Annotated in this window: 56 protein-coding genes and 3 tRNA genes (1 of these 59 only partly in view); 28 read left to right on the top strand and 31 right to left on the bottom strand. The window is 68.5% G+C overall.

Annotated features, from left to right (window positions below):
- Window positions 1–75 carry the final stretch of a ZIP family metal transporter gene (locus J2744_RS12160; protein WP_210113623.1) on the top strand. Its footprint begins 723 nt before the window's first position, so the window shows 75 of its 798 coding nt (coding positions 724–798); the start codon falls outside the window, past its left edge; the stop codon is at window positions 73–75.
- A gap of 136 nt (window positions 76–211) precedes the next feature.
- Here the strand turns inward: J2744_RS12160 and J2744_RS12155 are convergent, their stop codons facing one another.
- Both J2744_RS12155 and thiD read right to left on the bottom strand, forming a co-directional pair.
- Entirely contained in the window at window positions 212–601 is a 390-nt protein-coding gene (locus J2744_RS12155) for a RidA family protein (protein ID WP_210113622.1), read from the bottom strand.
- A gap of 131 nt (window positions 602–732) precedes the next feature.
- Window positions 733–1,581, bottom strand: coding sequence for a bifunctional hydroxymethylpyrimidine kinase/phosphomethylpyrimidine kinase (gene thiD, locus J2744_RS12150; RefSeq protein ID WP_210113621.1), 849 nt, complete (start codon window positions 1,579–1,581; stop codon window positions 733–735).
- Window positions 1,582–1,727: 146 nt separating this feature from the next.
- Here thiD and J2744_RS12145 point away from each other — a divergent pair, with 146 nt between their 5' ends.
- Entirely contained in the window at window positions 1,728–2,387 is a 660-nt protein-coding gene (locus tag J2744_RS12145; RefSeq protein ID WP_210113620.1) for a DsbA family oxidoreductase, read from the top strand.
- Between the two features lie 42 nt (window positions 2,388–2,429).
- Here the strand turns inward: J2744_RS12145 and J2744_RS12140 are convergent, their stop codons facing one another.
- The 4 genes from J2744_RS12140 to J2744_RS12125 form a co-directional block, all read right to left on the bottom strand.
- Window positions 2,430–3,296 (bottom strand): phosphatase PAP2 family protein, encoded by an 867-nt coding sequence (locus J2744_RS12140; RefSeq protein ID WP_210113619.1) that lies wholly within the window; start codon window positions 3,294–3,296, stop codon window positions 2,430–2,432.
- A complete protein-coding gene (locus tag J2744_RS12135; protein WP_210113618.1) occupies window positions 3,293–5,251 on the bottom strand; it encodes an ABC transporter substrate-binding protein in 1,959 nt (652 codons plus the stop codon). Before J2744_RS12135 ends, J2744_RS12140 begins: the two co-directional genes overlap by 4 nt.
- A gap of 87 nt (window positions 5,252–5,338) precedes the next feature.
- Window positions 5,339–6,529, bottom strand: a complete 1,191-nt coding sequence (locus J2744_RS12130) for a hypothetical protein (RefSeq protein WP_210113617.1) — start codon at window positions 6,527–6,529, stop codon at window positions 5,339–5,341.
- A 79-nt stretch (window positions 6,530–6,608) separates the two neighbouring features.
- Window positions 6,609–6,911, bottom strand: coding sequence for a DUF7091 family protein (locus J2744_RS12125; RefSeq protein WP_210113616.1), 303 nt, complete (start codon window positions 6,909–6,911; stop codon window positions 6,609–6,611).
- Between the two features lie 149 nt (window positions 6,912–7,060).
- On the opposite strand from J2744_RS12125, the gene J2744_RS12120 reads away from it, so the two are divergent.
- Complete coding sequence (locus tag J2744_RS12120; protein WP_210113615.1) at window positions 7,061–7,492, top strand: HIT family protein; 432 nt, start codon at window positions 7,061–7,063, stop codon at window positions 7,490–7,492.
- A 167-nt stretch (window positions 7,493–7,659) separates the two neighbouring features.
- Here the strand turns inward: J2744_RS12120 and J2744_RS12115 are convergent, their stop codons facing one another.
- Window positions 7,660–8,379, bottom strand: coding sequence for a hypothetical protein (locus J2744_RS12115; protein ID WP_210113614.1), 720 nt, complete (start codon window positions 8,377–8,379; stop codon window positions 7,660–7,662).
- Between the two features lie 897 nt (window positions 8,380–9,276).
- Between J2744_RS12115 and J2744_RS12110 the strand changes: the two genes are divergently transcribed.
- Window positions 9,277–10,113, top strand: a complete 837-nt coding sequence (locus J2744_RS12110; protein WP_210113613.1) for a P-loop NTPase family protein — start codon at window positions 9,277–9,279, stop codon at window positions 10,111–10,113.
- 44 nt (window positions 10,114–10,157) lie between these two features.
- Here the strand turns inward: J2744_RS12110 and J2744_RS12105 are convergent, their stop codons facing one another.
- Window positions 10,158–10,679 carry a DUF7858 family protein gene (locus J2744_RS12105; protein WP_210113612.1) on the bottom strand — a complete coding sequence of 174 codons (522 nt, stop codon included), beginning with the start codon at window positions 10,677–10,679 and terminating at the stop codon, window positions 10,158–10,160.
- 163 nt (window positions 10,680–10,842) lie between these two features.
- Here J2744_RS12105 and J2744_RS12100 point away from each other — a divergent pair, with 163 nt between their 5' ends.
- Window positions 10,843–11,859: a transcription initiation factor IIB gene (locus J2744_RS12100; protein WP_210113611.1), complete on the top strand. Its 1,017-nt coding sequence runs from the start codon at window positions 10,843–10,845 to the stop codon at window positions 11,857–11,859.
- A gap of 23 nt (window positions 11,860–11,882) precedes the next feature.
- Here the strand turns inward: J2744_RS12100 and J2744_RS12095 are convergent, their stop codons facing one another.
- Entirely contained in the window at window positions 11,883–12,869 is a 987-nt protein-coding gene (locus J2744_RS12095) for an arsenic resistance protein (RefSeq protein ID WP_210113610.1), read from the bottom strand.
- A gap of 449 nt (window positions 12,870–13,318) precedes the next feature.
- Window positions 13,319–14,167 (bottom strand): HFX_2341 family transcriptional regulator domain-containing protein, encoded by an 849-nt coding sequence (locus tag J2744_RS12090; protein WP_210113609.1) that lies wholly within the window; start codon window positions 14,165–14,167, stop codon window positions 13,319–13,321.
- A 118-nt stretch (window positions 14,168–14,285) separates the two neighbouring features.
- Between J2744_RS12090 and J2744_RS12085 the strand changes: the two genes are divergently transcribed.
- From J2744_RS12085 to J2744_RS12060, 6 genes are all read left to right on the top strand, one after another.
- Window positions 14,286–15,941, top strand: a complete 1,656-nt coding sequence (locus tag J2744_RS12085) for a GTPBP1 family GTP-binding protein (protein WP_210113608.1) — start codon at window positions 14,286–14,288, stop codon at window positions 15,939–15,941.
- A gap of 275 nt (window positions 15,942–16,216) precedes the next feature.
- A complete protein-coding gene (locus J2744_RS12080) occupies window positions 16,217–17,869 on the top strand; it encodes an ABC transporter substrate-binding protein (protein WP_210113607.1) in 1,653 nt (550 codons plus the stop codon).
- Between the two features lie 207 nt (window positions 17,870–18,076).
- A complete protein-coding gene (locus J2744_RS12075; protein ID WP_321169799.1) occupies window positions 18,077–19,072 on the top strand; it encodes an ABC transporter permease in 996 nt (331 codons plus the stop codon).
- Window positions 19,072–20,058 carry an ABC transporter permease gene (locus J2744_RS12070; RefSeq protein ID WP_210113605.1) on the top strand — a complete coding sequence of 329 codons (987 nt, stop codon included), beginning with the start codon at window positions 19,072–19,074 and terminating at the stop codon, window positions 20,056–20,058. The genes J2744_RS12075 and J2744_RS12070 overlap by 1 nt, the downstream gene beginning before the upstream one ends.
- 1 nt (window position 20,059) lies before the next feature.
- Complete coding sequence (locus J2744_RS12065) at window positions 20,060–21,181, top strand: ABC transporter ATP-binding protein (protein WP_210113604.1); 1,122 nt, start codon at window positions 20,060–20,062, stop codon at window positions 21,179–21,181.
- Window positions 21,178–22,536: an ABC transporter ATP-binding protein gene (locus J2744_RS12060; protein ID WP_210113603.1), complete on the top strand. Its 1,359-nt coding sequence runs from the start codon at window positions 21,178–21,180 to the stop codon at window positions 22,534–22,536. Before J2744_RS12065 ends, J2744_RS12060 begins: the two co-directional genes overlap by 4 nt.
- 65 nt (window positions 22,537–22,601) lie before the next feature.
- Here J2744_RS12060 and J2744_RS12055 read toward each other — a convergent pair whose 3' ends face one another.
- From J2744_RS12055 to J2744_RS12045, 3 genes are all read right to left on the bottom strand, one after another.
- Window positions 22,602–23,099: a hypothetical protein gene (locus J2744_RS12055; protein ID WP_210113602.1), complete on the bottom strand. Its 498-nt coding sequence runs from the start codon at window positions 23,097–23,099 to the stop codon at window positions 22,602–22,604.
- Between the two features lie 68 nt (window positions 23,100–23,167).
- Window positions 23,168–23,566, bottom strand: coding sequence for a dihydroneopterin aldolase family protein (locus J2744_RS12050; RefSeq protein WP_210113601.1), 399 nt, complete (start codon window positions 23,564–23,566; stop codon window positions 23,168–23,170).
- Window positions 23,567–23,688: 122 nt separating this feature from the next.
- The gene (locus tag J2744_RS12045; RefSeq protein ID WP_210113600.1) at window positions 23,689–24,888 is read right to left on the bottom strand and encodes an LEA type 2 family protein; all 1,200 of its coding nucleotides are present in this window, start codon (window positions 24,886–24,888) and stop codon (window positions 23,689–23,691) included.
- 91 nt (window positions 24,889–24,979) lie between these two features.
- Here J2744_RS12045 and J2744_RS12040 point away from each other — a divergent pair, with 91 nt between their 5' ends.
- From J2744_RS12040 to J2744_RS12010, 7 genes are all read left to right on the top strand, one after another.
- The gene (locus J2744_RS12040; RefSeq protein WP_210113599.1) at window positions 24,980–26,299 is read left to right on the top strand and encodes an amidohydrolase; all 1,320 of its coding nucleotides are present in this window, start codon (window positions 24,980–24,982) and stop codon (window positions 26,297–26,299) included.
- Between the two features lie 661 nt (window positions 26,300–26,960).
- Window positions 26,961–28,304: a DNA primase gene (locus tag J2744_RS12035; protein ID WP_210113598.1), complete on the top strand. Its 1,344-nt coding sequence runs from the start codon at window positions 26,961–26,963 to the stop codon at window positions 28,302–28,304.
- Between the two features lie 115 nt (window positions 28,305–28,419).
- Window positions 28,420–29,709 (top strand): adenosylhomocysteinase, encoded by a 1,290-nt coding sequence (locus J2744_RS12030; RefSeq protein ID WP_210113597.1) that lies wholly within the window; start codon window positions 28,420–28,422, stop codon window positions 29,707–29,709.
- A 945-nt stretch (window positions 29,710–30,654) separates the two neighbouring features.
- Window positions 30,655–31,404, top strand: a complete 750-nt coding sequence (nucS, locus tag J2744_RS12025) for an endonuclease NucS (protein ID WP_210113596.1) — start codon at window positions 30,655–30,657, stop codon at window positions 31,402–31,404.
- Window positions 31,405–31,532: 128 nt separating this feature from the next.
- Window positions 31,533–32,063 (top strand): 50S ribosomal protein L16, encoded by a 531-nt coding sequence (locus J2744_RS12020; RefSeq protein WP_210113595.1) that lies wholly within the window; start codon window positions 31,533–31,535, stop codon window positions 32,061–32,063.
- 147 nt (window positions 32,064–32,210) lie between these two features.
- Entirely contained in the window at window positions 32,211–34,265 is a 2,055-nt protein-coding gene (locus J2744_RS12015) for a DEAD/DEAH box helicase (protein WP_210113594.1), read from the top strand.
- 73 nt (window positions 34,266–34,338) lie between these two features.
- Window positions 34,339–34,409 (top strand) — tRNA-Pro (locus J2744_RS12010).
- A 445-nt stretch (window positions 34,410–34,854) separates the two neighbouring features.
- Here the strand turns inward: J2744_RS12010 and J2744_RS12005 are convergent.
- Window positions 34,855–36,039, bottom strand: a complete 1,185-nt coding sequence (locus J2744_RS12005) for a DNA cytosine methyltransferase (protein ID WP_210113593.1) — start codon at window positions 36,037–36,039, stop codon at window positions 34,855–34,857.
- A gap of 303 nt (window positions 36,040–36,342) precedes the next feature.
- Here J2744_RS12005 and J2744_RS12000 point away from each other — a divergent pair.
- Window positions 36,343–36,416, top strand: a tRNA-Phe gene (locus J2744_RS12000).
- A gap of 202 nt (window positions 36,417–36,618) precedes the next feature.
- Here the strand turns inward: J2744_RS12000 and J2744_RS11995 are convergent.
- From J2744_RS11995 to J2744_RS11975, 5 genes are all read right to left on the bottom strand, one after another.
- Window positions 36,619–37,128 carry a hypothetical protein gene (locus tag J2744_RS11995; RefSeq protein WP_210113592.1) on the bottom strand — a complete coding sequence of 170 codons (510 nt, stop codon included), beginning with the start codon at window positions 37,126–37,128 and terminating at the stop codon, window positions 36,619–36,621.
- Window positions 37,128–37,631 carry a winged helix-turn-helix domain-containing protein gene (locus J2744_RS11990; RefSeq protein WP_245203348.1) on the bottom strand — a complete coding sequence of 168 codons (504 nt, stop codon included), beginning with the start codon at window positions 37,629–37,631 and terminating at the stop codon, window positions 37,128–37,130. The genes J2744_RS11995 and J2744_RS11990 overlap by 1 nt, the downstream gene beginning before the upstream one ends.
- A gap of 128 nt (window positions 37,632–37,759) precedes the next feature.
- Window positions 37,760–38,053, bottom strand: a complete 294-nt coding sequence (locus J2744_RS11985) for a zinc ribbon domain-containing protein (RefSeq protein WP_210113590.1) — start codon at window positions 38,051–38,053, stop codon at window positions 37,760–37,762.
- An 84-nt stretch (window positions 38,054–38,137) separates the two neighbouring features.
- On the bottom strand, window positions 38,138–38,305 hold the full coding sequence (locus J2744_RS11980) for a hypothetical protein (RefSeq protein ID WP_210113589.1): 168 nt from the start codon (window positions 38,303–38,305) through the stop codon (window positions 38,138–38,140).
- Complete coding sequence (locus tag J2744_RS11975) at window positions 38,302–38,904, bottom strand: hypothetical protein (RefSeq protein ID WP_210113669.1); 603 nt, start codon at window positions 38,902–38,904, stop codon at window positions 38,302–38,304. The genes J2744_RS11980 and J2744_RS11975 overlap by 4 nt, the downstream gene beginning before the upstream one ends.
- A 185-nt stretch (window positions 38,905–39,089) precedes the next feature.
- Between J2744_RS11975 and J2744_RS11970 the strand changes: the two genes are divergently transcribed.
- Complete coding sequence (locus J2744_RS11970; RefSeq protein WP_004599158.1) at window positions 39,090–39,284, top strand: cold-shock protein; 195 nt, start codon at window positions 39,090–39,092, stop codon at window positions 39,282–39,284.
- Window positions 39,285–39,486: 202 nt separating this feature from the next.
- Here J2744_RS11970 and J2744_RS11965 read toward each other — a convergent pair whose 3' ends face one another.
- A complete protein-coding gene (locus J2744_RS11965; RefSeq protein WP_210113588.1) occupies window positions 39,487–39,801 on the bottom strand; it encodes a 2Fe-2S iron-sulfur cluster-binding protein in 315 nt (104 codons plus the stop codon).
- Between the two features lie 160 nt (window positions 39,802–39,961).
- Between J2744_RS11965 and J2744_RS11960 the strand changes: the two genes are divergently transcribed.
- From J2744_RS11960 to J2744_RS11945, 4 genes are all read left to right on the top strand, one after another.
- Window positions 39,962–41,098 carry a DUF7093 family protein gene (locus J2744_RS11960; RefSeq protein WP_210113587.1) on the top strand — a complete coding sequence of 379 codons (1,137 nt, stop codon included), beginning with the start codon at window positions 39,962–39,964 and terminating at the stop codon, window positions 41,096–41,098.
- 95 nt (window positions 41,099–41,193) lie between these two features.
- Entirely contained in the window at window positions 41,194–41,577 is a 384-nt protein-coding gene (locus tag J2744_RS11955) for a DUF5611 family protein (protein ID WP_210113586.1), read from the top strand.
- A gap of 196 nt (window positions 41,578–41,773) precedes the next feature.
- The gene (locus tag J2744_RS11950; RefSeq protein ID WP_210113585.1) at window positions 41,774–42,232 is read left to right on the top strand and encodes a universal stress protein; all 459 of its coding nucleotides are present in this window, start codon (window positions 41,774–41,776) and stop codon (window positions 42,230–42,232) included.
- A gap of 89 nt (window positions 42,233–42,321) precedes the next feature.
- A complete protein-coding gene (locus J2744_RS11945) occupies window positions 42,322–43,299 on the top strand; it encodes an ROK family protein (RefSeq protein ID WP_210113584.1) in 978 nt (325 codons plus the stop codon).
- Window positions 43,300–43,332: 33 nt separating this feature from the next.
- On the opposite strand, the gene J2744_RS11940 is transcribed toward J2744_RS11945, so the two are convergent.
- The gene (locus J2744_RS11940) at window positions 43,333–44,343 is read right to left on the bottom strand and encodes a PrsW family intramembrane metalloprotease (protein ID WP_210113583.1); all 1,011 of its coding nucleotides are present in this window, start codon (window positions 44,341–44,343) and stop codon (window positions 43,333–43,335) included.
- A gap of 128 nt (window positions 44,344–44,471) precedes the next feature.
- Between J2744_RS11940 and J2744_RS11935 the strand changes: the two genes are divergently transcribed.
- Window positions 44,472–44,867 (top strand): DUF7532 family protein, encoded by a 396-nt coding sequence (locus tag J2744_RS11935; protein ID WP_210113582.1) that lies wholly within the window; start codon window positions 44,472–44,474, stop codon window positions 44,865–44,867.
- A gap of 2 nt (window positions 44,868–44,869) precedes the next feature.
- The gene (locus J2744_RS11930) at window positions 44,870–46,357 is read left to right on the top strand and encodes a DUF402 domain-containing protein (RefSeq protein WP_210113581.1); all 1,488 of its coding nucleotides are present in this window, start codon (window positions 44,870–44,872) and stop codon (window positions 46,355–46,357) included.
- Between the two features lie 23 nt (window positions 46,358–46,380).
- Here the strand turns inward: J2744_RS11930 and J2744_RS11925 are convergent, their stop codons facing one another.
- The 3 genes from J2744_RS11925 to J2744_RS11915 form a co-directional block, all read right to left on the bottom strand.
- Window positions 46,381–46,716: a NifU family protein gene (locus J2744_RS11925; RefSeq protein ID WP_149799551.1), complete on the bottom strand. Its 336-nt coding sequence runs from the start codon at window positions 46,714–46,716 to the stop codon at window positions 46,381–46,383.
- 165 nt (window positions 46,717–46,881) lie between these two features.
- Window positions 46,882–47,220 (bottom strand): hypothetical protein, encoded by a 339-nt coding sequence (locus tag J2744_RS11920; protein WP_210113580.1) that lies wholly within the window; start codon window positions 47,218–47,220, stop codon window positions 46,882–46,884.
- A gap of 98 nt (window positions 47,221–47,318) precedes the next feature.
- Window positions 47,319–47,921, bottom strand: coding sequence for a 2Fe-2S iron-sulfur cluster-binding protein (locus J2744_RS11915; RefSeq protein WP_210113579.1), 603 nt, complete (start codon window positions 47,919–47,921; stop codon window positions 47,319–47,321).
- A gap of 135 nt (window positions 47,922–48,056) precedes the next feature.
- Between J2744_RS11915 and J2744_RS11910 the strand changes: the two genes are divergently transcribed.
- Together J2744_RS11910 and J2744_RS11905 are read left to right on the top strand one after the other, a co-directional pair.
- Window positions 48,057–48,539, top strand: a complete 483-nt coding sequence (locus J2744_RS11910) for an RNA-binding protein (protein WP_210113578.1) — start codon at window positions 48,057–48,059, stop codon at window positions 48,537–48,539.
- Between the two features lie 540 nt (window positions 48,540–49,079).
- Window positions 49,080–49,925 carry an endonuclease/exonuclease/phosphatase family protein gene (locus J2744_RS11905; protein WP_210113577.1) on the top strand — a complete coding sequence of 282 codons (846 nt, stop codon included), beginning with the start codon at window positions 49,080–49,082 and terminating at the stop codon, window positions 49,923–49,925.
- Window positions 49,926–49,948: 23 nt separating this feature from the next.
- On the opposite strand, the gene J2744_RS11900 is transcribed toward J2744_RS11905, so the two are convergent.
- The 7 genes from J2744_RS11900 to J2744_RS11870 all read right to left on the bottom strand — a co-directional run bounded on the left by J2744_RS11900 (window position 49,949) and on the right by J2744_RS11870 (window position 54,874).
- A complete protein-coding gene (locus J2744_RS11900; RefSeq protein WP_210113576.1) occupies window positions 49,949–50,686 on the bottom strand; it encodes a DUF1028 domain-containing protein in 738 nt (245 codons plus the stop codon).
- A gap of 76 nt (window positions 50,687–50,762) precedes the next feature.
- Window positions 50,763–51,479, bottom strand: coding sequence for an alpha/beta hydrolase (locus J2744_RS11895; RefSeq protein WP_210113575.1), 717 nt, complete (start codon window positions 51,477–51,479; stop codon window positions 50,763–50,765).
- Between the two features lies 1 nt (window position 51,480).
- Window positions 51,481–52,095, bottom strand: a complete 615-nt coding sequence (locus tag J2744_RS11890) for a VOC family protein (RefSeq protein ID WP_210113574.1) — start codon at window positions 52,093–52,095, stop codon at window positions 51,481–51,483.
- A 96-nt stretch (window positions 52,096–52,191) separates the two neighbouring features.
- Entirely contained in the window at window positions 52,192–53,568 is a 1,377-nt protein-coding gene (locus J2744_RS11885; RefSeq protein ID WP_210113573.1) for an HD domain-containing protein, read from the bottom strand.
- Between the two features lie 16 nt (window positions 53,569–53,584).
- On the bottom strand, window positions 53,585–53,791 hold the full coding sequence (locus J2744_RS11880) for a hypothetical protein (protein ID WP_210113572.1): 207 nt from the start codon (window positions 53,789–53,791) through the stop codon (window positions 53,585–53,587).
- A 59-nt stretch (window positions 53,792–53,850) separates the two neighbouring features.
- Window positions 53,851–54,708 (bottom strand): hypothetical protein, encoded by an 858-nt coding sequence (locus tag J2744_RS11875; RefSeq protein WP_210113571.1) that lies wholly within the window; start codon window positions 54,706–54,708, stop codon window positions 53,851–53,853.
- Between the two features lie 90 nt (window positions 54,709–54,798).
- Window positions 54,799–54,874: transfer RNA gene (locus tag J2744_RS11870), tRNA-Cys, on the bottom strand.
- Window positions 54,875–55,038: the final 164 nt, after the last annotated feature.

Genomic DNA, 55,038 nt, shown 5'->3' with positions numbered 1-55,038 from the left:
CACGGCGGCAGGCGGATCCTCGGCGGCGGCGTCGCGCTCGGCGCCGCGCTGATGGTCCCGTTGGCGTATTTATAGGAATGAGCGGCGTGAATCACTTCGAGGTTAAGCTCCGGGGCATTCCCCTTGTATTCCGTAAAGTTAGCAGTTGATCGGTTCTCGTCTTCAATCTCAGTACAGAGGACTCACGAATCGCTCAGTACAGGGGAGGGACTTACTCAGAGATAATCGCAACCGCCTCGATCTCAACGAGTAACTCCGGATCGATGAGGCGATTCACCTCCACCATGCTGGTGGCTGGGCGAACGTCACGAAACACTTCACCATGGGCCTCACCGATTGCCTCCCACTCATCGATATCGGTGACGAACATTCGAGTTCTGACCACGTCCTCAAGTGATGTATCAGTCTCTCGAAGGGCGTCTTCGATGTTCTGGAGTGCTTTTTTCGTCTGTTCGTACGCGTCGTCTTTGCCAACTATATCACCAGCATCGCTAGTCGCTGTCGTTCCAGAAACGTGTACTTGAGAGCCCTTTTGAACGGCCCGAGAGTACCCGACTTTCGACTCCCATTCGGTTCCAGACGATATTCGTTTCCGTTCCATAGTTCAGGCTCATAGTCGTTATTGAAAGAGGTTCGGTCGGTGAGACGCACGTTCGCTGACCGGCCGTCTCGACAGAGATCGTCTCCGAAGAACCGGAACTCGGCAGAGTCAGACGATAGCGTTTCGACCACTCACTCCTTGCCTAACACCGTCGGGTTGACCGCGCCCGGTCCCTCACCCGCGTCGTAGCCGCGCCGGACCGCCTCGGTCATCTCCTCGACCGCGGCGCCGACCGCTCCACGAATCGGCTCTCCTCTCGCCAGCCGTGCCGCGATCGCACTCGACAGCGCGCAGCCGGAGCCGTGGGTCGCGTCGGTGTCGATCCGCGGCGTCTCGAAGCGGTCGACGGTCGGGACGGTCCCGTCACCGCCCGCGCCGTCGGCCTGAACGAGCGTGTCGACGACGACGTCACCGTCGACCGACCCGCCGTCGAGGTGCCCGCCCTTCACCAGCGCCGCGTCCGCGCCGAGCGCGACGAGGTCGCGGGCCGCGCGCTCGGCGTCGGCCGGGGTCTCGACCGCGTCGCCGGTCAGCACCGCGGCCTCGTCGGCGTTCGGCGTGACGAGCGTCGCGGCCGCGATCAGGTCCTCGTAGGCGTCCTCGGCGGTGGGAGAGAGCAGTCGATCGCCGGTCGCCGCGACCATCACGGGATCGACGACGACCGGGGCGTCGGCGTCCGCGACCGCCTCGGTCACCGTCTCGACGATTTCCGCGGTCGCCAACATCCCCGTCTTGACCGCCCCGACGGCGAAGTCGTCGTCGACCGCCGCGTACTGGGCCGCGACGTGGTCGGCCGGGAGCGGGTGGACGTCCTCGACGCCCCGCGTGTTCTGTGCGGTCGTCGCCGTCACGACCGCGGTCCCGAAGACGCCGTGCGCGGTCATCGCGGTCAGGTCCGCCTGGATTCCCGCCCCGCCGCCGCTGTCGCTGCCGGCGATCGTCAGCGCGACCGGCGGGTCGACCGGATCGTACTCGGGCATACGCGGTGGTAAAACTTAGTTGTATTAATTGGTAGTGGTTTGGGATCGACGCGGACGGTCCGCACGCCGGGCGAGCGCCACCGTGCGCGTCGCGCCCACGCTGCCGTCGCCGAACGACCTTTTCGGCTCCGGGGCGTAGCGGGGGCATGGCAACCGACTCCGACGCGGCGTCCGGCGCCGACGAGCGCGAGGCGATCACCGTCTACTCCGACTACGTCTGCCCGTTCTGCTTCCTCGGGCGGCGGTCGCTCGCGAACTATCAGGAGACGCGCGAGGAGCCGCTCGACATCGACTGGCACCCGTTCGACCTCCGGGCGGGCCAGCGCGGGCCGGACGGCGAGATCGACGGCGACGCCGACACCGGAAAAGACGAGGAGTACTACGAGCAGGCCCGCGAGAACGTCCGCCGGCTTCAAGCGGAGTACGGCGCCGAGGAGATGGAGCTGGAACTCGCGAGCGACGTCGACTCGCTGCCCGCGCAGATCGTCTCGGTCCGCGTTCGCGAGACCGCGCCGGACGCGTGGCTCGCGTTCGACGAGGCCGTCTTCGACGCGCTCTGGCTTGAGGGCCGCGACATCGGCGACCGCGACGTGCTCGGCGATATCGCGGCCGAGATCGACGGTCTCGAACCCGGAGTCGTCGACCGCGCGCTCGACGACGACGACCTCCGCGAGCGCGTCACCGAGCTGTTCGACGCCGCGAGGCGACAGGGCGTCACCGGCGTCCCGACGTTCGCGTACGACGGTCACGCGGCCCGCGGCGCGGTCCCGCCGGAGCAGCTCGAACGGCTCGTCGAAGGGGTCTGATCGCGGGTCGCCGAACGGCGACACCGACGGAACCTCCGCGGATCAGTCGTCCGCGCCGGTCCCGGAGCCGGGACACTCCCCGTCCGCGTCGCCGCTCGGTTCGGCGGCGTCGCTCCGGGGGTCCACGAGGCGATACGCGAGGGCGACGGAGCCGAACGCGAGCGCGAAGCCGGCGACGACGTCGGTGAGCCAGTGGATGCCGAGGTACATCGTCGCGACGACGACCGACAGCGAGAGCGGGACCGCGACCGGAGTCCACAGCGGGTACTCCTCGCGGGTCAGCACCGCAAACGTACCCACGGTGACCGAAAGCGAGGTGTGGAGCGACGGGAAGACGTTCGTGTTCACGTTCACCTCGGTCGCGAGGAGCATCACGTCGGGCTGGTTGGTGAACAGGAGCGGCGTCACCATGTCCGGCATCACGTTCCGCGGTCCGTAGGCGAACACCGCCGTGTACAGCGCCAGCCCGATCGCGTAGTTGAGCGCGTACGCGACGAGGACGCGCCTGAGCGTCGCCGTCCGCGGAAGCGCGAGGTACGCGACCACCGGGAACGCGAGCAGGAACGCGTAGCCGTACACGTACACCCACGAGAAATACGCGGTCAACGCCGGGAGGGCGAACGTCGCCTGAACCCACGCGACGAACCCGCCCTCCAGCCCGTAGATGAGCGCCGTCGCCTGGAGACCGAACAGCTCCGAGACCGACTGAAGCGAGCTCCGGCCGATCGCGCTGGCGAGCAGCACCGCACACAGGACCGCGACGGCCCGGCGCGCGTCCCACAGCCGCGCGCGAAGCCCGCTCCACGCCTCGCGGAGCCGGGCCGGCCCGACGATCGCGACGCTCGCAACCGCCAGCATCGTCCCGACCCACGCGACGACCGACGCGAGGACGGACAAAAACGGCGTCATTGCCCCCGCGAGAGCAGCCGTCCCTCGTCGTCGAAGCGGTATCCGATGTCGCGAAGCTCCGCCCTGGCGGCCGCGACGTCCAGCGATCCCCCGTCGTCGAAGAACGGGTGAACGGGGTCGGTCTCGCCGGTCCACGTCAGCGATTCCGGAACCGCGTCCGCCGACGCCGCGAGCGGGGAGGTCGCCGCCTTCGCGTACCCGTTGAACGCGTCCTCGACGACCGCGGACTTGTCGATCAACCGCGCGATGACCGCGCGGAAGCGAGGGTTCGACAGCGGGCTCCGCCGCACGTTGTACCCGACGTGATAGAACGCCGCCGATCGGCCGCTCACGAGCCGGGCGTCGTCCGAGCGGCCGATCCGCGGGACCGACGCCGGACCGAGGTTCGAGGCGGTCGCGTCCGCGAGCCCCTCGGCGACCGACTCCACGGCCGAAATGTCCGACGGCAACACCTCGATCCGGAGTCGATCGAAGGCAGGCTTCCCGTGGTATCTGGACGGGATTCCCCCACGCGGGTCCGTCGTCTCCTCGGCCGCCTCGGCGTCGTCTGACGCCGGGCGGCCGAGGAAGTGGTCGGGGTTCCGTTCGAAGACGACCGACTCCCCCGCGGTCGCCTCGACGAAGCGCAGCGGACCGCTGCCGACCGGATCGGGGTTGTTCGAGACGACCGCCTCCGTCGTCTCGAAGTCGAACTCGAAGCCGGCGATCGTCGCCGCGTCTGTCCGCTCCGACCAGACGTGTTCCGGGAGTATCGGCGCCTGAAGCGCCCGAGAAACGGCCGTCTCGTTGACGTCGGGGACGGTGAGACGAACGGTCGCGTCGTCGAGGACCCGCTCGTCTTCGACGAGGGAGCTCCGACCGCGGAACCGCGGGGTCGGAACCGGCGTCTCGACGTTCCCCAGCGACGTGTCCCGGAGGAACTCGTAGGTGAACGCGACGTCGCTCGCGGTCACGGGTTCACCGTCGTGCCACCGAGCGTCGCGGAGCGAGACGTCGACGGCGTCGTCGTCGACCCGCTCCCAGTCGGCCGCCAGCCACGGGACGACGGACTCGCCGTCCGCGCGGACGAGCGGGTCGTACAGCAGCCCGGTGAACGTACCGTACTTCCGGTACTCCGCGGCGATCGGGTTCCAGTTCTCGGTGATGCGGTCGTCGGTCGTCACGAGTCGGAGGACATCTCCGCCGCCGTCGTCCGTATCGGCTCCGTCGCCGTCGTCCGCGTCACCCGTGTCACCAGTCATCGCGTTGCCCGTCGTCACGTTGCCCGTCGTCGCGTTTCCGTCCGTCCCGGAACCACCGTCTCCCGAGTCGGTGTCGCCTCCCGAGCCGTCATCGGGAGCGACCGCGTCGAGTTCGAGGAGTCCGGTGACCGAAAGCGGCTGGCGGCCCTCCGTCCACCCCTCGAACCGGTTCCTCCGGACGGCGGTGAGCGCGTCGGGAAACGCGACGACGGAGAAGGGTTGGCGGTCACACAACGTCTCTTGGAGCGCGTCGACGGCGTCGGCCCGTTCGTCTCCCGCTACCCGGCGCTGTCGGTCCAGCAGGTCGTCGACCGCGATCTCCGTGAGACCGAAGGGGTTCTGCCACCCGGATTCCGCGATGAACTTCGAGTGGGTCAGGCCGTACAGCGCGTCCGGATCGAACGGCTCCGTCTCCACGAACTGCCCGACGTAGATGTCGAAGTTCTGGTTGATGAGCACCTTCCGCCAGAGGTCGGTCTGTCCGACGGTGTTGAGTCGGACATCGATGCCGACCGCGGTCAGGTGTTCTTCGAGCTGTCTCGCGATGCGGATCCCGTTGGGGTCGTCGTCGGCCGGCGTGGTGTTGATCTCGAGGGTCAGCTGCGAGTGAGGGTCGCGTCCGGCGATGTTCTCAGTGCGACCGAGACAGCCGGCGCTGGCGGCCGCGAGGCCGAACCCGGCGAGCGCCGCGCGTCGGCTGATCGGTCGCGTCATCTGTTCGTCTCCCCTTGTTTTCAGCCAACCGGTATATCTCTTCTGTGCTGTTCCGCCTCGAGACGGCGCGCCGACGCGATCGACCGCTCAGATCACGTCCATCAGCGGGAGCGCCAGTCCGACGGCCCACGCCGCCAGCCCGGCGACGGCGACCGGCCGGTCGGCGGCCGCCCGCCCGATGGCGACGACGCCGAGCGCGGCGAGGAGCGCCACGCGGTGGACGATGAGGGCGGGCGGGACCGCCACGCCGAGCGCGGCGAAATCGGCGAGGAAGCCGCCGCCGAGACCGACGACGACGGCCAGCGCGGCGGCAGCCGGGTCGGACCGCGGCGCGCGCCAGACGACCAGCGCGGGCAGCCCGAGCGCGAGGGCGAGGTACAGCGGCGCCGCGATGGCCTTCGGCGAGGCGCCCGGCAGCGCCGCCTCCAGCGTCACGCCCGCGACGCGGACGCCGACGAGGACGGCGCCGAGCGCGAGACCCAGCGTCGCCGCGGCGGCGTGTCGTCCCGCGTCGGTGCGGAGCCGGCGAAGGAGGTCGGCGGCCGCCTCGCGGGTCCGCCGGCGGAGCAGCGCCCCGGCGAGCGTCGCCGCCGCGGCCAGTTCGATCACGGAGAGCCAGCCGTCGCTGCGCCCGCCGTCGATGCCGCGGTACTCGCGGCGGACGTCCGTCGCGCGGTCCGACTCGACGAACTCGTCCACCAGCCGCGTCGCGGGCGCGTCGATGTCAGGGACGGTGTGGCGGAGCCGGAACCAGTCGTAGTACTCCTCGTGGGCCTGTATCGCGGTGTAGGTGCCGTCGGGCGACTCGTAGGCGCGGAGGTGGTCGCGGACCCCGAGGTACGCCCCGTCGTGGAGTTCGAACGTCTCAGTGAGCCACGCGCCGCCGGTCGGTCCCTCGACGTACGAGTAGCGGAGCGAGCTGTGGGCGTCCCGCCAGTCGCGGCCGACGAACTCGCGGACCTGATCGTCGTCGGCGGTCGCCTCGCTCTCGTTCGGGCTCGTCTCCTCCCAGTCCGCGGCCGGGTCACCCTCGATGGCGGCCCGGGTCGTCTCGGCGTCGGCGTGGAACACGACGTTGATCGCGAGCGTCCGCCCCTCGACGGTCCTGCTCCGGCTCGTGTACGGCCAGAGCCGGTAGTCGCCGTCGACCTCGATGAGGCGGTCGTCGGCGACGTCGTCGACGGCCGGCTCCTCGGTCGCCCCGGCGAAGAACCCGGAGAGAACGAGACCGACACCGACGACGACGAGGAGGGCGACGACGACGCGAGCCCGTTTCATGCGGGCCACGAGAACCGCGGGACACAAACCTGTTCGGGTGGAGTCGGCACGCCGCGGCGAGGGAGTTCGGGAGGGGCGGTCACCAGGTCTCGACGACGCCGTCGCGGACGTCCTCCGCGCAGCCCTCGCAGTCGGGGTGACCCGACTCGAAGCAGGTCGGGCGCCCCTCGGCGTCGACCGGCACGGTCCGGCGCTCCGCGTGGCGGCGGCAGACGATGCGGGCGCGGCCGTCCCCGTCGGTCGGGAGGCCGAACCGCGCCGCGGCGGCCGCGTCGCCCTCGGGGTCGTCGCGCCCCTCGGCGTAGGCGCGTTTGGCCTCCTCGAACTGCTTGCCCGCCTTCCGGAGCTTTTGGCGGATGACGCGTTCGAACCGGTCGTCCATACCCCGCCGTTTCGGCGCGCCGGATATAGGTCCGTTGGCGGGCCGAGCGGGGAACGGTCCTCGGACGCCCCTCGACGGCGACACCGCGAGGAACGCCGTCACCGCGCCTCCGGGAAACCTTGATGGGACGCCCGAGCGATCGGTCGCGTATGTCCGACGACTGTATTTTCTGTTCGATCGTCGCCGGCGACATCCCGGCGCGGACCGTGTACGAGACCGACTCGGTGCTGGCGTTTCTGGACGCGAACCCCCTCGCTCGGGGGCACACGCTGGTAATTCCCAAGTCGCACGCGCAGCACGTCGGCGACCTCGACGCCGCCCTCGCGGGCGACCTGTTCGACGCGGTCGCGTCGCTCACGCCGAGAATCCAGGACGCGGTCGACGCCGACGGCGCCAACGTCGGCGTCAACGACGGCGAGGCGGCCGGCCAGGAGGTCCCACACGTCCACGTTCACGTCGTTCCGCGGTTCGAGGGCGACGGGGGCGCGCCGATCCACGCCGTCGCGGGCGCCCGGCCCGACCTCTCCGACGACGAGATCGACGCCGTCGCCGAGGACGTGGCGGCCGCGATAGACGGGTAGTGGAGAGGTAGGATCGGTGACGATTCGGATCACGGTTGGAGAGCGGGTCGAATCAGATCTCGGAAATGACAATAATATCAGTATAGCACTTGAGGTCCAGAGTTTATTTGTCGGAAACGGTTGTGGACACCTAATTAAAATCGTTTGAAATACAACAAAATATTTATTTAATCCTCAATCATATCCACGGGTGACTCTTCCATCGCAGAAAAAACAGATTCCTTGAAATTCTCTAAATTATCAAAGTCAGACGTTTCGTAGATCTCGAAACCCTCCTTGGTGGAAATACCGATAGATGCATTTTCTTCACCCTCCCAGAGGTGATTAAGCATATGGTCATGATAGGTCCGATCGTGAGAAATGTAATCGTGTTGACGTAACCACCGGAGCTCTTCAAATGATTCTCGACCTGCTTTATATTTAGACATTAGTTTATCTGGGTCCGGTTCTTCTCGATTTATATTAATATCAACAGAAATATTGATTAAAAATCTATCACTATCATCTAACTGGGTTATGACAGATCGGATCCCACCAGCAAGCGTGCTTTCAAAGCGGCTTTTTGCCTTCTCTATATCTTCGTTTTCTACGTCCAGAATCATCCTAAATAGGACAGATATCACACGTAGTACAATTACATCGCCGTTTTCGTCTGACGGGAAGAGATCCTCAGCTATTAATTTTCTATCCTTGTTTGAGATCATACGTCTCAAAAAGGAGATATCCAGTAGCCCATGTTTGATTCGCTTTCTAATTCGGTAACGCGCATCTCTCTTTGACTGACCAGATAGTTCCTTTTCTCCTCCCAAGAATTTTCGATCTGACGGGGTGAGTATTCCTCTCTCTCGCTCAACGTCATCAGCGTCGTAATCGTTGGTTTCTGTCATGGTAATCGTAGCTTAATACGGACTATAATCTTGATCCGTCGCCCAGTATGGAGTATACTTGGCGTCAAGTATTTATATCCTCACCCTGAACCAGTTAAGTGGGAGGATAGGAGAATCCTACGACTCACGATCGGTGTGAAGTACACCTGGCCCACCTGCCAAGCTCCAACCCATGTCAGGTGGGCACAGGGCAGAACCACCCTGCGAGCCACCGGAACTAACTCCCGTGACTGTGGGTTATCTGCTGCATCTCACGGTCTGTACGGGCAGGATTTAGTTCTTGTGTCTGGCTCAAGGGGCTCCAGATCAACGAATTCAACCCATGAGCTCCAAGAGTTCGGGTAATACAACTGCCCGACACGACATCGTACAGTACCTCGGCAACAATAGCGGATGGCACGAAGTAGCAGACATTGCCAATGCGGTTGGCTATAGTCACAACCACGCGTTGTCAACCGGTAAGCAGTTGGCACGAGATGAAGCCACAGGGGTCGAGGGGAGGAAGAATCACTCAAAGCCGGTGGTTGGCTACTACATTAATGGAAGCCTAGAGGTACCTGGAAGTAATCGGCAGGAGGTTGTTCGACTCATCAGAGTCCATTCGGATTCACATCCCAGCCTCGAAGGGATGTCGATGGATGAACTATATAAGTGCCTCCGTAATGTTGCCTCTGGCACGGTAACCTTAGAGTACAAGAGAGAGTTCCGAATCCGCTAGCTGACTGACGGCCCCGCAGAGTTCCTCTCACAGTTCGCCAGCGACCTCGGGGCGACCTCGCCGTCGAGAGTCGCACCGATCCACGCGGCGGCCGAGGAGGTCGCGGCCGAGATCGACAGCTGGCCGGACCGCCGCTCGGCTTCGCTCTTTTTAAGAACCGGCTCCGGCGAGACCGGGGCATGCAGGCGACGACGCTCGCGCTGGTCGGGGCGACCGGCGGCGCGGGAACGACGCGGACCGCGGTCGAGCTGGCGGCGATGGGCGCGCGCGACGGCGACGACGTCGCGGTCGTCGACGCCGCGTTCACGACACAAGGGCTCTCCGAGTACGTGGCCGGGCGGATCGACCCGGACCTCACCGCGCTCCTCACCGACGATCCGGACGCCGCGCTGTCGGCGGCGGCGTACCCGATCGCCGGAACGCGCGAGGACGCCGAGCTGTCGGGGGTCGGCGGCGGAAGCAGAGCGAACGGCGGGAGCGACGCGCCGGACCTCGCGGGACGCGTCGATGCGATACCCGCGAGGGCGCCCTTCGAGCGCGTCGCGCGGGCAAAGACCGCGGAGGCCGCCCGGAAGCTGGAGCGCCGCATCGACGAGGCGGCGACGACGTACGACGCGGTGGTCGTCGACGCCGCGCCGGCCGGCTCGAACGAGGCGGTCGCGGCCGCGACGAGCGTCGACCGCGCGGTCGCGGTCAGGCCGGCGACGGCCCACGGCAGCGACGCGGCACAGCGGCTCCGGGGGCGGATCGCCGACGTGGGCGGGAGCCTCGACGCGACGCTCGCGGTGGAGCGACCCGGAACCGGCGGCGGCGGAGGCGACGAAGAGCGCGACGACGGCGACGCCGGCGTCGGCCGCGTCCCACCCACCGATCCCGAGGTCGCGGCCGCGCCGACCGCGGCGACGGGAGACGACGCGTACGCGCGGGCGATCGCGGCCGCCTACGAGACCGCGTTCGACACCTCGCTCGGCGTGGAGTTCCCGGAGAAAGGGCTGATCGAACGGTTCACGCCGTAAGCCGGGTCGCCTAAGCTCGAAGTCGAGAAGAGCGATATCGGCCCTCAGCGGAGCCCGTCGGTGGAGCCGAGCGCATCGCCGAGGGGGTCGTCGCCGCCGAGTCCGTCCCCGAGCGGCGCCGAGCCGGCGACCTGCGCGTCGACCGCCTCCGCGACGGCGTCGACCGGATCGTGCGTCTCGACGTACGTCGCCAGCGCGAAGTCCGCCTCGTCGCCGCCGGTGAGTTCGACGGCCTGGCTCCGGGAGGTCCGGCCCGCGAGCCAGTCGCGGACCACGTCGCGCCCGGTCGGGGAGAGCGGGCAGACGCCCGCGACGCCGCACCGGTGGAGCGCCTTCGCGGCCGTCATCGGGGAGACCCCCGCCTCCCGGGCCGCGTCGCCGACGCTCCGGCCGGCGGTGTAGGCGTCGACGAGCGTGGCGGTCGCCGCGGGCGTACACGGGAGCGACTCGGCGTGGTCCGACAGGCGATCGACGAGCGGCGTCTCCGTGTCGTCCGCGAGCGCGACCCCGCGGTCTTGCTGGCGCGAGGTCACCTCGACCCCGGCCGCGATATCCGACAGCGTCATGCGAGCCGATGGGCCGCACGGAGGGTTAAAACCACCGTACTGCGGCGCCGTCGGCCGCCGGATCACCGAACGGTAACCGGTCGGTTCGAGCGTCGCGATCGGGCCGATCGACCGCCGATCCACCCGGGTTTAAGTAAGGCATCGGGCCGGAGTTCGACGTGTGATGAGTGACGCACGCTCGACCCGCGTTCGTTCGCCCCGTACCGAGACCGACGACGTCGCGACGACGGACCGCGCCGCGACAGCCGACCGCGCCCGGGCGGCCGACGAGACCGCCCGCGACGAGACGGCGGGCGGCGAGACCGCGTCCGCCGACGAGACCGGCGACCGCGAGACGTGTCCGGAGTGCGGCGGCCGCACGCGCGTCGAGGGCGCGGAGCGCGTCTGTACCGACTGCGGGCTGGTCGTCGATGCCGACCGGATCGACCACGGCCCGGAGTGGCGGTCGTTCGACGACGACGACGCGAACCCCAAGCGCACCGGCGCGCCGCTGACGCGCTCGCGGCACGACCGCGGCCTCTCGACGGAGATCGGCCGGTCGACGAAGGTGAAGGGCCGCAAGCGGCGGCGGCTCGCCCGGATGCGGACCCAGCACAACCGCGCGCAGATCTCGACGAAGCGCGACCGCAACAAGGTGTACGCCTACACCGAGATCCGGCGGCTCACCGGGGTCATGGGGCTGCCGGACAGCGTCCGCGACGCCGCCTGCGCGCTGTTCGACTCCGCGCAGGACGAGAGCCTGCTCCGCGGGCGCTCGCTGGAGGGCTTTTCGGCCGCCTGCGTCTACGTCGCCTGCCGCACCGCCGACGTGGCCCGCACCGTCGGCGAGGTGTGCGCCGAGGCGAAGGCGACGGAGGACGAGCATCAGGCCGCCTTCGACGCGATGAACCGCGAGCTCGGCCTCCCGATCGCGCCGAGCGGCCCCGCGGAGTACCTGCCCCGGTTCGCCAGCGACCTCGACTGTGACCCCGCCGTCGAGCGCCGCGCGGGCGAACTCGCCGAGCGCGCCGTCGAGGAGGGGATCGCGAACGGCCGCAACCCGGTCGGGGTCGCGGCCGCCTGCCTCTACACCGCGGCCCGCGAACTGGACGCGGAGTGCACCCAACAGGAGGCCGCCGACGTGGCGGACGTGACGCCCGTGACCGTCCGCCGGACGTACGTCGATCTGACCGACGAGTAGGAAACCCGCGTAATACCGACGCTTCAGTCGTTCGACCGCGCGTCGAGGCGGTCCGTCCACCGTTCTCTGACCGCGAGGTGTCCCTGCGCGATGACCCCCAACAGCGGGAGTTCCAGCAGCGGCCCGATCACCAGCGCCAGTGGGATCAGCGGCTCGTTCGGGAAGGCGACGACCGCGATGGCGAGCGCGGTCGGCGAGTTCCGCGAGAGGATCGTGTTGTTGAAACAGACCAGTTCGCCGTACGAGAAGGAGAGCAGGCGGCCGACGACGAACCCGACGGCGAGGTTGATCGCGTAGAACAGCACCACTGGGACCGCCATCAGCGCCAGCAGCCGCGGGTTCTCGACGATCACCTGGCCCTGCGACGCGAACATGGCTCCGACCGCGAGCGCGAGGAAGAGTATCTGGACCGGACCCAACCGCGGGAGGAACCGCCGGCTGAACCACGTTCTTCCCTTCGTTCGGGTGAGTCCCCACCGCGCGACCGCACCGAGGACGAGGGGAACGACCAGCACGAGCAGGACGCTCTCGGCCAGCAGCGCGAGCGGTAGGTCGACGAGCGCCCCCGCGAACGCGTAGAGGTACACCGGCAGCAACACCAGTTGGAGGACGAGGTTGTACGGAAGTACTGAGGTCGCCAGCGGCACGTCGCCGTCGGCGACGTCCGTGAACACGAGGTACCAGTCGGTACACGGCGTCACGAGGAGCATGATGAGTCCGACCCAGAGCGCGGGCTGGTTGCGGAGGAAGACCGCGCCGAGACCGACCGCCAGCAGCGGACTCCAGACGAAGTTGACCAGCAGGCTCGACCCGACGACCCGGCGGTTTCCGAACGCCTCCCGGAGCCGCGAGAGGGGGACCCCCGCGAACGCGGCGAACAGCATCACCATCAGGAACGGGACGATGAGCCGGTCCGCGACGGGGGCGACACCGTCGACCTGTCCGGCGGCGAGACCGGCGACGACGGCGGCGAGGACGAGCGCCGACTGGTACTTCTCGACGGGATTCATCGCGTCGTCTCGGTACTGCGCCGGCGACGTGCTAAGGCTGTGGGTCGGCGTCGAAGGAGGGGAAAAGGAGGGGGAAAACGACGGCGAGGCCGTCGTCTCGTGACGATCCGTCGGGCGGACGCGGCGGCGTCAGCGGGGACCGCCGCCGGCGGGGGACCGGCGACGGCGGTCGGTCGCGGTCGGACGAACCGGCCGCGACCGGGAGTCGATAGCGGGCGGGCGGGAGCGGAGGGCAGGGGGGCGCCCCGTCCGCCCGGCGGGCGTCACGCATCTAAATCCAAGTCCGGGGGATAATTCTACGTTAGCCGTCGATAGTACGGATAAACCGAACAATGTGGTCCGGTCGGACGGGTCGCGTCGTGCGTGTCGGCCGGTCACGACCCGCCGGTCGTGGTATCGTCCGTCGACCGCGATACCGGCCGGCGACTCCGGTCCTCTCGTCGACTCCGCTATCGCCCGTCGAGCTTGTGCTTGAACGCGAAGAAGACGCGGCGGCCGGTCTCGGTGAGTCGCACGGTGTCGGAGCGCCCGATGTCCTCCAGTTCGACGTAGCCGCGCTCGCGCAGCGGCGAGAGGACGTGCGTCTCCAGCGCGCGGTACTTCGCCGTCCGGCTCTCGCCCGCCTCGCGGAGGAACGACAGCTCGCGCTCGCGCGCCCACTCGATCAGGTTCCACTTGTCCGTGGTCAGGCTCCCTTCGGCGCGGTCGTTGAGCCGACCGAGCACGGCGACCTGGTCGGTCGTCGGGGCGTCCATCGGGTAGATGGGCAGGTCGACAGTGCGCTCGACGCCCTCGGTGAGCGGCTCCTCGCGCCGGTCGTGGCGGTGCCGTTCGGGCTCGACGCTGTAGGGGCGCGCGCCGACGATCATACAGGCCATCGCGACGCCGACCGCGGCGATCCGCGGCCCGGTCGAGACGTTCCCGAAGAGGCGGTCGCCGTCCTCCGCGCTCGCCCGGTGGCGAGCGGCGACCGTCGTCGTCACGCCGAGCGCGTCGTACACGTCCGCGAGCGCGACCGGGATGGGTCTGACCTCGGCGAACTCGGCGACGGCCGTCCACGCGTCGCGCTGGTAGTCGGTGAGTTCGTCGGGGTCGACGCGAGTCGCGTCGGGGTCCGACGCGCTGGCCGCCGCGAAGTCCACGTCGCCGCGGGCCCCGTCGCGGTCGGGGGCGTCGACGAGGAGGTAGGCGACGTCGGCGCCGTGGCGGCGGAGGGGTTCGACGATCCGGTCGCGCTCGTAGCCGAGCGGGACCACGTGAACGCGGCGTTCGGCGACGCTGGGGACCGAGGTGTCCATACCGCCGTTGTCCGCGGCGCTCGGTTAAATAGCCCGCCGGAGCGCTCGGGACCGATCACGAGTCGTGGGGTCACGTACCACGAAAACCGTTAAGCCCGGCTGCCGCCTACGAGGGGACATGAGCGCTGACCGGTCCGCCCTCCGGCGGGCCATCGAGCGCGGCGAGCAGGACGGCGGCGCCATCGAGTTCAAAGAGCGGCTAACGCGGGAGGTCCACCTGGCTGACGGGCGCATGGAGTCGCTCGTGGCCCAGCTCCGTCACCGCGTGCTCTCCGGCGACGGCGAGGCCACGTACGTCCTCGGCGTCACCGACGACGGCGGATTGGCCGGGATCACGCCTCAGAGCTTCTCCGAGACGATGGACGTGCTCTCGCTTCTGGCCGACGAGGCGGACGCCCACATCGCCGACGTCGAGACGTGGAGCGCCGGCGACGGGGGCGACGCCGAGGAGGCGGGGCTGGTCGGGCTGGCCACGCTCCGCGACGGCGGCGTGTTCGAGGCCGACGAGGACCACCTCGTGGTCGGCACCGCCGGCCACGTCGACCACGGGAAGTCGACGCTCGTGGGCACGCTCGTCACCGGGCGCGCCGACGACGGGCAGGGCGGCACGCGCGGCTTCCTCGACGTCCAGCCCCACGAGGTCGAGCGCGGCCTCTCCGCGGACCTCTCGTACGCGGTGTACGGCTTCGCGGACGACGCCGACGAGCCGGTCCGCATGGACAACCCCCACCGCAAGGCCGACCGCGCCGGGGTCGTCGAGGAGGCCGACCGGCTCGTCTCGTTCGTCGACACCGTCGGCCACGAGCCGTGGCTCCGGACGACGATCCGGGGGCTGGTCGGCCAGAAGCTCGACTACGGGCTCCTCGTCGTCGCGGCCGACGACGGCCCGACGAAGACGACCCGCGAGCACCTCGGGATCCTGCTCGCGACGGAGCTGCCGACGATCGTCGCGATCACGAAGGCGGACGCCGTGAGCGACGACCGGCTCGCCGCGGTCGAGCGCGAGGTGGAGTCGGTGCTGCGGGACGCCGGACAGACCCCGCTGCTCGTCGACCGCCACGGGGTCGACACCGCGGTCGCGGAGGTCGGCGACGGGGTCGTCCCCCTGCTGCGGACCAGCGCGGTGACGAAGGACGGGATCGAGACGCTCGACCGCCTGTTCGAGCGCCTGCCGAAGCGCGCGACGCCAGACCGCGAGACCTTCCGGATGTACGTCGACCGGAGCTACAAGGTGACCGGCGTGGGGGCGGTCGCGTCCGGGACGGTGAACTCCGGGACCGTCGAGACCGGCGACGAACTCCTGCTCGGTCCCATGCCCGACGGCTCCTTCCGCGAGGTGGAGGTGCGGTCGATCGAGATGCACTACCACCGGGTCGACAAGGCGACCGCCGGCCGCATCGTCGGCGTCGCGCTGAAGGGCGTCGACGAGGCTGAGATCGAGCGCGGGATGGCCCTGGTGCCCCGAGACAGCGATCCGGAACCGGTCCGCGAGTTCGACGCCGAGGTGATGGTGTTGAACCACCCGACCCGGATCCAGGAGGGGTACGAGCCGGTGGTTCACCTCGAAACCGTCTCCGAGGCGGCCGCGTTCTTCCCGGAGAACGGACGGCTGCTCCCGGGCGACACGGGCCGAGCGCGCGTCCGGTTCAAGTTCCGGCCGTACCTGATCGAGGAGGGACAGCGGTTCGTCTTCCGCGAGGGGTCGAGCAAGGGCGTCGGAACCGTGACCGACATCGAGGGGACGGACGGCGGGGCCGCGGGCGACGGCCGCTGACCATCGCAGCGGCCGGCGGTCGCCGCCCACCGAATCGAGGGTCCCCCGGCGGGGAGACACCGCCCGCGAGGGACGCGCGCGAACATTCGTTTAATCTAACTGACTGATTTCTTTCAAAAATCAGGTGAAAATTCCGGAACGCGGCGGGTGTGATATCGGTTCGGATGGTTTTTGGCGGGGTCGAGATGTACAAAAAGACAGCGAAACGAACAGAGGTGACCATTCGGACAGGACGACCCAAAATGCTTATAAGATAGAAACAAGAGTTCGGCTGTATGCGTCGACAACACACACAACGCATTTCGCGACGGAAGGTCCTCGCCGGCGGAGCAGCCGGCACCTCTCTCCTGCTCGCCGGATGTACCGGTGGCGGAGACGGCGGCGACGGCGGCGGAAACGGCTCCGACGGCGGAAACGGCTCCGACGGCGGCGACGGTGGCGACGGCGGGAGCGCCCCGACCCTGTACTTCTCGCAGGTGAAGGGACCGCTCGACATGGACCCGGTCGTGATGAACGACGTGCCGTCCGCCCAGATCACGGGGCAGCTCTTCGACGGCATCTACGAGTACACCGACGGCGTCGGCATCGAGCCGAAGATCGCCGCGGAGGAACCGACCGTCGAGCGCGACGGGACGCGGTTCATCGTCCCGATCCGCGAGGACGCCGAGTTCCAGAACGGCGACCCCGTCACCGCGGAGGACGTCGTCCACACGATGCTTGCTCCCGTCGAGGAGCAGACCGAGAACGCCCCCGAGGTCAACATGATCGACAGCGGGGAGGCGATCGACGAGTACACCGCGCAGTTCGACCTGTCGTACCCCTACGGCGCGTTCACGATCGCCATGGTCCGCAGCGTCGTCAACGCCTCCGTGCGCCAAGAGGACACCGAGGCGTACAACCAGGACCCGGTCGGCTCCGGACCGTTCCAACTCGTCGAGTGGGAGCCGGAGGACTACGCGACCGTCGAGCGCTGGGACGACTACTGGGACAGCGACAACCTCCCGGAGATCGGCCGGATCGAGTTCGATCCGATCGAGGAGCAGACGACCCGCGTCACCGAGCTGGAGACGGGGAACGTCGACATCATCGAAACCATCCCGCCGCAGCTGTACGAGACGGTCGAGGGGAACCAGAACGCCTCGATCACGGAGTCGCCCGGCGTCGGGTACTTCTACCTCGCGTTCAACTGCGCCAACGGCCCGACGAGCGACCCGCTCGTCCGGGAGGCGGTCGACTACTGCTTCTCGATGCAGCAGGCGGTCGAGAACTTCGTCGAACCGTCCGGCGTGCGGCAGTACAGCCCGTACCCGTCGTCCATCTCGGAGGAGTGGGACTTCCCCGTCGACGAGTGGTCGAACATCCCCCACGATCAGGACATCGAGGAGGCGCAGGCGCTGTTCGACGAGGCGGGCATTCCGATGGACTACAACTGGCGGATCATCGTCCCGCCGGACGACATGCGCGAGCAGATCGGCATCTCGATCGGCGACGGGCTTCAGAACGCCGGCTTCGAGAACGTCCAGGTCCAGCGGCTCGACTGGGGGACGTTCACCGAGACGTACCAGAGCGACGACGGCCCGAACAGCGAGGACGACTACAACATGTACACCCTCGGCTGGTCGGGCAGTCCGGACCCGGACGCGTTCGTGTACAACCTGCTGAGCCAGGAGACGGACGGCGTGACCAACGGGACGTTCCACGGGTACGACGAGGCGTCCGAGATGCTGACGCAGGCCCGCGAGTCCGCCGACCGCGAGGAGCGCCGGCAGCTGTACATCGACGCGACGACGACGCTGCTCGAAGGCCGCGTCCACCTCCCGGCGTACAACCTGAACAACTCCTACGGCGTGCGCGACGTCGTGGAGGGCTTCAGCTCGCACCCGATCTCGTCGGAGGTTCAGGTGGACGACGTTACCGTGTCCCGGTAATTCGGACGGAAGACGAACGCGACGAATCGAAGCGGAAACGCGACGGATCGCGGCGCGGATACGGCCGTCCACGGCCGAACGCCAGCCCTTCGGGTGGTCATCGGCGCGTTCGGCGGCCGGCTGCGGCCACCGTCTTGATGCGTCGGCGGGAGCGAAACGGATAAGCGACAGCAAAGACCGAATCGAAGCAACGAGAGATCCACGACAGTGAGTTTACTTCGGTACACACTCCGGCGGTTCGCACAGGCGATACCCGTACTGATAGGTATCGTGACAATAACCTTCTTCCTGGCAAACCAGATCCCCGGCGATCCGGTCGAGATCATGCTGGGACCGACGCCGGCACAGGAGCAGGTCGAGGCGATCCGAGCCCGCTACGGTCTCGACCGCCCGATATACGTGCGGTACTTCACCTACCTCAGCGGCGTCGCGACTGGGGATCTCGGGCTCAGCATCTACTACGACCGGCCGGTCCTCGAGATGATCATGCTCCGGCTCCCGGTGACGCTGCTGCTCATGCTGTCCGCGTTCGCGTTCGCGATCGTCACCGCGATCCCGCTCGGCGTCATCTCGGCGAAGCGGCGGAACGAGCCGGCCGACCACGTCTCCCGGATCGTCTCGCTCATCGGCGTCTCGACCCCGTCGTTCTGGATCGGGCTGGTGTTGATCATCGTCTTCGCGTTCTACCTCGGGTGGTTCCCCGCGCGGGGACTCGTCCTCCCGTGGGCCAACCCGGCGGACGTTCGGGGGGCGGCGACGCAACTGGAGGTGCTTCGGCAGTCGGCGCATCACCTCTTCTTGCCGATGATCGCGCTCGGGACGCTCCAGATGGCACAGATCACGCGGATCGAGCGCTCGTCGATGGTCGACTCGCTTCAGGGCGAGTACGTCAAGCTCGCCCGGGCGTACGGCGTGCCCGAGTCGACGATCGTCCGCAAACACGCGTTCCAGGTCGCGCAGCTCCCGGTGATCACCATCATCGGTCTCGGGCTGTCGACCGCGCTCGGCGGCGCCGTCCTCACGGAGACCGTCTTCGAGATACAGGGGATGGGCCGGCTGATCATCACGGCGATCAACAACCAGGACTACGAGCTGATCATGGGGACGACGCTCGTGTTCGGGGTCGTCTACGTGGTCGGTGTCATCCTCACGGACATCACGTACAGCTACCTCGACCCGCGGGTCACCTACGGTGAAGACTGATGTCGATCAACAGCGCAACTTCGGACGACGACACACCGGACGGAGACGACGAGAGCGGCGGACCCGACGAGGTGGAAGCCCGGGTCGGCCTTCGATACACCCTGAAACAGGTCCGACAGGACACGACGGCGCGGATCGGGACCTACATCGTCGGACTCATGACCTTCGTCGCGGTGTTCGCCGCGTTCGACTACTACATCCTCGATTACGCGATCGCGGAAGCGGTGCTGTACAACCCGGAGACCGACCCGGATCAGGTGCGGCGCCTGCTCCCGCCAGTCGGCATGGAGAACCAGTTCGGGCAGGGCGTGCTCGAACACCCGCTCGGCACCGACCACCGCGGCCGCGACCTGCTCTCCCGGACCATCTACGGGACCCGGATCGCGATGACCGTCGGGTTCCTCGCGACGGCCATCGGACTGGGCGGCGGCACCGTCATCGGCGCGGTCTCCGGCTACTACGGCGGCTGGATCGACGACGTGCTCCAGCGCGTCACGGAGACGATCTACGCGATCCCGTTCCTCGTGCTGGTCATCGCGTTCATGACCGCGTTCGGCCGGGACCTCACGTTCGCGATGATCGGCGTCGGGATCACGGCGATCCCCGTGTTCAACCGGCTCATCCGGTCTCGCGTGGTGTCCATCCGCGAGGAGGACTACGTCGAGGCCGCCCGGGCCGCCGGGGTGAAAGACCGGAACATCATCTTCCGGCACATCATCCCGAACAGCTTCGCGCCGGTGTTGGTCCAGGCGACGCTTCAGGTCGGGGTGAGCATCCTCATCGTCGCCGGGCTCTCGTTCCTCGGCTTCGGCGCGCAGCCGCCGACGCCGTCGTGGGGACAGATGCTGTCGGCCTCGCGGGGGTACATGCTCCCCGCGCCGACGTTCAGCATCTTCCCCGGTATCGCCATTCTGATCACCGTCATCGGCTTCAACATTCTCGGCGACGGTCTCCAGGACGCCCTCGATCCGCGGATAAACAACTGATATGAGCGAACCACTACTCAGCGTACGCGATCTCAAGACACAGTTCTTCACCGAGGACGGGACGGTCCGCGCCGTCGACGGCATCTCCTTCGACGTCAACGAGGGAGAGATCGTCGGACTCGTCGGCGAGTCGGGCGCCGGAAAGTCCGTCGCGACCTCCAGTATCCTCCGCCTCGTCGACAGCCCGGGCGAGATCGTCGGCGGCGAGATCGAGTTCAAAGGCGAGACGATCTTCGGACTCGAAGCGGACGACGACGGCGAGTTACGACCCCGCGACGAGATGCTCACCGAAGAGGAGATGCGGAAACAGATCCGCGGCCGGGAGATCGCGATCATCTTCCAAGACCCGATGGAGTCTCTGAACCCCGTGTTCACCGTCGGGGGACAGCTCCGGGAGTTCATCGAGATCAACCGCGGCCTCGACCCGGACGAGGCGAAGGCGGAGGCGATCGACATGCTCCGAGAGGTCGGGATCCCGGCGCCGGAGTCGCGGTACGACGAGTACCCCCACCAGTTCTCCGGCGGGATGCGACAGCGCGTGCTGATCGCGATGGCGCTCGCCTGTCAGCCAGACCTGATCATCGCCGACGAGCCGACGACCGCGCTCGACGTCACCGTCGAGGGCGAGATCCTCGAGATGGTGACCGACCTCCAAGAGAAGTACGGCACGTCGTTCATCTGGGTCACCCACGACATGAGCGTCGTCGCGGAGATCTGCGACCGCGTCAACGTGATGTACCTCGGCGAGATCATCGAGCAGGCCGAGGTGGACGACCTGTTTTACGACACGAAACACCCGTACACGTCGGCGCTGCTCGACTCGATGCCGCGCCCCGACCGGACGGTCGACGAGCTCAGGCCGATCGAGGGGGTGATGCCGGAGGCGATCGACCCGCCCTCCGGCTGTCGGTTCCACTCCCGGTGTCCCGAGGCACGGGAGGTGTGCCGCGAGGTCCACCCCGAGCCGCGGGACCTGAGCGAGGAGGGCGAGGCGCTCCACACGGCCGCGTGCGTGAAACACGACGCGTTCGACGTGGGGTACGACGAGAGCCCGCCGATCGACACGCAGGCGACCGGCGGCTTCTCCGCCGGGTTCACCGAGACCGGAGGTGAGGCGGAATGAGCGAGGTCGGTCCGCCCGAGTCCGACCCCGAGGCGCTGCTCCAGGTTCGGAACCTCCAGAAGCACTTCGACAACGAGAGCGGGCTGCTGGCCGGCGTCGAGCTCGACGACGAGTTCCCGTACGTCTCCCGGTCGTCCTCCGACGTCCGCGCCGTCGACGGCGTGAGCTTCGACATCAAGGAGGGGGAGACCCTCGGTCTCGTCGGCGAGTCCGGCTGCGGGAAGTCGACGCTTGCGCGCACCGTGCTCCGGCTGCTCGAACCGACCGACGGGAGCGTCTACTTCCAAGGCGAGGACCTCGCGTCGCTGTCCGGCGAGCCGCTGCGGCGGATGCGGAAGGACATGCAGATGATCTTCCAGGACCCGCAGTCGTCGCTCGACCCGCGGATGAAGGTCGGCCCGATCGTCGAGGAGCCGATGAAGGCCCACGACATGCTCGACGAGGAGGGGCGCGAGGCGCGCGCGAAGGAGTTACTGGAGAAGGTGGGACTCGACCCGCAACACTACAACCGATACCCCCACGCGTTCTCCGGCGGACAGCGGCAGCGCGTGAACCTCGCCCGGGCGCTGTCGGTGAACCCCGACTTCATCGTCTGCGACGAGCCGGTGTCGGCGCTCGACGTCTCGATCCAGGCGCAGGTGCTCAACACGATGGAGGAGCTACAGGAGGAGTTCGACCTCACCTACCTGTTCATCGCGCACGACCTGAGCGTCATCCGCCACATCTCCGACCGCGTGGCGGTGATGTACCTCGGCGAGATAGTCGAACTGGCCGACAAAGAGGAGCTGTTCGAGAACCCGAAACACCCGTACACGAAGGCGCTGCTCGACGCGATCCCGGTTCCCGACCCGCGAAGCGGCGGGCGGAAGGCGCTTTTATCCGGCGACGTGCCGTCGCCGATCGACCCGCCGTCGGGCTGTCGGTTCCGGACGCGGTGCCCGAAGGTGATCCAGCCGGAGGCGTACGACATGACCGACGAGGCCTGGCGGAACGTCGTGGAGTTCCAGCGGGCGGTCGAGCGGCGGGCGTTCGAGGAGACGGATCCCGAGGCGCTCCGAGACCGGTACTTCGACGAGGCGACGCCGAGCGGCGACGCGGAGACCCTGCTCGACGAGGCGCTCGGCCACATCGAGCGCGACGAGTTCGAGGACGCCGAGCGACTTCTCACCGAACGGTTCGCGGACGAGAGCGTCTGCGCGACGGCGAACCCCGCCTACGAGCTGGGATCGGAGCTGGGCGACGACCGCCACTACGCGGCGTGTCACCTGCGACGGGACGAGGCGGTCGCGAGCGCCGTCGACGAGCGCTCGCTCGACGGCGCGGCGCGTCCCGGCAGGTCGGAAGCCGACGACTGACCGCGCTCGCTTTTCTGCGGTTCGAGTCCCTGAGAACCTGATCGCGGCGCGCCGCTCTCGGACGGCTACCGGATCCGTATCTGCGTGACGGCCTCGTGGCGTTCGTCGGCGTCGGGGACCGGGACGAACGCGGTGATCGTGTGGTTCCCGCGCTCGGCCCGGACCGAGCGGTCGAGACCGTCGTCGTCGGTGCGGCGGAAGCGGCCGTTCCACGTGGCGGTCGCCCGCTTCGTCTCCCCTGCGCGGAGCGACAGCGCGGACTCCTCGTCGCGCACGTAGCGCCGCTCGTCGGTGGCCTCCATGACGCCGTCGACCGCCCACCCCCACGAGCGGCGGGTGGACGTTGGGACCTCGATCGGGACCGGCAGGCGGTTTCGGATCGCGACGGTGATCGCGACCGGCTCGTCAGGCGCGTACTCGGCGGCGTCCGTGCTGACGGTCACTTCGATCGCTCGCCGCGCCACCGCCCGCGGTATCACGCGGCCGAGGGCGGTCGAGAGGTAGTTCTTCGTCTCGTCGAAGCCGGTGCGGTCCGTCTGACTGTCGTGGCGTCTGTCGACCATGTGAGTCTCTGAAAGCGGGAGATCGGAACGTCGGCCGCCGTTCGGGTCGCCGTACGCGTGTCGCGGTACTAAGCGTTCGGGTCGGCGTCGGGCGACGGCGCGGCGTCACCGGAACGCGACGGGTCGTCGTCGGCCACCGCGACGAGTTTCATCAGGGGGTAGCCGTCCTCCATCTCCATCCGGGTCTGGACCGCGACGCCCTCGTAGTCGATCCGCATCTCGACGTCCATCAGCGAGCCGGTGAGTTCGGTGTAGCCGTTCTCGTGGTCGATGGCGTCGGCGACGCGGTCGTCGTGAATGGTCACGTCGACCGCCTCGCAGTACGGTTGGTTCTCGATCGCCTCCGCCATCGCGGCCTCCAGGCTCCGCGCGCTCGACGGGCTGACGGGCGTGCCGGAGAACTGGTGGTACAGCGAGCCGAACTTGATCCCGGCCTCGAAACACGCCTGCTGGGCGTCGGTTGCCATGCCGGAACGCGGCCGCGAGCGGGCAAGAAGGTTCGGACGGCGGGCGGGTTCGGACGGCGGGCGGGTTCGGACGACGGGCGGATTCGAGCGAGGAGGATCCGCGAGACGGAGTTCGAGAACGATCAGTCGGCAGTCAGCGGGAGCAGCCCGCCGTCATCGTCGTCTCCAGAGCCGTCGTCTCCGGACCCTCCGTCTCCGGACCCGTCGTCGGTCGTGCCGCCGTCGTCGGTCGTATTTTCGGTGTCGCCCGTCGCGTTGCCGTCGTCGCTCGCGTTCCCGTCGTCGCTCGCGCTGTCACCGGAGCCGCCGGAATCCGTCGAGTCGCCGGCGGCGGTGTCGTTCCCCTGATGGATCCCCTCGTCGAAGATGTCCGTCTCGATCGTCTCCTCGTATGTGAGCGCGTCCAGCGGGACGGTGAACTCCTCGCCCGAGGGGAGCTCGACCACCGCGTAGAACTCGATCCGGAGGTCACTCACCTGGTGGCCGTTGTCCGACTCGTTGAGGTGGGTCACCCACCACTCGTCGAGGCGGTCGTTTCGGAGCGCGGTGGAGATTTCGACCGTCTCCGAGCCGTACGAGGGAATGACGTACTCCTCCTCGGTCGAGCCGGACCCCATCTCGACGTCGTTCATCGTGACGTCGTAGCCGATCTCAGAGACGACGTACGGTTCGAGGTTGGGGTTGTACACGTCGAACTCGGTCTCGATCGGGGTCTCGTCGTCGGTGACCGTCCCCCACCGGCCGCGCGTCTCGTTGACGTAGAGGACTGGATCGTCGACCAGCGGCGCGTCGGCGTTGACCGGGCGGGTCTCCTCGGAGCTGAACGCGCCGATGAGGTCCGTCTCGATTTCGCGGGTGCGGGTGAGGTTCGCGCTCCGACCGAGGAGATCGGAGGTGACCGTCGCGTCGATCGCGACGGTCGTCCGCTCGTCGTTCTCGACGTGGCTGGTCCACCACGGCGGGATCGCGTCGTTCTCCAGGGCCGTCTCGAACGCGAGCGAGGAGTTCCCCGAGGCGACGCTGACGCCCTCGCGACCGCCGGCCGCCATCTCGACGTCGTTCATCGAGACGGTGTAATTGATCGAGACACCGTCGAGGCCGACCCCGATCGGGTTCGGGTTCGAGACGACGAGGTCGGTCTCGACGACCGTCGTCTCGTTCGTCACGTCGCCGAAGGAGTTGTTCACGGCGGCGACGCTCGGGACGCCGAGGGCGCCGAGCGCGAACGCCCCGCCGACCGCGGCAGCGACGACGAGCAGCCCGACGACGGCGATCCGGAGCTTCCCCGCGGTGAGCGCCGACGCGACGCCTTTCAGAGCCATGTCCGTTCGTTTCGATCGGCGGATAAAGTCGTGTCGCTCGGGAGTGACCACGAACCGAAGGCGTTTGGTTCGAGGGGCGGAACGAGCGGGTATGAACCACCTCCGCGTCACGGGCGGGCGAGTGCTCCGACCCGACGGTCACGTCGAGCGGGCGGACGTCGCGGTCGACCGCGACGAGGGAACGATTCGGGCCGTGGGGTCGCCGAGCGAGGTCGACGAGGCGGTCGGCGGGGCGGCCGCCGAGACGCTCGACGCCGACGGCGGCCTCGTGATCCCGGGGCTCGTCAACGCGCACACGCACGTCGCGATGACGCTGCTCCGCGGGTACGCCGACGACAAACCGCTCGACCCGTGGCTCCGGGAGGACATCTGGCCGGCAGAGGGCGAACTGACGCCCGACGACGTCGAGGCGGGCGCCGAACTCGGCGCGCTGGAGATGATCCGGTCGGGGACGACCGCGTTCGCGGACATGTACTTCGCGATGGACCGCGTGGCAGAGGCCGTCGACCACGCGGGGTTGCGCGCGCGGCTCGGCCACGGCGTCGTGACGGTCGGCAAAGACGACGCGGACGCCCGCGCGGACGTCGAGGAGAGCCTCGCGGTCGCGCGCGAGCTCGACGGCGCCGCGGACGGCCGGATCCGCACCGCGTTCATGCCGCACTCGCTGACGACGGTCGGCGAGGAGTTCCTGCGCGAGGGCGTCGCGGAAGCCCGCGAGGCGGGCGTCCCGATCCACCTCCACGCGAACGAGACGACCGACGAGGTCGACCCGATCGTCGACGAGCGCGGGGAGCGACCGATCGCGTACGCCGACGACCTCGACGCGCTCGGCCCGGACGACTTCTTCGCGCACGGCGTCCACGTCGACGACTCGGAGATCGACCGGCTCGCCGAGGCGGGGACCGCGGTCGTCCACTGCCCGGCCTCGAACATGAAGCTCGCGAGCGGGATGGCCCCGGTCCGGCGCCTCCGCGAGGCGGGCGTGACGGTCGCGCTCGGCACCGACGGCGCGGCCTCGAACAACGACCTCGACGTCTTCGACGAGATGCGCGACGCCGCGATGCTCGGGAAGCTGGCCGCGGACGACGCGAGCGCGGTGCCCGCGGCGGCGGTCGTCGAGATGGCGACGCGGGGCGGCGCCGACGCCCTGAACCTCCCCGGCGGCCGGATCGAGGCGGGCGCGGCCGCCGACCTCGCCGTCGTCGACCTCGACGCGCCGCACCTGACGCCGGTCCACGACCCCGTTTCTCACCTCGCGTACGCGGCGCGCGGGAGCGACGTGCGCCACACGGTCTGCGACGGCCGGGTCCTCATGCGCGACCGCGAGGTCCTGACGCTCGACGCCGAGGCGGTTCAGGAGCGCGCCGCGACCGCCGCGAGCGATCTCGTCGAGCGGGTCGAATCGGCGTAGCGCGCAGCGCGAAGCGCGACCGAACGCGACGCGCAAAGCCGACCCACGTCGGCAGCATTTAAATGAAGAATCCGAGTCTGACGTGCGGCTTATAAATGAACGCGCGGTGGCGCGTGCCGACGAGCGGCCGAAGGCCGCGAGTCGCACGCGCGAGGGACGCGGCGAGCGACGGGGCGACCGAAGGGAGCCCCGAGCGAGCCGCGAGGCTGGGGAGGCGTGAGGTGCTGTGCGGTCGCAGTCGGGTGGACTCAAAGGGGCAGCCGCGAGGCCGACGTAGGCGACGCAAGCACTGGAACGAGGGAGCGAACGCAGTGAGCGACCGAGTGAAGCGCACAGCGAGCGTACGTCGGCCTCGCGGCTGGGGCTTTGGAGGTGTTCGCCGTCGATCAGCAGTCTGTTATTTATAAATGAGTGGCTGGGGCTTTGGTCGTGGTCATCTCGAGACTCTCCCCGGATACAACTGCGTAAACGTATCGCGCGCGAGCGAGGTTCGACCCGAAACCGGGGGCGAATCGGGGGGCGATCACCCTCAAAACCGCCACCGAACCCCCGATCAACCAAAACAGACGCCTCAGAACCGTTAACACGGATACAAACCGGATTAAACCGCGTTAAGGGACTTCTCTATTTATAAGGAAACAGAGAGTGGACCCGAGTGGACATGAGCAAACGCACGACAGCCATCCTACTGATCGCGGTCGTCGCGCTCGGCGCGATGACCGGCGTCGCGGCCGCCGACGACCACCTCGAAGTGGCCGTCGACGACGCGGACGGCGAACCGACGGTCACGGTGACCGAGAACGACACCGCCGTCGAGAACGCCACGGTCGTGGTGAGCGTGGCCGACGACGCCGACGAGAACGCGTCGTACGCGGGGGCGGGCGAGTACGAGACGGACGCCAACGGCACCGTCGACCTCCCCGCCGCCGAGGAGGACGTGACGATCCAGGTGAGCGTCGTCTCCGACAGCGGCGCCGTCTCGACGCCGTTCGAACTCGAGGCGCCCGACGGTCTCGAACTCGACGTCGACGACGACGAGAGCGAACCCGTCATCACGGTCACGAACGACGACGAGGCGGTCGAAAATGCCTCCGTGAACGTCACGACCGTCGACGAGAACGCCACCTACGCCGGCGCGGGCGAGTACGAGACCGACACGAACGGCACCGTCGACCTCCCCGCCGCCGAGGAGGACGTGACCGTCGAGGTCACCGCCGAGTACGAGAACGAGTCCGCCTCGGAGACGGTCGAACTCGAAGCGCCCGACGGTCTCGAACTCGAGGTCGACGACACCGACGAGGAACCGACGGTGACCGTCACCGACGACGAGGGGGTCGCGAACGCGACCGTCGCCGTCGCTCTCGCGGACGACGCCGACGAGAACGCGTCGTACGCGGGGACGGGCGAGTACGAGACGGACGCCGACGGCACCGTCGGTCTCCCCGCCGCCGAGGCGGACGTCGCGGTCGACGTGACCGCGAGCTACGACGACCGGACCGCCTCGACGACCGTCGAGCTGACGACCGGCGAGGAGGAGGAAGACGCCTCCGAGGAGACGCCGTTCGGCCAGCTGGTCCGCGACTTCATCGAGGACATCAGCGACCGCGAGGGCGGCATCGGCGCCGCAGTCTCCGACTTCGCGACGGAGAACAATCCCGGTAACGCCCCCGACCACGCGGGCGGTCCCGGCGGTCCCGACGACGCGGACGGCAACGAGAGCGACGAGAACGATAGCGCGCCGGGGAACGCCCCCGACCACGCCGGACCCGACGGCGACGAGGACGACGAGCGCGGCCCGCCGGCCCACGCCGGTCCCGGCGGCGACGACGCGGACGATGACGACGCAGACGAGGAAGACGAAGCGGACGAAGACGACGCCGAAGAAGACGACGCCGAAGAGGCGGAAGACGAAGCGGACGACGACGAGAGCGATGACGAAGAAGACGACGAAGACGACGACGAGAGCGGCCCGCCGGACCACGCGGGCGGTCCCGGCGGTAACTGACGCGCCGACGCACCGAGCGTCGGCCGACCCGGGCGACGATAGCTGACGACGGGCTTTTTTGCGGGCGCGGTCCGGTGTCGGCAGGATTTAGTGCGCCGTGAGCGAACCGAGAGGTATGAGCGAGACCGCGTACCCGCCGGTGTCACAGCACCTCTCGGACGTCGAAGCGGCCCGAGAGGAGGGGCGCCGGAAGATGGACTGGGCGCTCCAGCACATGCCGATACTGAACGCGCTCCGCGAGGAGTTCGTCGACGAGCAGCCGCTCGCCGGCGAGACGGTCGCGATGGCGATGCACGTCGAGGCGAAGACGGCGAACCTCGTCGAACTCCTCGCCGAGGGCGGCGCCGAGGTCGCGATCACCGGGTGTAACCCGCTGTCGACGCACGACGACGTGTCGGCCGCGCTCGACGCCCACGGGTCGATCACCTCCTACGCGGTCCGCGGCGTCGACGACGAGGCGTACTACGACGCGATGCACGCCTGTATCGCGCACGGGCCGACCATCACCGTCGACGACGGGATGGACATGGTGAAGCTGGTCCACGAGGAGTACCCCGAGCTCATCGACTCCATAATCGGCGGCGCCGAGGAGACGACCACCGGCGTCGACCGCCTGCGCGCGATGGACGCCGACGGCGAGCTTCACTACCCCGTCTTCGCCGTGAACGACACGCCGATGAAGCAGCTGTTCGACAACGTCCACGGCACGGGCGAGTCGTCGCTCGCGACCATCGCGATGACGACGAACCTCTCGTGGGCCGGGAAGAACGTCGTCGTCGGCGGCTACGGCCAGTGCGGGAAGGGCGTCGCCAAGAAGGCCTCGGGCCAGAACGCGAACGTCATCGTCTGCGAGGTCGACCCCCGGAAGGCGCTCGAAGCGCACATGGAGGGGTACGAGGTGCTCCCCATGACGGAGGCCGCGAAGAAGGGCGACGTGTTCATCACGACGACGGGCAACCGCGACGTGATCACCCGCGAGCACTTCGAGGAGATGAACGACGGCGTGCTGCTCGCGAACGCCGGCCACTTCGACGTCGAAGTGAACCTCGATCACCTCGACGACCTCGCGGTCGACCGCTACGAGGTCCGCGACGGCGTGGAGGGGTTCGAGATGCCCGACGGCCGCGTCCTGAACGTCATCGCGGAGGGGCGGCTGGTCAACCTCGCCGCGCCCATCTCGCTCGGCCACCCGGTCGAGGTGATGGACCAGAGCTTCGGCGTCCAGGCGGTCGTCGTCCGCGAACTGGCCGACAACGGCGACGCGTACGACGCCGGCGTCCACGACGTGCCCGACGAGCTCGACCGCGAGGTCGCGGATATCAAGCTCGCCGCCGAGGGGGTCGAGTACGACGAGCTCACCGACGAGCAGCGCGAGTACATGGGCAGCTGGGAACACGGGACGTAACGCAGCAGCGCCTTTTTTGACATCCTCCTCCGCGTAAACGCGGAGGAATCCCGAGCGGTGGGTGTTTCAGGTTTACAGTTCAGTCAGTTGACTACCAGACCTTTCGGGCACGGGTAGTCCCACAGTGTCGGACTGGTGGACTGCTGGCCATGCCAACTGGCCGTTACCCCTATTCTCGACCGTGTACGGCGTCCCAGTGTTGTTTTTGCCAGGGGGACGCCGGCAAGCATCAACGAACTTGGGGGTATCGTCTAGTTTGCTTTGAGCAGTCGGCACAGACACACCCTTCGAGGATGTAGCGTTCACCTACTGCCCTTTCAGATACTGCCTCGTTACGCGGGCGGACAGGCCGCCTCCGAAGGACGGTTCGGAATCCGCTCCGTTCCGACCGATTCCTAGCTCCGTATAGAGCGGCCTGTCGGTTAAATCTCCGTCTGTGAAACTCGGTAGAGACATTCGACTAGTGGATTGCTTCCCACCATGTCGGCTTCATCACCCGCCCGAAGGCGGGTGTATTCGCCTTCTAGTCTCTATAAGTAGAAGTACAGTGGCGCGTGCCGACGAGCGCCCGAAGGGCGCGAGTCGCACGCGCGAGGGAGTCGCGAGCGGTGCGAGGTGCGAGCGACGAGGCTGGGGAGGTGTGAGGCGGTGCGGTCGGGTGGGACTCAAAGGGGCAGCCGGCGAGGCGAGCGCAGGCGACACAAGGACCGCAAGGAGGGAGCGCTAGCGACCGACTGAGGACCGCAGTGAGCGTGCGCTCGCCTCGCCGGCTGGGGCTTTGGAGGAGTTCACCGAGTCGTCGGCAGGAACGGTTTATAAGCGGTCGACAGCAGCATCGATCCCGTAGCGCGCTCCACCATCGTCGACAACAACGACGTATACCCGACCACCTCCACACACCTCTCCCTCGCGCCCTTTTTGAGCGACAATCACATACGAGTAGTAGTGACAGTCACGAGCGTCCACGACCCGAGCCACCGCGAAGCCCTCTGGGAGCTGGAGGACGCCTTCGAGCGCGGCGACCTCGTCAGCGTGTTCGGCCGCTGTACGGTCAGCTACGAGGGTCGCGCCGCCTCCGACCTCGGCGCCGGCGACCGACTGCTCGTGTTGAAGCCCGACGGCGCCGCCCTCGTCCACACCGACGAGGGGCGCCAGCCCGTCAACTGGCAGCCGCCGGGATCGGAGCATCACGCCGCGGTGCGCGAGGGGCGGCTCCGCGTGCGCTCGACCAGAGACAACCCCGACGAGACGCTGACGGTCCGCTTCGAGCGAGTTCACCAGCTCTCCGCGATGGCCGTGACGGGCGGCCGCGACCTCGAACTCCACGGGAGCGAGGAGGACCTCCGGACCCGAATTCTGGAACGCCCCGACCTCGTCGAGACCGGGTTCGAACCCCGGGAAACCGAACGCCCCTCCAGCGCCGGCCCGATGGACATCTTCGGCGTCGACGCCGACGACACCCCGGTCGTCGTCGAACTGAAGCGCCGCCGCGTCGGCCCGGACGCGGTCGGGCAGCTCGCGCGGTACGTGCGGGCGCTCAAGGAGGAGTTGGGAGTCGATGACGAGAGCGATGCCGAGGACGCCCCCGCAGTCCGCGGAATCCTCGTCGCGCCGTCGGTCACCGACCGGGCCGCGGAGCGGCTCGCGGACCGCAGGTTCGACCACGTCGCGCTCGAACCGACCCCGGCGGAGTGATGCGAGCGGCGTGTCAACGCGGGTCTCGATCCGGCGGAGCGCCGGCGCTGGCGCCGAACGAGCCGACGAAGACGCCTCGCTATCGAAGGCTTTATCGCCGCAGCGGCGGCTACATCGGACAAGTAGCCATGTCTGACAAACCCGCCTCTATGTATCGGACGATCGACAAGCCGTCGTACACCCGCCGCGAGTACATCACGGGCATCCCCGGCTCGAAGATCGCCCAGCACAACATGGGCGACCTCTCCGCGGAGCCGGACGACTACCCCGTCCAGATCAGCCTCCGCGTCGAGGAGGAGCTTCAGGTGCGACACGGCTCCTTAGAGAGCGCGCGCCTCTCGGCGAACCGCCACCTGATCAAGGAGCTGGGCGAGGGCAACTACAAGATGACCCTCCGCAAGTTCCCCCACCAGGTCATCCGGGAGAACAAGCAGGCGACCGGCGCCGGCGCGGACCGCGTCTCCGACGGGATGCGGCAGGCGTTCGGCAAGCCGGTCGGCACCGCCGCGCGACTCAACAAGGACGACGTGGTCTTCACCGCGTACTGCGACGTCGAGCAGGCGTCCGTCGTGAAGGAGGCGTTCCGCCGCGCGTACAACAAGCTCTCCCCGCCGTGCCGGATCACGGTCGACCGCGGCGAAGAGCTGCTCGTCTCGTAGCGACCGACCGCGTCCCCGTCCGCGAGGCGGGTCCTTCTCCGCGCGACCGCTCCGCGTAGCCGCGGCGCCGCGCACGTGGCGCGCGCCGCGCTGGTACCGACCCCCGAGCCGAACTCCTGAAATACCTACCTCGCGTACCGACGGGCAGTGTCACAGCAGCTGGCCGAGGTCGAGACGCTGTTCCTCCACGAGTCGCGGAGCGACTACACCGTCGTGGCGAACCGCGACGGCAACCGCGTGCTCCGCGGGCGGCTCGAGCTCAAGGAGACCGCCGCCGGCCCGCGCCCGGGGAAGTTCCGGGTGATCCGCGACGGCGAGGACCACCCGCGTCAGCCCGACGAGTTCGTCGACCTCGCGCGGGCGGCCGACCGCATCCGCATCTCCGAGCAGACCACCCCCGAGAACCGGACGCGGCTGAAGGAGATGCTCGACGGCTACCAGCTGGAGGCGACGGCGGTCCGGACCTGCCGGCGCTGCGCGAGCGACGGGCGGTACGGGCCGATCACCTCGGAGGACGCGATCGAACACAACGGCGAGCTGATCTGCCGGGACTGCGCCCGCCGGGAGCTGGAGCGGGAGCTGTCGTACAAAGGCGAGTTCACGGGCGCGGCCGAGGAGCGCCTCGAAGAGCTGCTGTACGAGTCGGGCGACTTGGACCGGATCGTGAGCCTCCTTCAGGGCGGGCTCGACCCCGACCTCACGAAGTACGACGAGGTGTCGGCGAACGTCGACGACGTCTCGCCGGTCCGGACCGAGGACCTCGACCTCCACCCGGACCTCTCTTCGCACCTCCAAGGCAGGTTCGAGGAGCTGCTCCCGGTCCAGAGCCTCTCCGTGCGGAACGGCCTGCTCGACGGGAACGACCAGCTCGTCGTGAGCGCGACCGCGACCGGGAAGACGCTCGTCGGCGAGCTGACGGGGATCGACCGCGCGCTGAAGGGGGACGGGAAGCTGCTCTTCTTGGTCCCGCTCGTCGCGCTCGCCAACCAGAAGCACGAGGACTTCGAGGACCGCTACGGCGACCTGCTGGACGTCTCCATCCGCGTCGGCTCCTCGCGGGTGAACGACGACGGCAACCGCTTCGACCCGCACGCCGACGTGATCGTCGGGACCTACGAGGGGATCGACCACGCGCTCCGGACCGGGAAGGACCTGGGCGACGTGGGAACGGTCGTCATCGACGAGGTCCACACGTTGAAGGAGGGCGAGCGCGGCCACCGCCTCGACGGCCTCATCTCGCGGCTGAAGTACTACAGCGAGAACCGGATGGAGACGCACGCGGGGTACGACGGCACGCAGTTCGTCTACCTCTCGGCGACGGTCGGGAACCCCGAGTGGCTCGCGGAGCGCCTCCGGGCGACGCTCATCGAGTACGAGGAGCGCCCCGTCCCCATCGAGCGCCACGTCACGTTCGCGGACAGCCGGGAGAAGGCGCAGATCGCCGACAAGCTCGTGAAACGCGAGTTCGACACGAAATCGTCGAAGGGGTACCGCGGGCAGACGATCATCTTCACGAACTCGCGGCGGCGCTGCCACGAGATCAGCCGGAAGCTCCGGTACGACTCCGCGCCGTACCACGCCGGACTCGACTACGGCCGGCGGAAGAAGGTCGAGCGCATGTTCGGGAACCAGGACCTCTCGGCGGTCGTCACCACCGCGGCGCTGGCGGCCGGGGTCGACTTCCCCGCCTCGCAGGTGATCTTCGACTCGCTGGCGATGGGGATCGAGTGGCTCTCGGTCCAGGAGTTCTCCCAGATGCTCGGCCGGGCCGGCCGCCCGGACTACCACGACCGCGGCCGCGTCTACCTCCTCGTCGAGCCGGACGGCGTCTACCACGGCTCGATGGACCGCACGGAAGACGAGGTGGCGTTCACCCTGCTGAAAGGCGAGATGGAGGACGTGGCGACCCACTACGACGAGACCGCGGCCGCCGAGGAGACGCTCGCGAACGTCGTCGTGGCCGGCAAGAAGGCCAAGCGCCTCAACGACCGCATGATCGGCGAAGTTCCCACCAAGCACGCGCTCGGGAAGCTGCTGGAGTGGAACTTCATCGACGGCTTCGAACCCACGCCGCTCGGCCGCGGGGTCACCAGACACTTCCTCGCCCCCGACGAGGCGTTCTTCATCCTCGATTCGGTCCGGAAGGGGACCGACCCCTACGACATCGTCGCCGACCTCGAACGGCGCGACGACGAGGAGTGAGGGCGGCTGCGGTCGACCGCGGCGCGGAGCGCAACGAAACCCTTTAGCGGTCGATGCGGGTACGTATAGGCGCGGGGCCGTGGGGTAGTGGTATCCTCGCTGCCTTGGGTGCAGTGGACCTGAGTTCGACTCTCAGCGGCCCCATTCTAACGGTCGATTGGGGCGCTATAGAATGACATGACATATATCTTATAAACAGTGGTGAACGACGGCAGCGACTGCTTATAAACTGATGGGCGGCGGCGCGTGCCTGCGAGGCCGCGTCGCGGCCGAGCAGCGCGCGCGAGGGAGTCAGTCGCCGGAGCAAAGCGGAGGCGACTGACGAGGCTGGGGAGGTAAGAGGTGCGGTGCTGTGCGGAGCGGGGTGGGACTCAAAGGGGCAGCCGCGAGGGCGGCGCAGACGAGGTAAGCACCGCAGCGAGCAACGCGAGCGAGGAGCGCAACGAGTGTGCGCCGCCCTCGCGGCTGGGGCTTTGGAGGTAGTCTCGCTCGATCCGCGGTCGACCAATTATAAGCGAGCGACAGAGGCGTTAGAAGCCTTTTCCACACCGTCGACCGTTGACGACGCCCGCAACGATATTTAAACGTCTCAAGCCAAGTCAGTCAGCGACTGCTGTTCGTACACGTCGGGGTCGGCGGGGGGCGCGTCCCGAATCTCGGGGAAGTACTCTAAGAGCTGGGTCGCCAGTTCCTCGCCGAGTCGGACGGGGACCGCGTTGCCGATCTGTTTCAGCACGTCGGTCTTCGTCCCCTCGAACGCGAAGTCGTCGGGAAACGTCTGGAGCCGCGCCATCTCGCGGGGCGTGAGGTATCGGTCCTCGCTCGGGTGGATGAAGACGTTCGTGCTCACCGTCAGCGACGGCTCGTCGGGGTGGAGCCGGCGGAGGTACGTGCCGTAGCGCTTGACGATCTCCGGCTCGTGCGGGCAGGTGTCGGTGTCCTCGCAGTCGCACTGGTACTTCTTCGTCTTCAGCCGGTCGGGGAGGTCGCGGTAGTAGCCGCCCGGGGGAACGTGGCGGATGCGTTCGAGCGTCTTCTCTTGGGTGTTCGCGTACGTCATGTTCGGGAGGTCGTCGCTCGCGTCCGCGAGCGCCTCGCCCGCGGTGCGCCAGTGCCCCTCGGGGGTCGTCGGCTCGGGGAACCGGATCGGCACGTCGCGGTCGGTGCCCATGAAGAAGATCCGGCGGCGCTTCTGGGGGACGCCGTACTGTTCGGCCTCCAGCACCCGGTACTCGCACTTGTAGCCGTGGGCCGCGAACTCGTCGACGATGAGGTCCTTCACGTACCGGTCGTCGCTGGTCTGGCGGTTGATCAGGTCGCGGACGTTCTCCATCAACACGAGCTGCGGTTCGAGGACGGAGACGACCCGGAGGAACTCCTCGAAGAGGGTGTTCCGGCGGTCCTTCTCCATCTCGTCCAGCTCGATCTGCTCGTTGTTGAGCCGGCTGAACCCCTGACAGGGCGGCCCGCCGATCACCACGTCGATCCCGTCGGGGTCGTGGCCGGCGCGCTCGACGGCGGCGCGGATCGCCGGGGCGTCGAGCTCGCGGACGTCCTCCTCGATGAACTCCACGTCGGAGAAGTTGCGGCGGTAGGTCTCGGCGGCCGGCTCCCACTGGTCGCTCCCGAGGGCCACGTCGAAGCCGGCCCGCTCGAAGCCCAGGTCGAGACCGCCGCAGCCGGAGAAGAAGCCGGCGACGACCGGGGCGTCGGCGCTCGCTTCGGTCGGGGCGTCCGACTCGGAGACGGAATCGCCGTCAGCACCCACCGACATCACCTCGCCCGGACCCGGGCGCGCGTACTCGATCCATTTGCCACTCGGTTCGCCGCGGGCGCATAAAAACGTCACACCTCGGGCGGTGAAGCGCCGGGTCGTCCTCGCCGGGCGGTCAGGCGCGTCGCTCGCGGATCGCCTCGGCGACCTTCTCGGCGGGGATATCGTCCGATACCGAGGAGCGGTCCCGGACCGCGCGACCCGGATTCGAGCGACGCGGGCGGGGCGAGACGTCGACCGGCGGCGTCCGCCCGCGGCCTTTCGAAATCCTTTTGTCTCGAATCGGCGTTGGTGCGAGTGCGAGCCGCCTTAGCTCAGACTGGGAGAGCACTCGACTGAAGATCGAGCTGTCCCCCGTTCAAATCGGGGAGGCGGCATTTTCCTGCGAACCTACAGGGAGCGCAGCGACCGAGTCGTGAGCAGCGAAAATGCTCCCGACCCGATTTGAGCAGACGAGTCGCGAGCGCGAGCGGGGCGAGGGCGAGCGTCTCGGCGAGTTCAAATCGGGGAGGCGGCATATTTCGAGACGGTGAGCGGAGCGAACGTTGAGAAAACGACGCCGTGCGGACCCCACCGGACCTACCCGTTCGGGAGCGCAGCGAGATCGAGACCGACGGGGCGTTCCCGGTCCCACTCGACCGTGAGGACGGCATCTCGAAGCGAGTCGAGGCGTCGCTCGACGACGTCCAGCGGATGTGAGTCGATGAACCCCGCCGGTTCGTGCGCGACGGGCGTCGCACCGTCGTTGACCTGCAGATGGATCGGACCGAGGTCATCGTGCGTGTCGTCCTGATGCCAACCCACCAACAGACTTCGGTCCGGCTCGATCCAGTTGAACCAGTAGTACTCGTGCGGCTCACCAGTGTGCAATTGAAACCCGATCTCGATCCGCGCAGCCGTCACCGGGTACTCGTCGTCGTCCAAGAACTGCCGCGGATTCACGTCGGCGACGACACGGTACGGGCCCGCTTCGCGCGGCTCGGCACGTCTCCGTCGGACGTTGTCGAACTTGCCGTTGAGCCGGTTCCCGATGCGGCCGTGGAGCCGCTTGCTCTGTAGGTTCGTCCGGTCAGCGAGAAAAACGACCATTAGGCGAGCGTCGAGGGAGAGTCAGTCCGCGGCGAGGCGAGTTCGAGAACGTCATCGTACAGCTGGAGGGCGTGTTTCACGAGCCCGAGTTCCGTGTTGATCGCCTCCCACGTGGCGATCGCGTTGCGACGCTCGCGGAGTTCCGCGGCCGAGAGCTCCTCGTCAGCGAGGCGTTCCCGGAACTCGTCGAGTGAGCCGACGTCGTACTCCGCCGCCAGCTCTTCCTGTTCCGCCTTCAGCCCCGTGAGTCGACGCTCCAGTTCCTCACGCGAGTGGGATTCAATCAGGTCCGTCACCTCGTCGAAGAGCATCCGCACGGGGTTCAGGTCGTAGGCTTTCGTCCCGTCGACGGTCGTCTCAGTCACCCAGTCGTCGCTCTCCAGTCGACGGAGTTCATCGTCGGCCGTCGCGCGCGAGACGTCCGCCCGGTCTGCGATTTCCTGTACCGGCGTCGGCTCGTCCAACAGCTCCGCGACGTGCCGGACGCGCTCACGCCCGCTCATGTGCACCGTCCACGGTTCGGAGTTCGATTCGGCCATTCGACCGGACGTTGTACCGTACGACTCAAATAATTTTGTATAGTTCAGATATTCAAGAGAGACCGGTTCCGCGAACACAGATATCGGAGCGGTCACGGATTCGGCCCCAGCGGCGCCGCGCACTCGCGGCAGTAGGCGAACTCGGACGCGTTCTCCGCGCCGCACTGCGGACAGGTAGCGGGCGCCGCTCCGTCGGCGTCCGGATCCGGCGGGTCGCGGTCGTAGACGGGGTCCTCGGTGTAGCGGTCGATCTCACCCTCGCGTCGCTTGCGGCTTCGCTCGCGGCCATCCCGGAAGATCCCGGCGAGGACCCGAATCCCGACGGCCAGCGCGAAGAGCAGCAGCGCGCCGGTCGCGACGAGGGAGAGCGTGCCGACGTCGACCATGGGACCACTACGGGGCGAACACGTAGATAATGTGGGGAGTCAGCACGGCCCGTGGGAGTGGTAGGTTCGGGCGGCGACCCCGACTCACTCGTCGCCGACGAAGACGGTCGCGAGCCGGTCGCCGCAGTGCGGGCAGTTCAGCGTCTGCCACGTGTCGGCGTCGAGGTCGCCGAACGGTTCGGAGCGGCGGGCGTCCGCGGCGGCGACGCTCGCGCCGCACGTCCCGCAGTCGTAGGTGTCAGCGTCGGTCATTCGGGGAGCGAGTACAGGGCGGTCGCCGCGAGGATCCCCGCAGTCTGGCCGATACCGACAAGCGCGACCCCGGTGACGACGCCGGTCGCGGAGGCCGCGAGCGCGGCGACGACGGCACCGGCGACCGAACACGCGGCCGCGGCGTGGTGGACCGTCGAGCGCGGGACTTCCGGGTCGCGCAGGCCCGTGTAGACGAACGCGGGCGCGGGCAGCAGCATCCACCCGTAGAAGGCGACGGCGAGGAGCGCGTCGGCCGGGACCGCGGCCGCGAGCGCCGGCACGGTCCCGTCGCGCGCGAGGAGCCCGGCGACGCCCGCGAGCGTGACCGGCGTCCCCGCGAGGATCACCAACTTCCACGCGCGGAGGACGCCCGTGGCCATGTCGCGCCACGAGGCGACGACGAAGGCGACGAGCAGGAGGCTCATGACGACGTGCGCGACGAACAGCGCGTGCGCGGAGACGACGCCGAGGACCGCCCCCGCGGCGACGCCCCACGCCGCCGGGACCAGCAGCGCGGGACCGTTCTCTCGGAGGGAGAGGGCGGGACCGGCCGCGCGAGACGTGCGAGACACGCACGGCGCTTTCGCGGCCGGAAGGATAAACGTCAGTGTCGGAGGGGTAGTCAGAGAAGCCGACGTATCGGTCGGGATAGCATTGGAAATTCGTCGTACGGTCAATGTAATTCCCCATAACCGGGGCTTTTCGAAGAAGAACGTCCGCAGAGAGACGTGGTAACTGTACACTCGCAATCCTTATGCCCGGCCGGCGCCTCGCTGTAATCGCAATGGCGACCGGAAAGGTTGATTTCTTCAACGACACTGGCGGCTACGGATTTATCGAGACTGACGACGCGGACGACGACGTGTTCTTCCACATGGAAGACGTCGGCGGCCCGGACCTCGAAGAGGGCCAGGAGCTCGAGTTCGACATCGAGTCCTCCGAGAAGGGCCCCCGCGCGACTAACGTCGTTCGGCAGTAAGCCGATCCGAAAGGTGGGTCGGTCCGGCTGACGCCGAACGCGACTCTGACACACGGTACCAAACGTTTTCGTCCGCGTCACGGGCTTCGCGTCCGCCGCGGCCGTATTTTATCACCGACCAGCGCTCCGCTTGCCGCGTGTGCCGCCCGTCGCGTGGACGGCGTTCGCGGTGGACCTACAAAATCGACGGGAGCGGCCGCGCTCAGATGTGCTGCCCGAAGAGACCGCGGCCCTTCGTCACCTCGACGTCGCCCTCGACTTTCGTCTGACAGGCGAGGCGAACGTCGTGGTTCGGGTGGTGCGGCGGGAACCAGAGGCGGGCGCGCTCCTTTTTGCCCGGCTCGCTGACCTCGCCGTCGACCTGAACCGCACAGGAGCCGCACGACCCGCTTCCCCGACAGTTGAGCTGCTCCATCTTGCCGTTGTAGACGGAGAGACCGGCCTCCTTGAGCACGTCGCGTAAGACGGTGCCCTTCTCGCACTCGATTTCCTCGCCCTGATAGGATACGGTAGGCATGTGGATACACGGTACGAGAGCGATCCACAAAGAGCCTGTGTCCGCGGGCCGCGACGACCGAACCGGGCGCTCGACCGGCGCCGTCCCGCGATAACGGTCGTGTGCCGAGCGTCGGACGCCGACGGGGCGTTTTTTACCCTCGGAACCGCAGGGTGGCACAATGGGACTCAGGTGTCTGCTCGGACACGACTTCGGCGAACCCGAACTCCAGCGGGAACGCGAGGAGGACGGCGACGAGGTCGTCACGACCGTCAAGGAGGTGAAGACCTGCGCTCGCTGCGGCGAGACGCAGATCGTCAGCGAGAATACCGAGGTGACGACGATGGAGCAACTGGCCGACGAGGCCGCCGCGAACGCGACCGGCGAGACCGACCCGGCGGGCGAGGGTGACCGCGGGACCGCGGGGGGACCGGCGGCTCCGGGTGAGGGCGAAGCCGCGGTCGACGCCGATGGGACCGCGGGCGTCGGCGCGGCGCCGGGACGCGGCGACGCGGACGAGGCCGCGGGCGCCGGTGACGGGGTGACGCTCGACGAGGAGCCGGGAGCCGGGACCGACGACGCGGTAATCATCGACGACGGACCGTCTGGCGACGAGGGGACCGAAACGGCCGACGCCGGGCCGGATCCGGGGGAGGTCGAGACCCCGACGGGACCGGCGGATGGTCCGGACGCCGCGGGCGAGTCGGCGTCGACGGGACCGAGCCGAGCGGACGAGGACACCGAGCTTTTGGACGCGGGCGAAGGGTCGGCGTCCGGCGGGTCGCCCGCGACCGACGCCGAACCGGAGTCCGCGTCGAGCGCCGAACCGGACGCGGAGAGCGACGACGGCGTGATCCTCGACGAGGACGGGGAGTCGGCCGGCGACCGGGAACGAGGGGCGTGGCCGTCGGTCGACGAGGCGGACGCCGACGCCGACGAGCGGGCCGCGTGGCCCGACAACGGGGGCGAAGACGAGGGGTTCAGCGCGGAGGTCGGCGAGGGCGGCGAGGCCGACGTGGAGTTCGGCGGCGGACTCACCCCGGAGGCCGCGGCGGGGCGAGACGGGGAGTCGGCGGAGACGGAGTACGTCGAAGCGCCGGACGACGCGGAGGCCGTGGCGTTCGACGCGGGCGGTGAGGGCGGAACGGGGATCACCCGCGGGGAGAGTCCCGACCTGGAGACGGCGGGCGGAGACGAGCCGACGGAGTACTACTGTCCGGAGTGCGGTATGGTCCGAGCCGCGGACGGCAGCTCCATGCGCGCGGGAGACATCTGTCCGGAGTGTAAGCGCGGGTACGTCGACGAGCGGCCCCGATAGTCCGACGATCGGCCGGTAATCCGGTAAAAGGCCGCGTCGGCGGCCGAGCGGCCGTGACGAAACTGGTTTACGCCGGCCTGTCGAACGGTCGCGGCATGAAGCAGTACAAGATGCGCCGCGGCGAGCATCTGGACGACCGGATGCCGGACCTGAAAGGTTCCATCGAGGAGTACTTCGGCGATGTCACGGACACCGAGGAGTACGACGGCCACGAGCTGTACGTCGTCGAGGACCCCGACAACCCGGTGTTCGAGCGAATCGTCGCGGGCGCCGCCGAGTACGGGAGCAAGAAGGACAAGCTGGCGGTCCACTTCGAGGAGCGGCCCGCCGAGGAAGTCATCGCCGAGGGGAACGCCGACGCCGCCGCGGACGCCGTCGACGCGAAAAACGAGTTCTTACTGGCGGCGACCGGCCGCGACGCGAAGTCCCGCCGCGACTCGCTGAAGCGCGAAGTCGAGGACGACGCGCCCGACTACTGATCCGCCCGCCGCCGGAGCCGCCCTTCTCTCGTCGAGAGCCGTTCGGAGCGCCCGTAGCGCCTCGCTCGTCCGACCGGCAGCCGTCGGAACCGGAGCCTCGCGGCCGTGAGAGTGTCAGGATCGATCGATTAAATGTTTATTCGGATTTGAGTTAAAACTCCGCTACACTTAACTCGGTCGGAGGCGAAAGGCGTGTATGAGCATCGAAACGGTTGTACTGGCGGTCGGCACCGAAGACGAGAAACGCACCGAGCGGCTCGCAGAGGAGATCATCGCGCTCGCGGAGCCGGCGGACGCCGAAGTCGTGTTGACCCACGTGTTCGGCGAGGAGGAGTTCGACGAGACCCGCGCGAAGCTCGGCTTCGACGCGGACGGCGAGAACTCGACGCCCGACGCGGTCGCGGAACGACACAGGACCACCCGAGAGCTCTCGGAGATCCTCTCCGCGGCCGGCGTGCGACACTCGGTCCGCGGCGCGGTCGGCGACCTCGCGGACGAGGTCGTCGAGACCGCCGAAGGCCTCGGAGCCGACCGCGTCGTCGTCGGCGGTCGGCGCCGCTCGCCGACCGGGAAGGCCGTCTTCGGCAGCGCGGCGCAGAAGGTCATGCTCTCGGCGCCGTGTCCGGTAACGTTCGTCCGCGAGACCGCCTCGTAACGCGATTTCGCTGGAGACGGCTCGTTTTTATTCCCGCTCGACCGCGCGAAGCGTCCCGCTTAAGTGAGACGGGTCCGCCCTTACACCCGATGTACTACGTGGGCGTCGATCTCGGGGCGACGAACGTCCGGGCGGTCGTCGGCGACGAGACCGCGGCGATCCTCGGCTCCGCGTCGCGAGACACCCCGCGGGGACCGAACGGAATCGCCGTCACGGAGGCCGTCTTGGAGGTGATTCGAGCGGCCAGCGCGGACGCGGGGATCGCACCCAGCGAGGCGGTCGCGGCCGGGATCGGCTCTATCGGCCCGCTCGACCTGGCGGAGGGGATCGTCCAGGGTCCCGCGAACCTCCCGGACACCGTCGAGCGCATCCCGCTCGTCGGCCCGGTCGGCCGGCTGCTCGACACCGACGAGGTGTACCTCCACAACGACACCATCGCGGGCGTCATCGGCGAGCGGTTCCACTCCGAACGCAACCCCGACGACATGGTGTATCTCACCATCTCCTCGGGGATCGGCGCCGGCGTCGCCGTCGACGGCAACGTGCTCTCGGGGTGGGACGGCAACGCCGGCGAGGTCGGCCACATGACCGTCGACCCGCACGGGTTCATGACCTGCGGCTGCGGGCTGGACGGCCACTGGGAGGGGTACTGCTCGGGGAACAACATCCCGAAGTACGCCCGCGAACTGTACGAGGAGGACCCGATAGAGACGAGCCTGCCGGTCGAGGACCCCGACTTCTCCGCGGTCGACGTGTTCGAGGCGGCGGGCGAGGACACGTTCGCCGACCACGTGATAGATCAGGTCGCCCACTGGAACGCCATGGGGATCTCCAACGTCATCCACGCGTACGCCCCGCTGGTCGTGAGCGTCGGCGGCGCGGTCGCGCTCAACAACCCCAAGCGCGTCCTCGACCCGATCCGCGAGAAGCTCCCCGAGATGGTGTTCATCAACGTCCCGGAGGTGCGGCTCACCGACCTCGGCGACGAGGTGGTCGTGAAGGGCGCCCTCGCGAGCGCGCTGACGGGCGGGACGGGCGACCGCTCGCGGGTCGAGAGTCCGCCCTGACGGGCGGGAGACCGGAGCGGTGAGTTTCGCGGGCTACTGCTCGAACTCGGTTAGCTCCGGCTCGACCTCGGGATCGACCGCGTCGCGCGTCTCGAGGTACGTGTCGCGGTACCGCCGGATCTTGCGGAGGAGCACGTAGCCGAACGCGCCCTGGAAGACGAGGACGAACCCGAACAGCGCGAGGACCTGCGGGAGACCGAGCAGCTGCGAGGCGACGGCCGTCACCGGGCCGACGAGCGTGTTGTACAACGCGTGGATCGCCGCCGCGAGGACGAGCCCCTTGACGATGATCGGGCCGCGGTGCTCCGGGTTGAACTTCGCCAGCCCCAAGTAGTAGCCCGCGAACGCCGAGTAGATGACGTGACCCGGTCCCGCGAGCGCCCGGAGCGCCGCGATGCCGTCGCCGGCGCCGAGCGCCGCGATACCGACCGTCAGCTCCGCGAGGTCGACGTTCTGGGCGATGTACACGAAGTTCTCGATGACGACGAAGCCGAGACCCGCGATGGCGCCGTAGACGGCGCCGTCGATGACCGCGTCGAACCGGGCGTCGGTGTAGGCGTACAGCCGCACCGCGAGCAGCTTCACCGACTCCTCTATCGGACCGACGACGACGAAGAAGAAGACGACGAGCCCGAGGAAGCCGAACGGCTGGAAGTACGGCTGGAGCAGGCTGTTCAGTATCGCCGCGAACGTCGCGGTGAGGATCGACAGCAGGAACGTCGCCACCAGCAGCGACAGCGGCTCGGCGGTCGTGACGTCCGAGACGTACACGTAGGCGGCCAGACCGAGCGCGGGGATCACGGAGAGACCGAGGAGGATCGCGATGGTCGGGTCGAACAGCAGCCCCAACCCGAACGAGCCGAGGATCGCGAGAAGCCCGACGAGCGCGACGAGGACGATCCCGGCCTTCGCCGAGCGCGTGAGCAGCCAGTACAGCGCGACCGACAGCCCGTCGAGGGAAGTCCGCTCCTCCCAGGTCGCGACGTCGTAGAGGTCGCGGTCGTCGTCGGCCCGGGACGCGATTGGGTCCTCCTCGGATGGCATGCGAGCCGATTGCCCCCCCGGTGACTTAATTGATGGGCGGTATCCGGGAGGCGGACGTGGTGAGGGGCGGAACGACACGACCGCGACGCGGCCGACAGGATTGAAACGGCGGCGGCCGAAGGCGGGGTATGCACTTCGATCCACGGGTCCAGCAGGCCCTCCGAGAGGCCGGACTGGACGCGGACGCCGTCGCCGACGCCTCGGACCGCGCCGCCGAACTCGTCGCCCGCGACGCGGACCGCCTCCGGGCGTTCTTCGACGGCGACGGTCCCTACTACTCGGACATGGAGCCGGCCCACAGCGCGACGGCGATCCAAGAGCACGCGACCGCCGACGTCGACCTGTTCACCCACGGGAGCGACCTCCGCGGCTACCTCTCGCTCGACGGGTGGGGCGTCCCCGTCGAGGGCGGTCGAATCCTCCGAGCGAGCGAGGACGGCGACGATCCGGTCGTCGTCGAACTCTCACTCGGCGACACGGTGAACGACCGGGTTCGGTTCGCGCGCGAGCGCGAGGACCTCTGACGATGCCGCGAGCCCGCGTCCGCGGTATCTACGCGACGGCGCTCACCGCGCGCCTGCTCGATTCGGGCCACGAGGTCGTCGACGCCTCGCCGCCGATCCGGCGGCGCTTCGACGCCGCGTTCGGAACCGAGCCGCCGGACGTCCGGGTCGGGACGAGCGCGGACCGTCAGGGCGTCGGCGCACACGGCGACCCGGATGCGGTCGACGCGGTCCGCGAGGTCCTGACCGGCGCGGGCCGCGACGCGCTCGCGTGGCCGGACCCGACCCCGCCCGGCGCCGTCCTCGACGGCGAGGTGACGGAGACCCTCGGCGGCGGCGCCGTCGTCGACCTCCGCGTCGGCGACGGCGCCGCCGCCGAGGGGTACCTCCCGTACGGCGACGTCGACGCCCGGATAGAGTCCGGGGATCCGGTCCGGACCCAGGTGCGCGAGTCGGCGGCGCCGTGGACCGATCGCCGCCCCGAACTCGCCGGGGAACTGCGGGTCGGCGGCGACCTCGTCGCGCTCGAACCGGGGTCGGGGACGCGGGTCGACGCGCGCAACGACGAGGCCGCGCGAGAACTGTCGGGGATGCTCGACCTGCTCGACCTCGAACCGCCGGCGGGGTGGCGAGCGGTGTGGCAACCCTCGGCCGTCGACGCCGACACGGAGGCGCTGACCGCCGGACTCGACGCGGCGGTCGCGGCCGCCGAGGAGCTGCGCGCGGCGACAGAGTCGGAGGAGGGGACCGGAGCGGCCGGAGGCGACGGCGAGAGCGACGGAGCGGGACTCGGCGTCCTCGACGACCGGAGCCGGCTCCGCGACGCGCCGGTCGCCGTGCCCAACGCCGGCGTCTGGGCCTGGTTCGGCCGCGAGAGCCGGTCCGGACTCGACGACGCGCGCCGGACCGCGACCGCGACGATGCCGGGCCACCACCGCGTGAAGGCGGGGTCGGCCGACGCCTCGGGCGGGGTCGACCTCGCAGAGGCGCTCTGCGACCCCGACCCCGACGCCGAGTTCCCGTTCGCGGTCGTGGCCGACGCGTTCGGCCCGCGCGAGGGCGACGCGCTCCGGATCGACCACGGGAAGCCGGACGGGCGGCTGATCACCCTCGGCGAGGGGACGGTCACGGCGGTCGACGTCGACGGGACCGTCACCGTCGAGCGTGAGATGACCGGCGGCGGAAGCTACGACGGGCTGGGGGTCGCCCGCGAGGCGGGCGACGTCGCCGAGACGAGCCTGAAGGAGGGCCGCTGGTGGTACCCGACGACGTACCGCGGCCGCGACGGGACCGTCCGCGGGACGTACGTCAACGTCTGTACGCCGGTGGAGGTGTTCCCGGACGCGGCCCGCTACGTGGACCTCCACGTCGACGTGGTGAAACGGCCGGACGGTCGGGTCGAGCGCGTCGACGACGACGCCTTAGACGAGTCGGTCGCGGCGGGCCACACCCCCGAGCCGCTCGCCGAGAAGGCGCGGAGCGTCGCGTCGGCGTTAGAGAAGGCGTTGTAGCGGCTGGAACGACCCCGCCGCGTTCAGAAGTGGTTCGCGGACTCGGTCTCGTGTTTGAGTTCGCCGCCGCGGCCGCCCTCGACGGTGGAGGCGCCCTGATCGCCGGAGGAGGCGGTTCGGACCGTCACGTTGTCGACCTCGTCGAAGTCCATGATGAGGTCGCGGCGAATGTTGTCGGCGGTGATGTTCGAGATGCCGCAGCCGGAGCAGGTGCCGCCGAGTTCGACGACGACCTCGCCCGTCTCGGGGTCCGCCTCGCGCACGACGCTCGTGCCGCCGTGCATCTGGATGATCGGCATCTGTCCGACCATCCACCGCTCGACTCGGTCCGCGAGGCTTTCGTCGCTCTCGTCGCTCATTACCTCCCATACAGCGCCGACGGTATGGAAAGTTGCGGTTTAGGAGTCGGCTGCGGAATCGAAAGGAACTGTGTCATCGTCGATGAGACGAAACGGAGCCGGGAGGGACCGCGATCAGTCGAGGTCGTCTCCGGGTCGCTATCGGTCGCGCTCGTCCCCGGGTCGCTATCGATCGCTATCGTCGCTCCGGTCGGTCGACTCGCCGGACTGGCTCGGGAGCCGGGTGGGGTCGGCCGCGTCGTCACCGTTCATCGAGTCGTCGCGTTCGAGCAGGTAGAGGAGGGGACCGAGCGCGGTCAACACGAGGACGCCGGGCAGGGGCGCGTCGGGGACGAGGATCAGGGTGACGAGGCTCGCGCCGCCGGTGAGGACGACGAGCGCGGCCCAGGTCGCCGGCGAGCCGAGGTCGACGCCGACGCGGAGAGCGTCGCGGTAGACGGCCGCGGCGATCAGCGCGACGGCGACACCCCCGCCGCCGGCGACGAGCGCCGTGGTGACGGACATACGAGCGGTTGGAGCGAGACGCGAAAAAGGGTGTCGCGAGCGACCGCGGGGAGAGAAGGGGCGGGAGGGGGTGCGACGGGGAGACGAGATCCGGCGGGTTACGGCGCCTCGCCGGTCTCGATGCTGAAGGAGTCGCGCGGGTAGGCGACGCAGGTGAGCGTGTAGCCGTCGTCGATTTCCGCCTCCTCGAGCATCTGCTGGTTGTCGTGTTCGACGAAGTCCTCGGACGGGCCGTCCGCGATCCGCCCCGCACAGGAGACGCACTGGCCCTGCCGGCAGGCGTACGGGAGGTCCCATCCCTCGTCTTCGCCCTGCTCGAGGATGGGCTGGTCGTTCGAGAGCTCGACCGTCTCGCCCTGCTTGACGAACTCGACCTCGAAGTACTCCACCTCGTCTTCGGGGATGTCGCCGGGACCGGAGCTGGCGGTCCCGCCCTCTTCGAGTTCGCCCTCCTCGCCGTCGCCGCCGGCCGGAATGGCGCCACCGCCGCCACCGCCGCCGATCGCGCGGTTGCCCGGCTCCGGGAACTCCGTCTCCGGGACCGCGGCCGCGCGGCGTTCGAGCACTTCCTCGGAGATGTCGGTCGTGGGTTCCCACCCCGTTCCTCTCACCGAGGTGACGAGAACGACGAGCAGCGTCGCGACCGCCGCGAGCACGATCGCGGGCGGGTTCGCGACGTTCGCAATGAGCGGATTAAGCATACGAACCGATATGGAGAGGTGGCATAAGGCCGTTTTGATCGATCCAACCGCGTGAGACCCCCGACGGCGGGGACCGGACGACGCGCCACGCCGCGGAGCGGTCCATTTATCGGCCGAGCGGTCGACGGGACCCCCATGGAAGTGAAATCGCGGCACCACCTCCGGAGCGACGAGATCACGGCGATCCGCGAGGCGGTCGCCGACCACCTCGGGGTCGACATCGACGGCGACACGTTCGAGTTCGTGGAGTTCGTCGACGCCGGCTACGAACTCGTCCTGGTCGACGGCGACCCCGCCGTCTTCTACGTCGACGACGACGAGCCGTTCCTCACCGTCCGGGGCGCGAACGACTTCGACCCGGAGACGGGCGTCGTCACGGTCGACGCGGGCGCGGTCTCGTTCGTCTCCGACGGCGCCGACGTGATGCGCCCGGGCATCGTCGAGGCCGACGAGGCGATCCGCGAGAGCGATCTGGTCGTGATCGCCGAGGAGTCTCACGGGAAGGTGCTGGCGGTCGGCCGCGCGCTGGTCGACGGCGACGAGATGGTCGGGGACAGCGGGAAGGTCGTCGAGTCGATCCACCACGTCGGCGACGACCTCTACGAGTTCTCGGTGTGAGCGCGCGAACGAAGACGGCGACTGCTATTTATAAATAGTGCCGCGGTGGCGCGTGCCTGCGAGCGGCCGCCCTTGGCGGCCGCGAGACAGCACGCGCGAGGTCGCCGGCGCTACGCGCCGGCTGCCAGAGGGACCTTCGGTCCCTCGCTGGAGTCGGTGGTCCGGAGCGAAGCGGAGGACCACCGACGAGGCTGGGGAGGTGTGTGGTGCTGTGCCGTGCGGGGTGGGACTCAAAGGGGCAGTCGCGAGGACGAAGCACGGCGTTCACGAGAGCTTCGCTCTCGTGAGCCAACCAGAACGCGAAGCGTTCTGGTGACGACGCAAGCACCGCAGCGAAGGAGCGCGAGCGACTGAGCGAGGAGCACAGCGAGCCGCGCGAGTCCTCGCGGCTGGGGCTTTGGCGGTGTTCACCGTCGACGCAGTAACGTCTATTTATAAACGATCGATCGAGGTATCGACACTGTACTCGTCGACACCATCCCGATCGTCTCCGCGATTGCTCCGCTCCTTTTAATCGCCTCGCCCGAGACGCCCGACGTAATGACCGCGATCCGGGTGGTAAGCTACAACGTCCGCTACGCCAACCGCGGCGATCACCACGACGCCTGGCACGACCGGCGCGACGCGGTCGGGCGACTCGTCCGATTTCACCGACCCGACGTCGCCGCCTTTCAGGAGCCGCTACCGGCCCAACGCGACGACCTCCGCGAGCGGCTCCCGGCGTACGAGTTCGTCGGACGCGGCCGCGAGGAGGGCGGGAAGGGAGAGGGGTGCCCGATCGCGGTGCGGAGCGACCGCTTCGAGGTCCTCGACAGCGACACGTTCTGGCTCTCGGAAACTCCCGAGGAGCCCTCGACCGACTGGGGCGCCGCCCACCCGCGGATCGCGACGTGGGCACGGGTGCGCGACGTCGACGGCGACACCGCGCTCCGCGTCGTCAACACGCACTTCGACCACGTGAGCGCCCGCGCGCGGCGCGAGGGCGCCCGCCTGCTCCGCGAGCGGATCCCGGAGACAGCGGGCGAAAGCGAGACCGAATCCGACGGATCGACGCCGGTCGTCCTCGTCGGCGACCTCAACTGTACGCCGGGGTCGGATCCGCATCAGATCCTCGTCGGTGACGACCCCGAAACCGACGGAAACGCCGCCGGGACACCGACCGAGGACCGCGTCGCGCTCCGCGACGCCGCGACCGCCGCCGACCTCCGACACGGACCGTCGACGAGCCTCACCGACTTCTCGCGACTCATCGACGGGCGCCGGATCGACCACGCGCTCGTCTCGCCCGAACTCTCGGTCGAGGCGTTCGGAACGCTCGCGGACCGCGACGACCGGGGGCGGTACCCCTCCGATCACCTGCCGATCCTCGCGCGGCTGTCGCTGTAGGGGTTCGCCGTCGTCCGCGGTCGCTACTCCCCGTCCCCTTCAGTCTCGCCCTCGGTCGCCTGCTCCGCCCCTCCGTCTTCCGCATCCTCGGCGTACTTCTCTAAGATCGTCTCGTAGCCGCGCTTGGCGGTCTCGTACGTCTCGCGGAGGTCGGCCACGGGCGTCTCGCTCGCGTCGACGCGGAGGTCGTTGTAGTACGGGTCGTCGGTCTCCTCCTCGGTGTTACACACGATCAGCGCCGCGGACTGGACTTCCAGATCCTCGCGCTTGTCGCCGCCCGCGGCGTGGCCCGCCGCGAGCGCGTCGATCAGCCGCTCGGCGAGCGGCGCGTCGCCGTGCGCGTCCGACTCGTAGGCGGCCGCGGTGTCCGCTATCACGTCCTCACCGGTCAGGAGGTTGCCCGCGACGGTGTAGTTCTGGCCCTCCCGGTGGCCGTACCAGTCGTTACACTCGTCGCCGGAGAACGCGAACGTCCCGTCGGCGTCGACGCCGTGGAGCTGGCGCTGGGCGCTCCCCTCGTCGGCGTTCAAGAGGGCCTCCAGCGCGTCGTCGACCGCCAGCCCGTCGCCGAGGTACTCGATCCCCTTCCGTCCCAACTCGACGTTGACGAGCGACTGGGTCGCCACCGCACCGTCGGACGACGCGAACGGGCAGAGGGTTCCCACGCCCGGCAGGCGGGTGGTCACCGCCACGCCGAACCGAGTCTGGTCGCCGCCGTCCTCGCCGGTGTACCGCTCGCGAACGCAGATGCTGAACGTCACACGGGTCCTGCGTCCGCGTCCCGCAAAAGAGTGCGCTCCGGGGCCGATGGTTCCGGTTTTCCGACGGCGCGCGGGCTTACGCGAGGTCCGCGACCATCGCCGACACCGCCGCGACCTCGTCGTCGTTGATCCCGTGGCCCATCCCGTCGTAGATCCGCTCGTCCACGTCGGCGCCGAGCGCCTCCAGCACCGCGGTGGTCTCGTGGACCCGCTCTTCGGGAATGTGCGGGTCGACGTCGCTACAGCCGATGAACGCGGGCGTGCCGGCGAGGGGACCCGCGTCGCCGTCCGTCGACCTCTTCCCATCGTCGTCGGTCGCGTCCGCGAGGTAGTCGTCGACGTCGATCGACTCCCCGATCAGCCCGCCGCTGAAGACGGCGAGTCCGCCGTACCGGGTCGGGTTCCGGCCGACGAACTCGCTCGCGAGACAGGCGCCCTGCGAGAAGCCGCCGACGAGGACGCGGTCGCGAGCGATCCCGGCGTCGACCGCGCGGTCGACCGCACCGCCGACCGCCCGGAGTCCGGAGGTCCGCCCCGGCTCGTTGTCCGCGACCGGCGAGAGGAACGAGTTCGGGTACCAGGTGTTGCCCGCGGCCGCCGGTGCCAACAGGGCGACCGCGACGTCGCCGGCGAGCTGCTCGCCAAGATCGACGACGCTGCGGGCGGTCGCGCCGCGGCCGTGAACGAGCACGAGCGCAGCGTCGGCGTCGTCGAGCGGCGTTCCGGCCGTGACCAGCGGCTCGTCGCCGTGCGGGTCGTCGCCCGCGTGCGACCCCGGAGACCGGCCGGCCATCTCAGACCCCCACGCCGGCGTCGGCGTCGGGGAGATCGTGTTTGTTCACCGGGAGACCCAGCGCTTCGAGGGCGCCCTCCATGTGCCGGTCCTGCGCGAAGTCGGCCCCGTCCTCCTCGCGGAGGCGCTGTGCGGTCGCGAGCACCTCGCCCTTGCGGCCGTCCGGGATCTCGTACTTGTCGGCCGACAGCTCGATGACAAGTCCGTTGTTGTCCTGGGTGTAAATCGAGTGGAAGATGCCGCGGTCGAACACGTTGTACCCCTTCCCCGCCTCTTCGAGCGCGGCCATGATATCCTCGTACTCGTCCGGCTCGACGCTGAAACACAGGTGGTGGACGGCACCGGTGTTGATGCGCTGCCCGCGCGTGGACGCCCGCTCGTCGCTCACGAACACCGTGAGGATCCGACCGTCGCCGGTGTCGAAGAAGAGGTGCGTCTGCGAGGGGTCGTCGAGGTTCGGCTGCCGCAACACGAGCGGCATCCCGAGCAGATCGCGGTAGAACGCGAGCGTGTCCTCCTCGTTGCTCCCCCAGACAGTGATGTGATCGGTGCCGCTGGTGTGGAACGGTGCGTCCGGACGCTCCGACGTGACCGGAGCCGGGTTCTCGTCGCTCATACCAGTACGGAGGCGACCGATCCGTATAAAAGCGAACGGGACGGGAGCGTGACCGGCTGACACCGATGTTATCGGTTCCGACCTCGATCGGCGCGTTCAGCCGCCGTACTCCGCCCGGAACCGCTCGACGAGCCACCGGGTCGCGCGCTTTCTGTTCCCGTCCGGGACGTAGACGAACGGGATCGGGCTGTCGAACGCGCGGTCGCCGTACAGCCCCCAGTCGCCGGCCGACCGCGTCGTTCCCCCGTAGGCGATCGGGATGTCGGCCAGTTCAGAGGGCTCGTACTCGGGAACGTACGACCGCTCGATCCACACGTCGTGAACCGGGACGCCCAGTTCGTCCGCGAGCTCGCGTTCGAGGCGGTCGTCGCCCGAAACGAGCCACTCGCCGAACGCCTCGCGGTCGACGTCGATCCGGTCCGCGTAAGCGATCCGGTGTTTCCAGCAGGTCGTCGGGAACCGCCGCGAGCGGTACCGGTCGTACAGCGTCGCGAACGTGGTGTCCGGTCGGTCCCGCGCGAGTCGGCGCAGCCGCTCGGCGACCGTGTTGTCGTCGATCTCCTCGTCGAGGATACCGTCCACCGTCACCGGCGGGTCGCCCGTCAACGCGGCCGCCCGCTCGGTGAGATCGCGGAGCAGCGCGTTCGCGTACACCGACTTGTGGTGTTGCGTCACCCACATGTACAGCGCGATCCGGCCCTCGAGGTAGTTTCCGAGCGTCGAGAGCGCCTTCTCCGAGAGCGCGAGCCCCTCGTCGGGGTGGGCCGTGTAGGCGTCGACCATGCGGTCGGTGTCGAAGTTCAACACGTTCGCGCCCGTCATCCAGTTGTCCCGGGAGATGTAGTCGAGGCGGTCGACGTCGACCGGCGAGTGAAGCAGCTGTGCGCCGAGTCCGTGCTGCCACGGTCCCCCGCGTTCGTACACCAAACTGTATCCCAGGACGTACGCGCACACCTCCTCCGGGTCGACCGACAGCGACCGGAGCGCGTCGCCGAAGCGGTCGAGTATCAACAGGCAACCCAGAAGTTCGTGCGGACTTGCCTCGCGAATCGGGGTTTCGCCGAGTCCGGCCTCCCGGAGCGACGCGACGAAGCCGCGCGCGGCGAGTCGGTCCCGAAGCCCCTCCGGATCGAGGAACCGTTCACAAACGTGCGAAAACGGGGGATGACCCACGTCGTGGAGCAGACACGCACACTCCAGCGTGGACTGAATCTCGTCTAACGTCTCCGGCGACGTCTCCCGGGTGAAGTACGGCTCCTCTCGGAGGTTGTCGAAGACGCGACGACCGAGGTGGTAGACGCCGAGGCTGTGTTCGAACCGCGTGTGATTGGCCGCCGGATAGACGAGATGCGTCGCCGAGAGCTGTTTGACGTACCGAAGCCGCTGAAACGCCGACGTGTCGATCACGCGCTCGACGACCGGATCGGCGAGTTCGATGTATCCGTGGACGGGGTCTTTGATCTGTGTGGTCATATGGGGGTGGATGCGGTCACCGCCGCCAGATAGGCGGTGCGACGCCGAGCGCCCGAGCGACGAACGGGTAGCCGAAAGCGATAGCCAGCACAAGCGCCATCGATGCCACAAATCCGAGACCTCCGAGAGCGCTGTCGACGACCGCCAACGCGACGAACACGGCGACGAACATCACCGCCCAGTGGGGAGCGAGCTGTCGCACCTTCTCCGGCATCGAAGCCATGTCCGCAGTAGTGGTCCCGCCGAGTAGTGGCTGTCGGTGGAAAGCCGGGCGACCGCCGATCAGTACCGCGACGGAATGAACGCCATTCCGGCGAGCATGATCGACGACAGAACCGAGAGGATGAGCACGCGCGAGAGACCGCTGTTGTACTGATCAAACCGATCTATCTCGGCGACCTGCGCCTCGTACGCCTCGATATCCGTCGACATCCGAAGCGTCGAGGCGTCGGGGAAGTGCGCGATGTAGTCCGTGTCGCCGAGCGTCACCGTCGACTCCTGAGCGACCTCAATTGTCTCCGTGTCGGTGACCTCCCACGCGAGCACGGCGCCATCGGCCGTCACCTCGTCGACCGTAACCGTCTGCCCGTCGTATTCGAGCGTCTCGCCCGTCGCGACCGAGCGTTCCTCGGGCGCGGGGAAGTACCCGTCGACGGGCACCAGCGTCCGCTCGCCGGAGTCGTCTGTCACCGCGACGTACTCGCCGTCCTCGAGCGTTACGGTCTCGTTTTCCGCCGCGTCGTCGGCTTCGAGGATCGCCTGCCGGTCGAGCACCTCGACGAGCGTGAACTCGGTGGCGTTCTCGCCAGAGATTTCGACACGCCACTCGCCCTCCCCGACCGAGACCGTCGACCCGTTCGTCCACGTTTCGGACGTTTGCGTGGTGAAGTTACGCTCAAGCGTCCCCGAGATAACCGTCGTCGCCGCGCCACCGTGGCCACCGCCACCCTCCTCCGTCTCCGAGATATCGGTCACGACGTACGATTCGTCGTCGACGGGAATTGTGTCACCCTGAGAGACGTCAACCTCCGGGTTCTCCAGCGCTATCTCCGGACTATCGGCCGTCGCGGTCATCGCGCCCGCCACGCCAGCGATGGCGAGGAACAGCGCGACGAACACGGCTACAGCGCGTCGTTGCATAGTTCACGCATGGGTCACCCGGTGTTTAACGGTTACTAAGCGGGTCAGTTCGCGAGACCGATCCGGGATCGGATCTCGAGTAGAAACAAAAGCCAAGGGCCGGATTTGAACCGGCGTTGGGCGGCTCTGCAGGCCGCTGCGTCTGACCGGACTCTGCCACCTTGGCGCAATCGGACGTACCGCTGTCGAGCGTTTAAGCTTAGCGGTCGCGTGTGGGACGGCGCGCCCGCTCTGGACGTAAAGAAAGCCCACGGACGCAGCGTCCGTGGGCTGTAAGGGAGTTGTCTCCCGTATGAATGGACAGGCGGCGACTCGTGGTTCCCAGAGGAT

It is taken from the genome of Halorubrum trapanicum (assembly GCF_017873555.1).
In the GTDB taxonomy this organism is placed as follows: Archaea; Halobacteriota; Halobacteria; order Halobacteriales; family Haloferacaceae; genus Halorubrum; species Halorubrum trapanicum.
Note: the sequence above shows the minus strand (reverse complement) of the source record. Positions and strands in the feature narration are given on the sequence as shown.

What these genes read in the sequence shown, in the direction of transcription:
- J2744_RS12125 (WP_210113616.1), bottom strand. Translation starts at nt 6,911, where the DNA reads ATGGACGACCGGTTCGAACGCGTCATCCGCCAAAAGCTCCGGAAGGCG.
- J2744_RS11965 (WP_210113588.1), bottom strand. Translation starts at nt 39,801, where the DNA reads ATGCCTACCGTATCCTATCAGGGCGAGGAAATCGAGTGCGAGAAGGGC.
- J2744_RS12100 (WP_210113611.1), top strand. Translation starts at nt 10,843, where the DNA reads ATGAGTGACGCACGCTCGACCCGCGTTCGTTCGCCCCGTACCGAGACC.
- J2744_RS11985 (WP_210113590.1), bottom strand. Translation starts at nt 38,053, where the DNA reads ATGGTCGACGTCGGCACGCTCTCCCTCGTCGCGACCGGCGCGCTGCTG.
- J2744_RS12145 (WP_210113620.1), top strand. Translation starts at nt 1,728, where the DNA reads ATGGCAACCGACTCCGACGCGGCGTCCGGCGCCGACGAGCGCGAGGCG.
- J2744_RS12020 (WP_210113595.1), top strand. Translation starts at nt 31,533, where the DNA reads ATGTCTGACAAACCCGCCTCTATGTATCGGACGATCGACAAGCCGTCG.
- thiD (WP_210113621.1), bottom strand. Translation starts at nt 1,581, where the DNA reads ATGCCCGAGTACGATCCGGTCGACCCGCCGGTCGCGCTGACGATCGCC.
- J2744_RS12050 (WP_210113601.1), bottom strand. Translation starts at nt 23,566, where the DNA reads ATGGCAACCGACGCCCAGCAGGCGTGTTTCGAGGCCGGGATCAAGTTC.
- J2744_RS11940 (WP_210113583.1), bottom strand. Translation starts at nt 44,343, where the DNA reads ATGCCATCCGAGGAGGACCCAATCGCGTCCCGGGCCGACGACGACCGC.
- J2744_RS12090 (WP_210113609.1), bottom strand. Translation starts at nt 14,167, where the DNA reads ATGGACACCTCGGTCCCCAGCGTCGCCGAACGCCGCGTTCACGTGGTC.
- J2744_RS11880 (WP_210113572.1), bottom strand. Translation starts at nt 53,791, where the DNA reads ATGGCTTCGATGCCGGAGAAGGTGCGACAGCTCGCTCCCCACTGGGCG.
- J2744_RS12065 (WP_210113604.1), top strand. Translation starts at nt 20,060, where the DNA reads ATGAGCGAACCACTACTCAGCGTACGCGATCTCAAGACACAGTTCTTC.
- J2744_RS11890 (WP_210113574.1), bottom strand. Translation starts at nt 52,095, where the DNA reads ATGAGCGACGAGAACCCGGCTCCGGTCACGTCGGAGCGTCCGGACGCA.
- J2744_RS11970 (WP_004599158.1), top strand. Translation starts at nt 39,090, where the DNA reads ATGGCGACCGGAAAGGTTGATTTCTTCAACGACACTGGCGGCTACGGA.
- J2744_RS11990 (WP_245203348.1), bottom strand. Translation starts at nt 37,631, where the DNA reads ATGAGCGGGCGTGAGCGCGTCCGGCACGTCGCGGAGCTGTTGGACGAG.
- J2744_RS11945 (WP_210113584.1), top strand. Translation starts at nt 42,322, where the DNA reads ATGTACTACGTGGGCGTCGATCTCGGGGCGACGAACGTCCGGGCGGTC.
- J2744_RS12070 (WP_210113605.1), top strand. Translation starts at nt 19,072, where the DNA reads ATGTCGATCAACAGCGCAACTTCGGACGACGACACACCGGACGGAGAC.
- J2744_RS11915 (WP_210113579.1), bottom strand. Translation starts at nt 47,921, where the DNA reads ATGCTTAATCCGCTCATTGCGAACGTCGCGAACCCGCCCGCGATCGTG.
- J2744_RS12120 (WP_210113615.1), top strand. Translation starts at nt 7,061, where the DNA reads ATGTCCGACGACTGTATTTTCTGTTCGATCGTCGCCGGCGACATCCCG.
- J2744_RS12085 (WP_210113608.1), top strand. Translation starts at nt 14,286, where the DNA reads ATGAGCGCTGACCGGTCCGCCCTCCGGCGGGCCATCGAGCGCGGCGAG.
- J2744_RS12130 (WP_210113617.1), bottom strand. Translation starts at nt 6,529, where the DNA reads ATGAAACGGGCTCGCGTCGTCGTCGCCCTCCTCGTCGTCGTCGGTGTC.
- J2744_RS12040 (WP_210113599.1), top strand. Translation starts at nt 24,980, where the DNA reads ATGAACCACCTCCGCGTCACGGGCGGGCGAGTGCTCCGACCCGACGGT.
- J2744_RS11925 (WP_149799551.1), bottom strand. Translation starts at nt 46,716, where the DNA reads ATGAGCGACGAGAGCGACGAAAGCCTCGCGGACCGAGTCGAGCGGTGG.
- J2744_RS12055 (WP_210113602.1), bottom strand. Translation starts at nt 23,099, where the DNA reads ATGGTCGACAGACGCCACGACAGTCAGACGGACCGCACCGGCTTCGAC.
- J2744_RS12115 (WP_210113614.1), bottom strand. Translation starts at nt 8,379, where the DNA reads ATGACAGAAACCAACGATTACGACGCTGATGACGTTGAGCGAGAGAGA.
- J2744_RS11980 (WP_210113589.1), bottom strand. Translation starts at nt 38,305, where the DNA reads ATGACCGACGCTGACACCTACGACTGCGGGACGTGCGGCGCGAGCGTC.
- J2744_RS12080 (WP_210113607.1), top strand. Translation starts at nt 16,217, where the DNA reads ATGCGTCGACAACACACACAACGCATTTCGCGACGGAAGGTCCTCGCC.
- J2744_RS12155 (WP_210113622.1), bottom strand. Translation starts at nt 601, where the DNA reads ATGGAACGGAAACGAATATCGTCTGGAACCGAATGGGAGTCGAAAGTC.
- J2744_RS11875 (WP_210113571.1), bottom strand. Translation starts at nt 54,708, where the DNA reads ATGCAACGACGCGCTGTAGCCGTGTTCGTCGCGCTGTTCCTCGCCATC.
- J2744_RS11930 (WP_210113581.1), top strand. Translation starts at nt 44,870, where the DNA reads ATGCCGCGAGCCCGCGTCCGCGGTATCTACGCGACGGCGCTCACCGCG.
- J2744_RS11885 (WP_210113573.1), bottom strand. Translation starts at nt 53,568, where the DNA reads ATGACCACACAGATCAAAGACCCCGTCCACGGATACATCGAACTCGCC.
- J2744_RS11935 (WP_210113582.1), top strand. Translation starts at nt 44,472, where the DNA reads ATGCACTTCGATCCACGGGTCCAGCAGGCCCTCCGAGAGGCCGGACTG.
- J2744_RS12135 (WP_210113618.1), bottom strand. Translation starts at nt 5,251, where the DNA reads ATGACGCGACCGATCAGCCGACGCGCGGCGCTCGCCGGGTTCGGCCTC.
- J2744_RS12095 (WP_210113610.1), bottom strand. Translation starts at nt 12,869, where the DNA reads ATGAATCCCGTCGAGAAGTACCAGTCGGCGCTCGTCCTCGCCGCCGTC.
- J2744_RS12110 (WP_210113613.1), top strand. Translation starts at nt 9,277, where the DNA reads ATGCAGGCGACGACGCTCGCGCTGGTCGGGGCGACCGGCGGCGCGGGA.
- J2744_RS12035 (WP_210113598.1), top strand. Translation starts at nt 26,961, where the DNA reads ATGAGCAAACGCACGACAGCCATCCTACTGATCGCGGTCGTCGCGCTC.
- J2744_RS11920 (WP_210113580.1), bottom strand. Translation starts at nt 47,220, where the DNA reads ATGTCCGTCACCACGGCGCTCGTCGCCGGCGGCGGGGGTGTCGCCGTC.
- J2744_RS12005 (WP_210113593.1), bottom strand. Translation starts at nt 36,039, where the DNA reads ATGTCGGTGGGTGCTGACGGCGATTCCGTCTCCGAGTCGGACGCCCCG.
- J2744_RS12105 (WP_210113612.1), bottom strand. Translation starts at nt 10,679, where the DNA reads ATGACGCTGTCGGATATCGCGGCCGGGGTCGAGGTGACCTCGCGCCAG.
- J2744_RS11910 (WP_210113578.1), top strand. Translation starts at nt 48,057, where the DNA reads ATGGAAGTGAAATCGCGGCACCACCTCCGGAGCGACGAGATCACGGCG.
- J2744_RS12030 (WP_210113597.1), top strand. Translation starts at nt 28,420, where the DNA reads ATGAGCGAGACCGCGTACCCGCCGGTGTCACAGCACCTCTCGGACGTC.
- J2744_RS11995 (WP_210113592.1), bottom strand. Translation starts at nt 37,128, where the DNA reads ATGGTCGTTTTTCTCGCTGACCGGACGAACCTACAGAGCAAGCGGCTC.
- J2744_RS12060 (WP_210113603.1), top strand. Translation starts at nt 21,178, where the DNA reads ATGAGCGAGGTCGGTCCGCCCGAGTCCGACCCCGAGGCGCTGCTCCAG.
- J2744_RS11895 (WP_210113575.1), bottom strand. Translation starts at nt 51,479, where the DNA reads ATGGCCGGCCGGTCTCCGGGGTCGCACGCGGGCGACGACCCGCACGGC.
- J2744_RS12140 (WP_210113619.1), bottom strand. Translation starts at nt 3,296, where the DNA reads ATGACGCCGTTTTTGTCCGTCCTCGCGTCGGTCGTCGCGTGGGTCGGG.
- J2744_RS11950 (WP_210113585.1), top strand. Translation starts at nt 41,774, where the DNA reads ATGAGCATCGAAACGGTTGTACTGGCGGTCGGCACCGAAGACGAGAAA.
- J2744_RS12045 (WP_210113600.1), bottom strand. Translation starts at nt 24,888, where the DNA reads ATGGCTCTGAAAGGCGTCGCGTCGGCGCTCACCGCGGGGAAGCTCCGG.
- J2744_RS11905 (WP_210113577.1), top strand. Translation starts at nt 49,080, where the DNA reads ATGACCGCGATCCGGGTGGTAAGCTACAACGTCCGCTACGCCAACCGC.
- J2744_RS11955 (WP_210113586.1), top strand. Translation starts at nt 41,194, where the DNA reads ATGAAGCAGTACAAGATGCGCCGCGGCGAGCATCTGGACGACCGGATG.
- J2744_RS11960 (WP_210113587.1), top strand. Translation starts at nt 39,962, where the DNA reads ATGGGACTCAGGTGTCTGCTCGGACACGACTTCGGCGAACCCGAACTC.